Source organism: Brevundimonas sp., from assembly GCF_036400995.1.
Taxonomy (GTDB): domain Bacteria; phylum Pseudomonadota; class Alphaproteobacteria; order Caulobacterales; family Caulobacteraceae; genus Brevundimonas.
Map to the genome: position 1 here is coordinate 1 of NZ_DASWWG010000051.1, position 48,075 is coordinate 48,075.

Annotated in this window: 58 protein-coding genes; 29 read left to right on the forward strand and 29 right to left on the reverse strand. The window is 69.4% G+C overall.

Annotated features, from left to right (window positions below):
* From VGE03_RS06805 to VGE03_RS06825, 5 genes are all read right to left on the reverse strand, one after another.
* The coding region (locus VGE03_RS06805) for an Hpt domain-containing protein (RefSeq protein ID WP_331045719.1) at nt 1–908 on the reverse strand (908 nt) is incomplete at its 3' end.
* A gap of 14 nt (nt 909–922) precedes the next feature.
* Nucleotides 923–1,288: a response regulator gene (locus VGE03_RS06810; RefSeq protein ID WP_331045720.1), complete on the reverse strand. Its 366-nt coding sequence runs from the start codon at nt 1,286–1,288 to the stop codon at nt 923–925.
* The gene (locus VGE03_RS06815) at nt 1,285–1,572 is read right to left on the reverse strand and encodes an STAS domain-containing protein (RefSeq protein WP_331045721.1); all 288 of its coding nucleotides are present in this window, start codon (nt 1,570–1,572) and stop codon (nt 1,285–1,287) included. Before VGE03_RS06815 ends, VGE03_RS06810 begins: the two co-directional genes overlap by 4 nt.
* A complete protein-coding gene (locus VGE03_RS06820) occupies nt 1,572–3,500 on the reverse strand; it encodes a methyl-accepting chemotaxis protein (RefSeq protein ID WP_331045722.1) in 1,929 nt (642 codons plus the stop codon). Before VGE03_RS06820 ends, VGE03_RS06815 begins: the two co-directional genes overlap by 1 nt.
* A gap of 29 nt (nt 3,501–3,529) precedes the next feature.
* On the reverse strand, nt 3,530–4,237 hold the full coding sequence (locus VGE03_RS06825) for a TorF family putative porin (protein ID WP_331045723.1): 708 nt from the start codon (nt 4,235–4,237) through the stop codon (nt 3,530–3,532).
* 408 nt (nt 4,238–4,645) lie between these two features.
* On the opposite strand from VGE03_RS06825, the gene VGE03_RS06830 reads away from it, so the two are divergent.
* The 6 genes from VGE03_RS06830 to VGE03_RS06855 all read left to right on the forward strand — a co-directional run bounded on the left by VGE03_RS06830 (nt 4,646) and on the right by VGE03_RS06855 (nt 8,440).
* Entirely contained in the window at nt 4,646–6,073 is a 1,428-nt protein-coding gene (locus VGE03_RS06830) for an ATP-binding protein (protein WP_331045724.1), read from the forward strand.
* On the forward strand, nt 6,070–6,690 hold the full coding sequence (locus VGE03_RS06835) for a response regulator transcription factor (RefSeq protein ID WP_331045725.1): 621 nt from the start codon (nt 6,070–6,072) through the stop codon (nt 6,688–6,690). Before VGE03_RS06830 ends, VGE03_RS06835 begins: the two co-directional genes overlap by 4 nt.
* 90 nt (nt 6,691–6,780) lie before the next feature.
* The gene (locus tag VGE03_RS06840; RefSeq protein ID WP_331045726.1) at nt 6,781–7,197 is read left to right on the forward strand and encodes an acyl-CoA thioesterase; all 417 of its coding nucleotides are present in this window, start codon (nt 6,781–6,783) and stop codon (nt 7,195–7,197) included.
* Between the two features lie 31 nt (nt 7,198–7,228).
* Nucleotides 7,229–7,591 carry a hypothetical protein gene (locus VGE03_RS06845; RefSeq protein WP_331045727.1) on the forward strand — a complete coding sequence of 121 codons (363 nt, stop codon included), beginning with the start codon at nt 7,229–7,231 and terminating at the stop codon, nt 7,589–7,591.
* A 31-nt stretch (nt 7,592–7,622) separates the two neighbouring features.
* On the forward strand, nt 7,623–8,213 hold the full coding sequence (def, locus tag VGE03_RS06850) for a peptide deformylase (protein WP_331045728.1): 591 nt from the start codon (nt 7,623–7,625) through the stop codon (nt 8,211–8,213).
* The gene (locus tag VGE03_RS06855; RefSeq protein WP_331045729.1) at nt 8,213–8,440 is read left to right on the forward strand and encodes a hypothetical protein; all 228 of its coding nucleotides are present in this window, start codon (nt 8,213–8,215) and stop codon (nt 8,438–8,440) included. Before def ends, VGE03_RS06855 begins: the two co-directional genes overlap by 1 nt.
* Nucleotides 8,441–8,502: 62 nt before the next feature.
* On the opposite strand, the gene VGE03_RS06860 is transcribed toward VGE03_RS06855, so the two are convergent.
* Nucleotides 8,503–8,847 (reverse strand): hypothetical protein, encoded by a 345-nt coding sequence (locus tag VGE03_RS06860; RefSeq protein WP_331045730.1) that lies wholly within the window; start codon nt 8,845–8,847, stop codon nt 8,503–8,505.
* Nucleotides 8,848–8,969: 122 nt separating this feature from the next.
* On the opposite strand from VGE03_RS06860, the gene fmt reads away from it, so the two are divergent.
* Entirely contained in the window at nt 8,970–9,896 is a 927-nt protein-coding gene (gene fmt, locus VGE03_RS06865) for a methionyl-tRNA formyltransferase (RefSeq protein ID WP_331045731.1), read from the forward strand.
* Nucleotides 9,896–10,633 carry a tRNA pseudouridine(38-40) synthase TruA gene (truA, locus tag VGE03_RS06870; RefSeq protein WP_331045732.1) on the forward strand — a complete coding sequence of 246 codons (738 nt, stop codon included), beginning with the start codon at nt 9,896–9,898 and terminating at the stop codon, nt 10,631–10,633. Before fmt ends, truA begins: the two co-directional genes overlap by 1 nt.
* Here truA and VGE03_RS06875 read toward each other — a convergent pair.
* Nucleotides 10,630–11,022 carry a YidB family protein gene (locus tag VGE03_RS06875; RefSeq protein ID WP_414644903.1) on the reverse strand — a complete coding sequence of 131 codons (393 nt, stop codon included), beginning with the start codon at nt 11,020–11,022 and terminating at the stop codon, nt 10,630–10,632. The two genes, truA and VGE03_RS06875, sit on opposite strands and share 4 nt — an antisense overlap.
* A gap of 125 nt (nt 11,023–11,147) precedes the next feature.
* Nucleotides 11,148–11,285 carry an entericidin A/B family lipoprotein gene (locus tag VGE03_RS06880; protein ID WP_331045733.1) on the reverse strand — a complete coding sequence of 46 codons (138 nt, stop codon included), beginning with the start codon at nt 11,283–11,285 and terminating at the stop codon, nt 11,148–11,150.
* 99 nt (nt 11,286–11,384) lie between these two features.
* Here VGE03_RS06880 and VGE03_RS06885 point away from each other — a divergent pair, with 99 nt between their 5' ends.
* From VGE03_RS06885 to VGE03_RS06920, 8 genes are all read left to right on the forward strand, one after another.
* On the forward strand, nt 11,385–13,046 hold the full coding sequence (locus VGE03_RS06885; protein WP_331045734.1) for a thiamine pyrophosphate-dependent enzyme: 1,662 nt from the start codon (nt 11,385–11,387) through the stop codon (nt 13,044–13,046).
* A gap of 8 nt (nt 13,047–13,054) precedes the next feature.
* Complete coding sequence (locus VGE03_RS06890; protein ID WP_331045735.1) at nt 13,055–13,501, forward strand: hypothetical protein; 447 nt, start codon at nt 13,055–13,057, stop codon at nt 13,499–13,501.
* Between the two features lie 45 nt (nt 13,502–13,546).
* Nucleotides 13,547–16,456, forward strand: a complete 2,910-nt coding sequence (gene polA / locus VGE03_RS06895) for a DNA polymerase I (RefSeq protein WP_331045736.1) — start codon at nt 13,547–13,549, stop codon at nt 16,454–16,456.
* Nucleotides 16,457–16,474: 18 nt separating this feature from the next.
* Entirely contained in the window at nt 16,475–17,695 is a 1,221-nt protein-coding gene (locus VGE03_RS06900) for an NAD(P)/FAD-dependent oxidoreductase (protein WP_331045737.1), read from the forward strand.
* A 99-nt stretch (nt 17,696–17,794) separates the two neighbouring features.
* Entirely contained in the window at nt 17,795–18,490 is a 696-nt protein-coding gene (gene trmD / locus VGE03_RS06905) for a tRNA (guanosine(37)-N1)-methyltransferase TrmD (RefSeq protein ID WP_331045738.1), read from the forward strand.
* A gap of 58 nt (nt 18,491–18,548) precedes the next feature.
* Nucleotides 18,549–18,971, forward strand: coding sequence for a 50S ribosomal protein L19 (gene rplS, locus VGE03_RS06910; RefSeq protein WP_331045739.1), 423 nt, complete (start codon nt 18,549–18,551; stop codon nt 18,969–18,971).
* Between the two features lie 201 nt (nt 18,972–19,172).
* Nucleotides 19,173–19,661: a surface-adhesin E family protein gene (locus VGE03_RS06915; protein WP_331045740.1), complete on the forward strand. Its 489-nt coding sequence runs from the start codon at nt 19,173–19,175 to the stop codon at nt 19,659–19,661.
* Nucleotides 19,662–19,666: 5 nt separating this feature from the next.
* Nucleotides 19,667–20,143 carry a surface-adhesin E family protein gene (locus tag VGE03_RS06920; protein WP_331045741.1) on the forward strand — a complete coding sequence of 159 codons (477 nt, stop codon included), beginning with the start codon at nt 19,667–19,669 and terminating at the stop codon, nt 20,141–20,143.
* A 6-nt stretch (nt 20,144–20,149) separates the two neighbouring features.
* On the opposite strand, the gene VGE03_RS06925 is transcribed toward VGE03_RS06920, so the two are convergent.
* The 5 genes from VGE03_RS06925 to VGE03_RS06945 form a co-directional block, all read right to left on the reverse strand.
* A complete protein-coding gene (locus VGE03_RS06925) occupies nt 20,150–20,632 on the reverse strand; it encodes a PA2169 family four-helix-bundle protein (RefSeq protein ID WP_331045742.1) in 483 nt (160 codons plus the stop codon).
* Between the two features lie 101 nt (nt 20,633–20,733).
* On the reverse strand, nt 20,734–21,540 hold the full coding sequence (locus VGE03_RS06930; protein WP_331045743.1) for a tryptophan 2,3-dioxygenase: 807 nt from the start codon (nt 21,538–21,540) through the stop codon (nt 20,734–20,736).
* Nucleotides 21,541–21,623: 83 nt separating this feature from the next.
* On the reverse strand, nt 21,624–21,992 hold the full coding sequence (locus tag VGE03_RS06935) for a YdbL family protein (protein ID WP_331045744.1): 369 nt from the start codon (nt 21,990–21,992) through the stop codon (nt 21,624–21,626).
* Between the two features lie 32 nt (nt 21,993–22,024).
* Nucleotides 22,025–22,222, reverse strand: coding sequence for a YnbE family lipoprotein (locus VGE03_RS06940; RefSeq protein WP_331045745.1), 198 nt, complete (start codon nt 22,220–22,222; stop codon nt 22,025–22,027).
* 76 nt (nt 22,223–22,298) lie between these two features.
* Nucleotides 22,299–25,499 (reverse strand): intermembrane phospholipid transport protein YdbH family protein, encoded by a 3,201-nt coding sequence (locus VGE03_RS06945; protein ID WP_331045746.1) that lies wholly within the window; start codon nt 25,497–25,499, stop codon nt 22,299–22,301.
* Nucleotides 25,500–25,939: 440 nt separating this feature from the next.
* Between VGE03_RS06945 and VGE03_RS06950 the strand changes: the two genes are divergently transcribed.
* Nucleotides 25,940–27,262, forward strand: coding sequence for a M23 family metallopeptidase (locus VGE03_RS06950; RefSeq protein WP_331045747.1), 1,323 nt, complete (start codon nt 25,940–25,942; stop codon nt 27,260–27,262).
* Nucleotides 27,263–27,550: 288 nt separating this feature from the next.
* Nucleotides 27,551–28,441, forward strand: a complete 891-nt coding sequence (locus VGE03_RS06955) for an alpha/beta hydrolase (protein WP_331045748.1) — start codon at nt 27,551–27,553, stop codon at nt 28,439–28,441.
* 28 nt (nt 28,442–28,469) lie between these two features.
* On the opposite strand, the gene VGE03_RS06960 is transcribed toward VGE03_RS06955, so the two are convergent.
* Genes VGE03_RS06960 through VGE03_RS06970 form a run of 3 tightly spaced genes read right to left on the reverse strand, consistent with a single transcriptional unit; the run spans nt 28,470 to nt 30,418 of the window.
* Nucleotides 28,470–29,135 (reverse strand): DUF2625 family protein, encoded by a 666-nt coding sequence (locus VGE03_RS06960; RefSeq protein ID WP_331045749.1) that lies wholly within the window; start codon nt 29,133–29,135, stop codon nt 28,470–28,472.
* Between the two features lie 6 nt (nt 29,136–29,141).
* Nucleotides 29,142–29,774: a maleylacetoacetate isomerase gene (gene maiA, locus VGE03_RS06965; RefSeq protein WP_331045750.1), complete on the reverse strand. Its 633-nt coding sequence runs from the start codon at nt 29,772–29,774 to the stop codon at nt 29,142–29,144.
* On the reverse strand, nt 29,771–30,418 hold the full coding sequence (locus VGE03_RS06970) for a fumarylacetoacetate hydrolase family protein (RefSeq protein WP_331045751.1): 648 nt from the start codon (nt 30,416–30,418) through the stop codon (nt 29,771–29,773). Before VGE03_RS06970 ends, maiA begins: the two co-directional genes overlap by 4 nt.
* Before the next feature lie 204 nt (nt 30,419–30,622).
* On the opposite strand from VGE03_RS06970, the gene VGE03_RS06975 reads away from it, so the two are divergent.
* The 4 genes from VGE03_RS06975 (at nt 30,623) to greA (ending at nt 32,216) form a co-directional block, all read left to right on the forward strand.
* Nucleotides 30,623–31,003, forward strand: coding sequence for a glycine zipper domain-containing protein (locus tag VGE03_RS06975; RefSeq protein ID WP_331045752.1), 381 nt, complete (start codon nt 30,623–30,625; stop codon nt 31,001–31,003).
* Between the two features lie 29 nt (nt 31,004–31,032).
* Nucleotides 31,033–31,410, forward strand: a complete 378-nt coding sequence (locus VGE03_RS06980; protein ID WP_331045753.1) for a hypothetical protein — start codon at nt 31,033–31,035, stop codon at nt 31,408–31,410.
* A 90-nt stretch (nt 31,411–31,500) separates the two neighbouring features.
* Nucleotides 31,501–31,665: a DUF1328 family protein gene (locus VGE03_RS06985; protein ID WP_331045754.1), complete on the forward strand. Its 165-nt coding sequence runs from the start codon at nt 31,501–31,503 to the stop codon at nt 31,663–31,665.
* Between the two features lie 74 nt (nt 31,666–31,739).
* Nucleotides 31,740–32,216, forward strand: a complete 477-nt coding sequence (greA, locus tag VGE03_RS06990; protein ID WP_331045755.1) for a transcription elongation factor GreA — start codon at nt 31,740–31,742, stop codon at nt 32,214–32,216.
* 7 nt (nt 32,217–32,223) lie between these two features.
* Here the strand turns inward: greA and VGE03_RS06995 are convergent, their stop codons facing one another.
* Nucleotides 32,224–33,006, reverse strand: a complete 783-nt coding sequence (locus tag VGE03_RS06995; RefSeq protein WP_331045756.1) for an SDR family oxidoreductase — start codon at nt 33,004–33,006, stop codon at nt 32,224–32,226.
* Nucleotides 33,006–33,305: a 4a-hydroxytetrahydrobiopterin dehydratase gene (locus tag VGE03_RS07000; protein ID WP_331045757.1), complete on the reverse strand. Its 300-nt coding sequence runs from the start codon at nt 33,303–33,305 to the stop codon at nt 33,006–33,008. The genes VGE03_RS06995 and VGE03_RS07000 overlap by 1 nt, the downstream gene beginning before the upstream one ends.
* Nucleotides 33,306–33,424: 119 nt before the next feature.
* On the opposite strand from VGE03_RS07000, the gene VGE03_RS07005 reads away from it, so the two are divergent.
* From VGE03_RS07005 to VGE03_RS07025, 5 genes are all read left to right on the forward strand, one after another.
* On the forward strand, nt 33,425–34,129 hold the full coding sequence (locus VGE03_RS07005) for a Crp/Fnr family transcriptional regulator (protein ID WP_331045758.1): 705 nt from the start codon (nt 33,425–33,427) through the stop codon (nt 34,127–34,129).
* Nucleotides 34,130–34,192: 63 nt separating this feature from the next.
* Nucleotides 34,193–34,972: a class I SAM-dependent methyltransferase gene (locus VGE03_RS07010; protein ID WP_331045759.1), complete on the forward strand. Its 780-nt coding sequence runs from the start codon at nt 34,193–34,195 to the stop codon at nt 34,970–34,972.
* Nucleotides 34,960–36,561 carry a 2-polyprenylphenol 6-hydroxylase gene (ubiB, locus tag VGE03_RS07015; protein WP_414644904.1) on the forward strand — a complete coding sequence of 534 codons (1,602 nt, stop codon included), beginning with the start codon at nt 34,960–34,962 and terminating at the stop codon, nt 36,559–36,561. The genes VGE03_RS07010 and ubiB overlap by 13 nt, the downstream gene beginning before the upstream one ends.
* A 22-nt stretch (nt 36,562–36,583) precedes the next feature.
* Nucleotides 36,584–37,039, forward strand: coding sequence for a hypothetical protein (locus VGE03_RS07020; protein WP_331045760.1), 456 nt, complete (start codon nt 36,584–36,586; stop codon nt 37,037–37,039).
* A 30-nt stretch (nt 37,040–37,069) separates the two neighbouring features.
* A complete protein-coding gene (locus VGE03_RS07025; protein ID WP_331045761.1) occupies nt 37,070–37,843 on the forward strand; it encodes a hypothetical protein in 774 nt (257 codons plus the stop codon).
* Between the two features lie 3 nt (nt 37,844–37,846).
* On the opposite strand, the gene arfB is transcribed toward VGE03_RS07025, so the two are convergent.
* The 8 genes from arfB to VGE03_RS07065 form a co-directional block, all read right to left on the reverse strand.
* Nucleotides 37,847–38,251 (reverse strand): alternative ribosome rescue aminoacyl-tRNA hydrolase ArfB, encoded by a 405-nt coding sequence (gene arfB / locus VGE03_RS07030; protein ID WP_331045762.1) that lies wholly within the window; start codon nt 38,249–38,251, stop codon nt 37,847–37,849.
* Nucleotides 38,248–38,709: a YaiI/YqxD family protein gene (locus tag VGE03_RS07035; RefSeq protein WP_331045763.1), complete on the reverse strand. Its 462-nt coding sequence runs from the start codon at nt 38,707–38,709 to the stop codon at nt 38,248–38,250. Before VGE03_RS07035 ends, arfB begins: the two co-directional genes overlap by 4 nt.
* Before the next feature lie 109 nt (nt 38,710–38,818).
* Nucleotides 38,819–40,171: an amidohydrolase family protein gene (locus VGE03_RS07040; RefSeq protein WP_331045764.1), complete on the reverse strand. Its 1,353-nt coding sequence runs from the start codon at nt 40,169–40,171 to the stop codon at nt 38,819–38,821.
* Complete coding sequence (locus VGE03_RS07045; RefSeq protein WP_331045765.1) at nt 40,171–41,649, reverse strand: amidohydrolase; 1,479 nt, start codon at nt 41,647–41,649, stop codon at nt 40,171–40,173. The genes VGE03_RS07040 and VGE03_RS07045 overlap by 1 nt, the downstream gene beginning before the upstream one ends.
* 105 nt (nt 41,650–41,754) lie before the next feature.
* The gene (locus VGE03_RS07050; RefSeq protein WP_331045766.1) at nt 41,755–42,033 is read right to left on the reverse strand and encodes a DUF167 family protein; all 279 of its coding nucleotides are present in this window, start codon (nt 42,031–42,033) and stop codon (nt 41,755–41,757) included.
* 9 nt (nt 42,034–42,042) lie between these two features.
* Entirely contained in the window at nt 42,043–42,549 is a 507-nt protein-coding gene (locus VGE03_RS07055) for an SMI1/KNR4 family protein (protein WP_331045767.1), read from the reverse strand.
* Nucleotides 42,550–42,659: 110 nt separating this feature from the next.
* Complete coding sequence (locus tag VGE03_RS07060; protein ID WP_331045768.1) at nt 42,660–43,589, reverse strand: electron transfer flavoprotein subunit alpha/FixB family protein; 930 nt, start codon at nt 43,587–43,589, stop codon at nt 42,660–42,662.
* Nucleotides 43,589–44,353: an electron transfer flavoprotein subunit beta/FixA family protein gene (locus VGE03_RS07065; RefSeq protein WP_331045769.1), complete on the reverse strand. Its 765-nt coding sequence runs from the start codon at nt 44,351–44,353 to the stop codon at nt 43,589–43,591. Before VGE03_RS07065 ends, VGE03_RS07060 begins: the two co-directional genes overlap by 1 nt.
* Nucleotides 44,354–44,460: 107 nt before the next feature.
* Here VGE03_RS07065 and VGE03_RS07070 point away from each other — a divergent pair, with 107 nt between their 5' ends.
* A complete protein-coding gene (locus VGE03_RS07070; protein ID WP_331045770.1) occupies nt 44,461–44,811 on the forward strand; it encodes a hypothetical protein in 351 nt (116 codons plus the stop codon).
* 3 nt (nt 44,812–44,814) lie between these two features.
* On the opposite strand, the gene VGE03_RS07075 is transcribed toward VGE03_RS07070, so the two are convergent.
* Together VGE03_RS07075 and VGE03_RS07080 are read right to left on the reverse strand one after the other, a co-directional pair.
* Entirely contained in the window at nt 44,815–45,387 is a 573-nt protein-coding gene (locus VGE03_RS07075; RefSeq protein ID WP_331045771.1) for a cob(I)yrinic acid a,c-diamide adenosyltransferase, read from the reverse strand.
* A 4-nt stretch (nt 45,388–45,391) separates the two neighbouring features.
* Nucleotides 45,392–45,595 (reverse strand): twin transmembrane helix small protein, encoded by a 204-nt coding sequence (locus tag VGE03_RS07080; protein ID WP_331045772.1) that lies wholly within the window; start codon nt 45,593–45,595, stop codon nt 45,392–45,394.
* A gap of 150 nt (nt 45,596–45,745) precedes the next feature.
* Here VGE03_RS07080 and VGE03_RS07085 point away from each other — a divergent pair, with 150 nt between their 5' ends.
* Nucleotides 45,746–46,867, forward strand: a complete 1,122-nt coding sequence (locus VGE03_RS07085) for a hypothetical protein (protein WP_331045773.1) — start codon at nt 45,746–45,748, stop codon at nt 46,865–46,867.
* Nucleotides 46,868–46,969: 102 nt separating this feature from the next.
* On the opposite strand, the gene VGE03_RS07090 is transcribed toward VGE03_RS07085, so the two are convergent.
* On the reverse strand, nt 46,970–48,075 hold a 1,106-nt coding region (locus tag VGE03_RS07090), incomplete at its 5' end, for an adenosylhomocysteinase (protein WP_331045774.1).

The window sequence follows — 48,075 nt, forward strand, 5'->3', positions numbered from 1 at the left end:
GCGATGTCGAGATCCGCGGCCGGCGCCGGGGCCGCGGGCGCCAGGGCGGGCAGCTCGGGCAGTTCGGGCGCGGCCGGGGCGCTGTCCCCGCCCAGCGGGGTAACGCTCAGATCGCAGTCCGTCTCGACGAAGTCGAAGACCTCGCGCACGGCCGCCTCGGTGACGGGCGCGGCCAGCTCGATGGTCCAGATCAGGTGGTTCTCCTCAACGTCCAGAACGTCGAGGGCGGGAACGGCGCTGTCGTCCAGCGACACGGTGATCGGGCCCAGGCGGCCCAGTTCACGCAGCAGCAGGCCGGTCTCGTTGGCGTGGGCGTACATGGCGCCGTGCGGACGGAAGACGATCCGCCAGCCGGCGTCGGCCGACGGCGTCGGCAGCGGCGGCAGGTCCAGCGAAGGCAGGCCCACCGGGGGCAGATCCGCCAAGGGCGCGCCGCCCAGCGGCGGCAGGCCGACGGCCAGGGGGGTGAAGCCGAAGTCGTCTTCCTCCTCCTCGACGGCGGCGCCGGGGACCGAGGCCTCGCCGTGGGTCAGGACCTCCATCTCCGCGACCAGACCGGCCGAGCGGGCCTCGTCGACCTCGGGGATGCGGCCCTGGGCGGCGGCGACGTGGTCGGCCAGCACGTCCGAGGCGCGTAGCAGGGTGCGGACAGTGACCTCGTCACACTCCTTGCGACCCGCGCGCAGCTCATCCATCAGGGTTTCGAAGACGTGGGCGAAGCGAACCAGCGCCTCCAGACCGAAGGCGCCCGCGCCGCCCTTGACCGAGTGAACGGCCCGGAAGACGGCGTTGATGGTCTCCAGATCGGTCTGACCCGACTCCAGCACCAGCAGCTTGGCCTCCAGGTCCGCGAGCAGTTCGTCGCATTCCTGGAAGAAGGTGGCCTTGATCGCTTCGAAGGCGTCCACGTGAACCTCTGTCCTCAGGCGGCGACGCGGCGGACGGCGTCCACCAGCTTGGCCGGGTCGAAGGGTTTGACGATCCAGCCGGTCGCGCCGGCGGCCCGGGCGCGGGCCTTCTTCTCGGCGTCGCTCTCGGTGGTCAGCACCAGAACGGGGGTGTGACGATGGTTCGGATCGGCGCGCACGCCCTCGATCACGCCGAAGCCGTCCATGCGCGGCATGTTGATGTCGGTGATCACCACATCCGCGCCGTTGGCGGCCAGGACTTCCAGCCCGTCCACGCCGTCGACGGCCTGGATGACGCGGTAGCCCGCATCCTCCAGCGCCATCAGCAGCATGTCGCGCATGGTGCGGGAATCATCGACGGTCAGAACGGTCTTGGTCACGCGGCGGCTCCCACGGGTGCGGTGTCGAGGGGGGCCGCGCCGAACGCGGCCCATTGTTCAGGGAAGGCGGAAGAGTCGTCGCCGGTCGTCACGACGAACGGCTGGCCGTCGGCGGCCCAGGTCGAACGGGCCGACAGCAGGACCTGCAGGCACAGGCCGCCCAGACGATCGACCGCCGAGGCGTCGACCGTCAGGGGCTGCCCGCGCAGGCCGAGAATCTCGGCCTGCAACGGACCCGCGGCGCGGATGTCCAGCACGGAAGGAAGGACGACGGCGGCGCTCATCAGAACTCCTCCCAGCCGTCCTCGACGGCCTGCGACTTCAGGGCGGCGCCGCCGCGGCCGGTGGCGCGCATCTGCGGCACGGGCGCGTGGGCGGCGGGACGGTGGGCCGCCGGAGCCGGGGCGCGGGCGGCCTGGACGCTGCCGTCGCCGATACGGAAGCGCGAGACCGAGGCGGCCAGGCTTTCGGCTTCCTGGCTCAGCGAATGACTGGCGGCGGTGGACTGCTCGACCATGGCCGCATTCTGCTGCGTGACCTGATCCATCTGGTTAACGGCGGTGTTGACCTGTTGCAGGCCGACCGCCTGCTCCTGGGCCGAGGCCGCGATTTCCGAGACCAGGCTGTCGATCTCGGCGACGCGGCTGACGATGCGCTGCAGCGCCTCGCCGGTCTGGCCGACCAGATTGACGCCCGAGGCGACCTGCGCGCCCGAAGCCGAGATCAGGGTCTTGATCTCCTTGGCGGCTTCGGCCGAACGCTGGGCCAGCGCCCGCACTTCCGAGGCCACCACCGCGAAGCCGCGGCCGGCGTCGCCCGCACGGGCGGCTTCCACGCCGGCGTTCAGGGCCAGCAGGTTGGTCTGGAAGGCGATCTCGTCGATCACGCCGATGATCTGGCTGATCTGGGTGGCCGACTGTTCGATGGCGCTCATGGCGGCGACGGCGTCACGGACGACGACGCCCGAGGTTTCGGCGTCGCCACGCGCGCCCTGGACCACGTCCGAGGCCTGGCGGGCGCCCGAGGCGGTCTTGTTCACCGTGGCGGTGATCTCGTCCAGGGCTGCGGCGGTCTCTTCCAGCGAAGCGGCCTGCTGCTCGGTGCGGCGCGACAGGTCGTCGGCCGCGTGGCTGATCTCGCCCGAACCCGAGCGGATGGCCGAGACGTTCGAAACGACCACCGACATGGCCTCCTTCAGCTGGGCGATGGCCGCGTTGAAGTCCGACTGCAGCTTCACATAGTGGGTCGGGAAGGTCTGGGTCAGGCGGTAGGTCAGGTCACCGGCGCTGAGACGCTCCAGACCTTCAGCCAGGGCGGAGACGACGAGCGCCTGCTCCTCGGCCGCGGCTTCGCTGGCGGTCAGGTTGCGACGGCGTTCTTCCTCGGCCTTCTCGCGGGCGTCGGCGGCCTCGGCCTCGACGCGGACCTTCTCGATGGCGGCGTCGCGGAAGGCGATGATCGCCTGGCCCATGGCGCCGAACTCGTCCTTCCGGGTGGCTTCCGGGACCTGCAGCGAGGTGTCGCCGCTGATCAGGCGCTTCATGTGGGCGACCATCTTCATCACCGGACCGCCGATGCCGCGGGTCAGGGCGAAGCCGGCCAGCAGCGACAGGATGATCGCGGCGCCGATGCCGATGCCGAGGGTCCACTTGGCGGTGTTCGACGCGACGTCCTGGGCGGCGCGAACGCGTTCCAGTTCAGCCATGTTGTCCTGCTTGATGGCGTCCAGGGCGCTTTCGACCGGCTCCATGATCTGGTCGGCCGAGCCGCTGCGGCCCACCATGGCGATGGCGCGCGACTGGGTTTCCGGATCGCGGGCCAGTTCGGCGCCGCGAACCACGACGTGATCGAACCAGGCGTCAGCGGTGCTTTCCAGCCCCTCGATGTCCGCCAGTTGTTGCTCGTTGGCGTTCTCGGTGAGTTCCTGAAGCGCCTGCTTGAACGACGCACGGTGCGCGGTGGCGCGCTCGATGTAGTAGTCGTCGCCGGTCAGCAGGAAGCCGCGGAAGCTGTTCTCCTGGCGGGCCAGGTAGAACTCGGCCGAGGCCGTCGAACGGACCATGGCGTTGGCGGCCGAACGTTCAGCCCCCGCCTTGTCGAGCGCGACCATCTGCATGAAGACGACGGCGCCCATGACGGCGATGGCCGTCAGCACGCAGGCGAAGGCCAGGAACAGTTTCCGGCCGACTGGCAAGTTGTTCAGAAAATTCACGTTGAGACCCCGGACGTTCAAAACTGAAATCAGAAGGCGAAGGTGAGCGCGCCGACCAGACGGCCGTCGTAGCTATCGCCCAGATCGTGTTGGTCAGTGTCGTACCAGCGGACATCCACCGAGATGGCTTCGGTCAGCTTGTGCTTCACGCCCACGTTCCAGGCGGTGTAGTCGGCGCCGCCGTGGGCCCGGCGGGTGCCGAGCGCGGCCGAGGCCTTGGTCTTGGACGAAATCTTGTAGGCGGCCTGCGCCTCGACCCACCAGGCTTCCTCGGTCGAGGCGAAGCCGTCGGGGGTGTAGTTCACACGGACCCGGCCGCTGACCGGGCCGACGCTGCGCGAGACGTCAGCCTGATATTCCCAGTAGTTGGAATCGACGCCGGCGGCGGTGCCGGGCAGGTCACGGTTAAGAACCGCGAAGTCCCATTCGAAGCCGAGGGCTTCGGGAGCCCAGCCGACGGTGGTGATGATTTCCGCGTCCGAACCCTGCGAAAGTTCGGCGGTCGAGGCGAAGACGCTGGCGTGGAAGTCACCTTCGGTGACCTCGACCTGGCCCGACCAGGCGACCTCGCCGTTACTCTTGGCCGCGCCCTTGCCCATGTACTCGCTGGCGACGCCGACCTGGAAATCGATTTCCGGATCCGCAGCCGCAGGACCCGCAATGAGGGCCGCAGCGGCGAAGATGGTGCTGAAGAGGACGCCGGTCCGGCGGACTGCTTTGATAGTGAAGGAGGACATTCTTACCCCTGAGTGTTTCAGGCATCCTCGGGGTAACGCTAATATTCTTCGTAAACCTTACCGTACGTACAAACTCGTAAGCATAGGTGAAATTACGTGGTTCGCAGAACCGCGAGGCCTGAAACGGGGGCTTTCAGCGGCTTGCGGGGGCCGCCGGGAACCGGCAAATGTGAAGCTTCTGTTGCGCGCTGAATCTCCGACGGCCGAGACCGACGGACAGCCTGCCCCGACAAGGGCCAAGCTTTTTCATCGCGCCCCGACATATACGTATTTTCCCCTAGGCGGATAATTGGTATGCCTGATCCGGTTGGGAAAAGGGTCCCGATTCAGGGAGGGGTCGATCCGATAACCGGGATCGATCTGGGAAAAGTGAGCGGAACACGCTCGGCGGCGGAGATTCTGTTCTCCATGGCCACCATTCGCACCTATCGCGGATGGCGCGCCTATCTGCTTGCGATCCTGTCCGTCCTGGCCTGCTTCGCCCTCCGCGCCGCCTTGGAGACGATCGGCCAGTTCTACTACCTGCCCATGGTCCCGGCGGTGGTGATCACCGCCATGCTGGCGCGGCGGGCTCCGACCGCCCTGGCGATCACCCTGTCCGTCATCGGCAATGTTCTGCTGGTGCCGCGCGAGAGCGTGACCGACACCGCCGTCAACGCCGGGCTCTTCATCGCGGTCGGCTGGCTGGTGGCCGAGATCTGCTGGGCCCAGCGCCGCATGCATCGTCGGTCGATGGAGCTGACCCGGACCCTGGCCGGCCGCAACGCCGTGCTGGACACCGTGCTGGCGACGGTGCCGGTGGTGATCCTGGACCGGGAGGGCCGCATCCGTCGCCTGACGCCGGCCGCCGCCAGCCTGTTCGGCGTCGACAGCGCCTCGACCGCCGGACGGGCGTTCGGCGATCTTGTGCACGGCTTCGATCTGCGCCGACTGGACGGCAAGGCCTCGAACGGGCCGCTGGAAGCCCCCACCGGCCACTGGATCGGACGACGGCCTGACGGTCGCCCGCTGATCCTGAGCCTACAGATGGGCGTCATGCCGGAAGCCTCGGAGGAGGATTACGCCGCCGTCTGCGTGACCGACCTGACCGAGGCGGAACTCGCCACCGAACGGGCCCGCGATCTGGACATCCAGCTACACCACGTCTGGCGGCTGAACTCCCTCGGTGAAATGGCCGCGACCCTCGCCCACGAGCTGAACCAGCCGCTGAGCGCCGCGACCACCTACATGCAGGCCAGCCAGCGCGACATCGAACGCGTCGGGCTGATCGGCCAGAGCGCCGGCCGCACCCTCGAACTGGCCAAGGGACAGATCCTCCGGGCCGGGACGATCATCCGCCGCATGCGGGATATGCTGACCACCGGCACCCGCAGCATGGGAAGCGAGACCGTTTCCTCGATGATCGAGGATCTGGGCCCCGCTTTCGCCCTTATTGGTCGTGATAGGGGCGTCGAAATCCGCACAGATATCGCGAGCAGCGATGATGTGGTGCGGGCTGAGCGTATCCAGTTTCAACAAGCCCTGATCAACCTGGTCCGCAACGCCGCCGAGGCGGTTGCCGATCAGGCGAAACCCGTGGTGGTGATCCGGGGCCGGCCCCTTGGGCAGGAGGGATATCGGGTGACGGTAGAAGACAACGGCCCCGGCATTCCGGGCGGCGCGATCGAGAACATCTTCCGCCCGATGACCACCACCAAGTCGTCCGGCATGGGGCTGGGACTGTCCGTCACGCGCACCATTGTCGAAAGCCACAACGGAACCCTGACCGTCGGCCGCAGCGAGGCCCTGGGCGGCGCCGCCTTCACCGTCGATCTGCCGCGAGGGGATGAGGCATGAGCGCGATCCGGCATTCGGTCTTCGTTATCGACGACGACGCGGCGGTCCGCGATTCCCTGCTCCACCTGCTGCGCAGCGAGGGCGTCCGGGCGCGCGGCTTCGCCAGCGGCGCCGACTTCTTCGCCAACCTGCCGGAAGACCGCTCCGCCTGCGTGATCACCGATGTCCGCATGCCGGGCATGGACGGCGGCGAGGTCGTGCGACGCCTGACCCGGCTGAACGACCGCGCCTGGCCGGTCATCGTCTTCACCGGCCACGCCGATGTGCCGATGGCCGTGCAGCTGATGAAGGCGGGCGTCATCGACTTCATCGAGAAGCCGTTTGATCCCAGCCGGATGCTCGAGACGGTCAAGGGGGCGCTCGACCGGCTCGACGACCTGTCCGCCCGTCACGAGATGCGGCTGGAGGTTGATCGCAAGCTGGCCACCCTGACCCCGCGCGAGCGCCAGGTCTTCGACGCCCTGATCGAGGGCCGCTCGAACAAGGAAATCGCCCAGTTGCTGGAGATCAGCCCGCGCACGGTCGAGATCTTCCGCTCCAAGGTCATGGACAAGATGCAGGCCGACAGCCTGTCGGCGCTGGTCCGCATGGGGCTGTCGGCGACACCCGGCGGCTGATCGGGACGGCCGATCTTGTGATCCGGACGGCGGCGGCCGATATGGACCGCCTCCTTCCCCACGGGCCTCCCCGCCCGAGAAAGCCCGCCCATGAGCCAGGACACCGCCCCCACCCCGCCGACCGGACAGCCCGTCGGCCGCGTGATCGCCATGCCCGCCGACACCAACCCCGAGGGCGACATCTTCGGCGGCTGGCTGCTGGCCCAGATGGACCTCGCCGGCGCCACTCCGGCCTTCGAGGTGGCCCAGGGCCGCTGCGCCACGGTCGCGCTGGACGGCATGGTCTTCCACCAGCCGGTCTCGGTCGGTGACGAGGTCTCGATCTACGCCACCGTCATCAAGACCGGCCGCACCTCGATCCGGGTCCACGTCGAGGCCTGGAAGCGCCCACGCAACCTGGTCGGCGCGGAGTCGGTTCGCGTGACCGAAGGCGTGTTCACCTATGTCGCCATCGACAGGGACCGGAAACCCCGTCCGCTCCCGACGCTGGACAACCCGGCCGCCTGACGCGAAGGTCGCGACCGGGGGAGTTCAGTCCATGTATGTCGCTATCGGGGCCAGCCTGGCCGGTATCTATCTGATCCTGAAGGATCTGTTTCCGTACCTTGAGGCGCAGAGCACGGGCGTGCTGTACACCCGCGGGCACAATCGCCGCAGGGTCCTTCGCGCCGAGGAGCCGGATCGCTTCAGGGTCCTGCTGAAGAACCGGACCAACGGCATGCTGATCGGCCTGATGGCCGTCGGTTTCGGCGTCCTGTGGGCCTTCCTCGGCCTGCTGGCCCTGATCGCCCTGATCCCTATCGGCCTGGGCATGACCGCCCTGCTGCGCGGGCCCGGAAAGGCCGGCGTCCAGCGCGCCGAGGCCGCGCCGATAACCCCTCAGGACACTGGGAAATCTTGACGTTTCGGCCCTGTGCGCCTACCTCGCGGGCATGGCCGTCCGTCGCATCCTCACCATCGACAACGCCGCCGACCTGGCGGTGCTGAAGCAGATCTCCACCCCGGTCGAGGGACCGGTCACCGATGAGCTGCGCGCTCTGATGGATGACATGCTGGACACCATGTACGACGCGCCGGGCATCGGCCTCGCCGCCGTGCAGATCGGCGACACCCGCCGGGTGATCGTCATGGACCTGGGCGACAAGGGCGGCGAGGTCGACGACGTCGATCCGTCGAAGATGAGCAAGGAAGAGCGCGAACAGTGGGAGGCCGAGCGCCGCAACCCCCGCTACTTCGTCAATCCCGAGATCGTCTGGGCCTCGGAAGAGCTGTTCACCTACGAGGAGGGCTGCCTGTCGGTGCCGGAGTATTTCGACGCCGTCGAACGCCCCGCCCGCGTCCGCCTGAAATACATGAACTACGCCGGTCAGACGGTCGAGGAAGAGGCCGAGGGCCTGTTCGCCGTCTGCATCCAGCACGAGATGGATCACCTGCAGGGCGTCCTCTTCATCGACCACCTGTCGCGCCTGAAGCGGGAACGCGCCGTGGCCAAGGTGAAGAAGGCCGCGAGGATGGCCGCCTGATGGCTCGTCTGAAGCGCAACCGCGACCGCATCATCGACACCCGCGGCCGTCGCCGCCTGACCCGCAACGAGAAGGTGGGCGTGGCCTCGGTCGCGACCATCGTCGGCGTCGCCGCCATCGGCGTGGTCGCCGGCCTGCTGCTGGACCGTCTGCTCGACTTCGACGACGCCCTGGACGCCGGCGGCGAGTGGGATGAAGGCGGCGGCGTCTTCACGCGCTGGGACTGACGCGCGAGCAGCCTCATCCCCGACCCGCCGAAAGCGGACTTCTCGGGCGTCTGTTGAGGCGGCTAGCGGATATCGGACCCGAGATAATCCGGCTCACGTTCCGTCCAACCGACGTAACAATCTTCGTGGATCAGCGCGATCAGCGTCGTTCCGTCCTGGCCACGATATGCAACCTGGGCGCCGAAACCCCGACCGTCATTCAGCGCATCGACCCAAGCCGAGCTCGTTGCAAAGTTCTGCTGAACGGAGGGGCGTGATCGGGACAGCATATGTTGTTTGGCGACGTCGGCAATGCTGACCGCCTCTTCATGCGTGATCGCCGCGCATTCATTCGAAGGAGGTTGCGCGCAACCGCAAAGAGCCCCGACGGACGCGATGGCGATCCCTAGAATAGCAATCGTGCGCACGAGGATGCCTCGCCCTATTCTGTCCCGGAGTCTTCAGCAACGACGGCCGACATCAGAGCTGTCAAGATGCACCTAGCCCCTACGCCTTGTCGCTGACGGCCGCATAGGGCAAACCGCCGCGCATGCGCCTCGCCTTCATGGGTACCCCCGACTTCGCCGTGCCGTCGCTGGCCGAACTGATCGCCAGCGGTCATGAGGTCGTGGCCGTCTACTCCCAGCCGCCGAAGCCGCGCGGGCGCGGCCAGAAGCTGACGCCCTCGCCGGTCCACGCCTTCGCCGAGACCATGGGGCTGCCGGTCTTCACCCCGGACAGCATGAAGTCGCCCGAGGCCATCGCCGACTTCGTCAGCCTTGAACTCGACGCCGCCTGCGTGGTCGCCTACGGCCAGATCCTGAAGACCGAGGTGCTGGAGGCGCCGCGTCTGGGCTGTTTCAACCTGCATGGCTCCCTGCTGCCCCGCTGGCGCGGCGCCGCCCCGATCCAACGCGCCATCATGGCGGGGGACAGGCAGACCGGCGTGCAGATCATGCGCATGTCCGAGGGTCTGGACGAGGGCGACATCCTGCTGTCCGAAATCATGGACATTCGCGCCGACGACACCGCCGCCACCCTGTCGGAGCGGATGTCGCACACCGGCGCCAGCCTGTGGCCGCGGGCCCTGGCGGCGATCGACCGGGGCGGCGCCGAGGGCACGCCACAGGTCGGGGAACCGACCTACGCCCGCAAGATCACCCCCGCCGAGGCCCGCATCGACTGGTCACGCCCCGCCGCCGAGGTGGACGCCCACATTCGCGGCCTGTCCCCCTTCCCCGGCGCCTGGTTCGAGGCCCCCGGCCCGGACGGCCCGGTGCGGATCAAGGCCCTGCTGTCGGGTCTCGCTGGGGGATCGGCCGCGCCCGGCACCGTGCTGGACGGCGACGGCCTGAACATCGCCTGCGGCGAGGGCGCGGTGCGCCTGATCCGCGTCCAGCGCGAGGGCAAGGCCCAGCAGGCGGCGGATGAGATGCTCCGCGGCTTCCCGGTGCTCGCCGGAACGGTTCTGGCCTGATGGCCCGCTACCGGCTGACCGTCGAGTACGACGGCTCGGGCTACAACGGTTTCCAGGTTCAGGCCGGGCAGCCGACGGTTCAGGGCGCGCTGGAGGCGGCGATCAAGGCCTTCTCGGGCCAGAGCATCCGACTGGCCGCCGCCGGACGCACCGACACGGGCGTGCATGCGACCGGTCAGGTGGTCAGCTTCGATCTGGAGAAGGACTGGCCCGAGCACACGGTCATGAACGCCATGAACGCCCACCTGATCACCGAGCGGGTGTCGGTGCTGGACTGTGTGGCGGTCGATGACGAATGGCACGCCCGCTTCTCGGCCACCGGGCGCAAATACCTGTACCGCATCCTGAACCGTCCGGGCCGCCCGGCGCTGGATCTGGGCCGGGTCTGGCATGTGAAGAAGCCGCTGGATGCGGACGCCATGCATGCGGCGGCGCAGGCGCTCGTCGGCCTGCACGACTTCACCACCTTCCGCGATGTGAACTGCCAGTCAGCCTCACCCGAAAAGACGCTGGATGTCGCTCGCGTCACCCGCGTCGGTGATGAGGTTCATCTGGTGTTCGAGGCGCGCAGCTTCCTGCACCGGCAGGTCCGCTCGATGACCGGCACCCTGGTCGAGGTGGGCCTGGGACGCTGGGCAATCGAGGATGTGGCGAAGGCGCTGGAAGCACGGGACCGCAGCGCTTGCGGCCCCGTCGCCCCATCCGACGGCCTCTATCTGACCGGGGTCGTCTACTAGCGTTTCAGGAAGCCGCCGATCATGTCGCCGAGCCCGCCCGGCAACTGATCCAGAAGACCGTCGGCGCCGTCGGCCGATCCGCCGGGCGTCAGACGATCCACGGCCTCAGGCAGGAGACCGGCGAGGGTCTCACTGGCCTGTTCCGGCGAGACGCCCAGCTTGCGGGCGAAGTCCGCGACCGGGCCCGAGCCCAGAACCTGACTGATCTGTTCGGGAGAAATCCCGGCGTTCGAGCCCGAGCCGATCCACGAACCGACCACGTCGCCCAGGCCGTTCTGCCCGAATTTCTCGGCCAGCCCGGCGACGCCGCCCTGGCCTTTCAGCAGGTCGGCGATGCCGCCCCCGGCGTCCTTGCCCAGTCCGCCCATCACATCGTCCAGAAGTCCCATGGTCCTGCCTCCGTGCGGCCGCCTCAGCGCGACAGGGACAAGCTAGCTCACGGATGCGACGCGCGGGCAACGAAAAGGCCCGCCGGGCGACCGGCGGGCCTCTCACGTCCTCGGGAGCGTTAGCCTTAGCGGCGGGCGCTCTCGGCGCCGCCGGTCACGGCGTCGCCGGCGGCAGAGACGTCACGGCCGACGCCCGAGATGGTGTTGCAGGCCGACACGGCGAGGGCGGCGGCGACGATGGTCAGGGCGATAATCTTCTTCATTGGGTGATCCCCGTTCTGGCGTTGAACCTGTGCCGTAAACGCAAGCGTGGCCGTGCGGTTGCATGGCCAAGTTCGGGGACGATCTGCTAGATCGACCGGATGACCCAGCCCGCGAACACCGCCGCCCGCCGCCTTGTCGATACGCTCGTGATGAACGGGGTCGACCGCGTCTTCTGCGTCCCGGGCGAAAGCTATCTGGCCGTGCTGGACGCACTGGCCGATGTGCGCGACCGGATTCAGGTCATCGCCTGCCGTCATGAGGCGGGCGCCGCCAACATGGCCGAGGCCTACGGCAAGCTGACGGGCAAGCCGGGCGTTTGCATGGTCACCCGCGGGCCGGGCGCCACCCACGCCTCCATCGGGGTGCACACGGCGCATCAGGACTCGACCCCGATGATCCTGTTCGTCGGCCAGATCGCCCTGACCGACCGCGGTCGCGGCGCCTTCCAGGAGGTGGACTACCGCGAAGTGTTCGGCGGACTGGCCAAGTGGGCGACCGAGCTGGAGAGCCCCGAGCGCACCGTCGAGGTGGTCGGGCGCGCCTTCTCCACCGCCCTGCAGGGCCGGATGGGCCCGGTCGTCATCGCCCTGCCCGAGGACATCCTGCACGAGGACGGCGGCCCCGCCCCGGCGCGCCCGGTGGTTCCGGCGAAAGCCGCGCCCGATCCCGCCTTCATCGCCACGCTTCAGGACAAGCTGTCGAAGGCCGAACGCCCGCTCCTGGTGCTGGGCGGCTCCGGCTGGAGCGACGAGGCGACCAGCGTCCTCGGCGACTGGGCCGAGCGACTGGGCCTGCCGGTCGCCCTGTCCTTCCGCCGCAAGGACCTGATCGCCAACGACCGACCCAACTATGCCGGTGACCTCGGCCTCGGCCCCAATCCGAAGCTGATCGCCCGGGTGAAGGCCGCCGACCTGATCATCGCGGTCGGCGCGCGACTGGGGGAGAACCCGACGCTGGGCTACACCCTGCTGACCCGCGAGGGCACGGCGCAGACGCTGGTGCACAGCCACCCGGGCGCGGAAGAGATCGGCCGCGTCTGGCCGGTCCTGCTGGGCGGTGTGGCCGACAACTCCCTCGCCGCGCTGGCGATCGCGACGATCGAGCCCGGCCGTGACTGGCGCGATCAGGCCGTCGAGGCCCATGCCGACTATCAGGCCTTCATCGCCCCGGTCAGCGTGACCGGCGCTGTAAACATGAGCGAGGTCATCCGCCACATCACCGAGGTCCTGCCCGCGGACGCCATCCTGACCAATGGCGCCGGGAACTTCGCCGCCTGGCTTCACCGCTTCCACCGCCACAATGCCCGCCGCACCCAGTTGGCCCCGACCTCGGGCGCAATGGGCTACGGCTATCCGGCGGCGCTGGCGGCCAAGAGCCTTCGTCCGGACACGGACGTCATCTGCATCGCGGGCGACGGCGACTATCTGATGACCGGCCAGGAGATCGCCACGGCGGTCCAGTACGGCATCAACGTGGTGGTGGTGATCGTCGACAACGGCGTCTACGGCACCATCCGCATGCACCAGGAGACACACTATCCGGGCGCCGAGCGGGTCATGGCCACCGACCTGAAGAACCCCGACTTCGTGAAATACGCCGAGGCCTTCGGCGCCTTCGGCGTGCGCTGCGAGCGCACCGAGGAGTTCCCGGCCGCCTTCGCCGCCGCCCGGAACGCCGGACGGCCCGCCGTCGTTCACCTGATCACCTCGGCCGAGGACATCGCGCCCACCAGGACGATCACCGGCCTGCGATCCAAGTAGGAGCCGACATGCGCGCCACCGCCGTTTTGTGCACTAGCGCCCTCGCCCTGACCGCCTGCGCCAGCACGCCGGGCCAGCCCGGCGGGCAGGCGACCAACCAGAACGATTGCGCGGTGATCGCGGCGGTGGCCAAGGGGCACTACCGGTTCGGCCCGGAGAACGTCCCTCCGCCCCTGTGGCTGTTCAGCGAAGACGCCAGCTGGAAGCCACGCTGCGACTGGAGCCGCTACGGCGTCAGCTTCCCGACCACCCATGACCCGAACCGTCAGCACCAGCCCGGCGACCGGGTGCAGTGGGTGCAGTTCCAGAAGCCGGTCTATGACGGGCGCGGCGCGACCATCGAGGCGGGCATCCTGCACGGGCCCCTGGCCGGCATGGGCGTGCGCTGCCGCGTCGTGTCGGGCTTCGCCGGCTGGACCCTGGCCGGACAGTGCGAGAACACCTGGATCTCCTGACAACGCCCCGGTGACGCCGGACGCGGGCGCCCCTATGTTCGCGCCATGACCGACGCGACGCCCGAGACGACCGCCCACGACACGCCCGCGGAAGGCGGTCCCATCCGCCTGTGGATGATCGACGCCTCGGCCTACATCTTCCGCGCCTACCACGCCCTGCCGCCCCTGACCCGCAAGTCGGACGGCCTGCCGGTGGGCGCTGTGCAGGGCTATTCCAACATGCTGTGGAAGCTGCTGCGCGACATGAAGGGCGAGGACGGCCCGACCCATCTGGTGGCCATCTTCGACCACTCCGAGAAGACGTTCCGAAACAAACTCTACGACCAGTACAAGGCCCATCGCCCGCCGCCGCCGGAGGATCTGGTGCCCCAGTTCCCGCTGGTGCGCGAGGCGACGCAGGCGTTCGGCGTGCACTGCGTCGAACTGCCCGGCTACGAAGCCGACGACTTGATCGCCACCTATGCCCGACGGGTTCGGGAAGCGGGCGGCGAGGCCGTGATCGTGTCCTCCGACAAGGATCTGATGCAGCTGATCGGCCCGTCGGTGGTGATGTGGGACCCGATGAAGGATCGACGGCTGGCGGAAGAGGCCGTGTTCGAGAAATTCGGCGTCGGTCCGGAGAAGATGATCGATCTGCAGGCGCTGATCGGGGACAGCGTCGACAACGTGCCGGGCGCGCCGGGGATCGGGCCGAAGACGGCGGCCCAACTGCTGGACGAGTACGGCGATCTGGACACGCTGCTGGCGCGCGCCGGCGAGATCAAACAGCCGAAGCGGCGTGAGACCCTGATCAATTTCGCCGACCAGATCCGGCTCTCCCGCGAGCTGGTGAAGCTGGACGACGCGGCGCCGGCGCCCGAGCCGATCGAGGATTTCGCCGTGCGCGATCCCGATCCGGAGACCCTCGGCGCCTTCCTGGAGCTGATGGAGTTCCGCTCGCTGCGCACCCGCGTCGGAGACGGCAAGGCCCCGGCCAAGGACGGCTCGGCCTTCGCGGCGCGGCCGAAGCCGTTGACCGCCCCGGTCATCAGCCCCCGCTACGCCCCGCAGGCCGTCGCGACCGACGTCACGGTCCAGACCTTCGACCACGACGCCTATGTCTGTGTACAGACGATCGAGGCGCTGGACGTCTTCATCGCCCGCGCGGAAGAAGCCGGCGTGGTCGGTTTCGACACCGAGACCGACGCCCTGAGCGCCACCCACGCAGGCCTGTGCGGGGTCTCGCTGGCCATCGGGCCGAACGACGCCTGCTACATCCCCCTGACCCATGCGCTGGAGCCCCTGGCGGGCGGCGGCGGCCTGGACTTCGGCGACACGACCGACACGCGCGAGCCCCTGACCCAGATCGACAAGCCGACGGCCCTGACCCGGCTGAAGGCCCTGCTGGAAAACCCGGCGGTGCTGAAGGTCGGGCAGAACATCAAATACGACATCGCCGTCATGGCCGGGCGCGGGATCACCGTCGCCCCCTACGACGACACCATGCTGATCAGCTACGTCCTCGAGGGCGGGCTGCACGGGCACGGGATGGACGAACTGTCCCGCCTGCACCTGGGCCACGAGCCTATCCCGTTCAAGCAGGTGTGCGGCACGGGCAAGAGCCAGAAGTCGTTCAAACACGTCGAGCTGAAACCCGCGACGCAGTACGCGGCCGAGGACGCCGACGTGACCCTGCGCCTGTGGCGCATCCTGAAGCCGCAACTGGCGGAACAGGGCCTGGTCACCGTCTATGAGACCTTGGAGCGCGGCATGCCCGCGACCCTGGCGGCCATGGAGCGCGAGGGCGTCCGCGTCGATCCCGCCCGCCTGCGCGCGCTCTCCAGCGAGTTCGGGCTGAAGATGGCCGAGCTGGAGCAGAAGGCCCACGACCTGGCCGGCCGCCCGTTCAACATCGGCAGTCCCAAACAGATCGGCGACATCCTGTTCGGCGAGATGAACCTGCCCGGCGGCAAGAAGACCGCCAGCGGCCAGTGGGGCACCGACGCCAGCGTGCTGGAGGAACTGGCCCTCACCCACGACCTGCCGCGCGTCCTGCTGGACTGGCGCCAGCTGGCCAAGCTGAAGGGCACCTATACCGACGCCCTGATCGAGGCCGCCGACCCGACCACCGACCGGGTCCACACCAGCTATCAGCTGGCCGCCGCCACCACCGGCCGCCTGGCCTCCAGCGATCCCAACCTGCAGAACATCCCGATCCGCACGGCCACCGGCCGCCAGATCCGCCAGGCCTTCATCGCCGGCCCGGGCAATGTCCTGATCAGCGCCGACTACAGCCAGATCGAGCTGCGCCTGCTGGCCCACATCGGCGACATCCCGGAGCTGAAACGCGCCTTCAAGGCCGGGCAGGACATCCACGCCGCCACCGCCAGCGAGATGTTCAACGTCCCGCTGGACCAGATGGACCCCGAGACCCGCCGCCGCGCCAAGGCGATCAATTTCGGCATCGTCTACGGCATCTCCGCCTTCGGCCTGGCCGCCCAGCTGGGCATCGACCAGGGCGAGGCCGGCGCCTACATCAAGACCTATTTCGAGCGCTTCCCCGGCATCCGCGCATACATGGATGCGACGAAGGCCCAGGTGCGCGAGACGGGCACGGTCAGCACCGTCTTCGGCCGCCGCATCCACATCCCGGCCATTCACTCCAAGAGCGGCGCCGAGCGCCAGTTCGGCGAACGCGCCGCCATCAACGCCCCCATCCAGGGCGCGGCGGCCGACATCATCCGCCGGGCCATGGTGCGCATGCCCGCAGCCCTGACTGCCGCCGGCTTGTCAGAGGTGAAGATGCTGCTGCAGGTGCACGACGAACTGGTGTTCGAGTGTCCGGCGGAACAGGCGGATGCCGCGATCGTGGAGATCAGGCGGGTGATGGAGGGAGCGGCGGAGCCGGCCGTGGCGCTGTCGGTGCCGCTCGTGGTGGACGCGCGGGCGGCCTCGAACTGGGATGAGGCGCACTAGGCCCTCAATGGCGACCCAATGAAGACACTCGACGTCCTGATCGTCGGCGCGGGCGCCGCCGGAATGATGTGCGCTATCGAGGCCGGGCGGCGCGGCCGCTCGGTGCGGGTGGTGGACCATGCGCGGAACCCCGGCGAGAAGATCCGCATCTCGGGCGGCGGGCGCTGCAACTTCACCAACCTGGGGACCGGCCCGGCGAACTTCCTGGGCGAGAACCCGCGCTTCGCGACCTCGGCGCTGAAGCGGTTCACGCAACAGGACTTCATCAAGCGGGTCGACCGGGCGGGCATCGCCTGGCACGAAAAGACGCTGGGTCAGCTGTTCTGCGACGACAGCGCCAAACAGATCGTCCGCATGCTGACGGACGGCATGCGCGAGGCGGGCGCGACCCTGTCGATGGGGACGGCGGTAGACCGGATCAGCCGCGTGGACGGCGGCTTCGAGGCGGCGCTGTCGGACGGGAGCGTGGTGCGGGCGTCATCGCTGGTGCTGGCCACCGGCGGCAAGTCGATCCCCAAGATGGGGGCCACCGGCTGGGCCTATGAGACGGCGCGGCAGTTCGGGCTGAGGGTGACGGACACCCGGCCGGCGCTGGTGCCGCTGACGTTCGAGCCGGGGCTGCTGGAGAAGCTGGCGCCGCTGGCCGGGCTGTCGGTGGAGGCGGTGGTCAGCCATCGCGTGCCCGCGGACGGCGGGGCGCCGGGACGGCCGACGGGCGAGACCCGGTTCGCCGAGGGCCTGCTGTTCACCCACCGGGGCCTGTCAGGGCCGTCGATCCTGCAGATCAGCTCTTACTGGCGCGAGGGCGAGGCGATCACGGCGCGGATGGCGCCGGACGTGGACGTCTACGCCTTGCTGAAGGCCGCCAAGGAAGAGAACGGCAAGCAGATGGTGCACACGGCGCTGGGCCACATCGTCCCGCGCCGCCTGGCCGAGAGTGTCTGCGAGCGCGAGGGGGTGAAGGGCAAGCTGGCCGAGGTCGGCGACAAGGTCCTGCGCCGTCTGGACGAGGCGGTGAACGGCTGGACGGTGAAGCCGGTGGGGTCGGAGGGCTATCGCACCGCCGAGGTGACCTTGGGCGGCGTCGCCACCGACCAGCTGGACCAGCAGACGATGGAGGCCAAGGCGATCCCCGGCCTGTTCGTCATCGGCGAGGCGGCGGACGTCACCGGCTGGCTGGGCGGGTACAATTTCCAGTGGGCCTGGTCGTCGGGCTGGGCGGCAGGGCAGGCGGCCTAGGGTCGAGATTCGAGGGGCGAGGGTCGAGGAAGAGTGGCGCTGACGCTCTCATTCGCCTAATGGCCCCTCTCGACCCTCGCCCCTCGCCCCTCGACCCCTATGTTCACCGCCACTGTCCTGACCATGTTCCCGGAAGCGTTTCCGGGGCCGCTCGGCGTGTCGCTGATCGGGACGGCGTGGCGCGAGAAGGGCTTCTGGAGCCTTGAAACGCTTGACATTCGGGCGTTCTCCGACGATAGGCGCGGCTTCCTGGACGACACCCCCGCGGGTGGCGGGTCAGGAGCCGTGCTTAAAGCGGACGTTGTGGCCCGGGCGGTGGATAGCCTTTCGGGACCGAAACGGCCGCTTTTGTACATGAGCGCCCGGGGTCGGCCCCTGACCCAGGCGCGGGTGAAGGAATGGGCCAAGGCGGACGGCATCGTCGTCCTTTGCGGCCGGTTCGAGGGGGTGGATCAGCGCGTGCTGGACGCGCGCGGGTTCGAGGAGGTCTCGGTCGGAGACGCGGTTCTCGCCGGTGGCGAGGCGGCGGCGATGGTCGCGATCGAGGCGTGCGTAAGACTGATCCCCGGAGTGCTCGGCGCGGCGGAAAGCCTGTCGTCCGAGAGTTTCGAGGACGGGCTTCTGGAATATCCGCAGTACACGCGACCGCGGACGTTCGAGGGGCAGGAGATCCCGGAGGTCCTGTTGTCCGGCGACCATAAAAAGGTCGCGCAGTGGCGTCAGGAGCAGCGGGAGATCACGACGCGGGAACGGCGACCCGACCTTTGGGCCGCCCACACCGCGAAGGACGACTAACGCGGAGCCCGCTCCGCCAATTCACAGCTAAAGGGCGCAAAAGCCCGAGGAGAACAGAATGAACATCCTTCAGACCCTGGCGGCCGAAGAGAAGGCCCGTCTGATCGAAACCCGCGCGATCCCCGACTTCCAGCCGGGCGACACCCTGCGCGTCAACGTGAAGATCAAGGAAGGCGAGCGCGAGCGCGTTCAGGCCTTCGAAGGCGTCTGCATCGCCCGCGCCGGCGGCGGCGTGAACGAGAACTTCACCGTCCGTAAGATTTCCTTCGGCGAGGGCGTCGAGCGCGTCTTCCCGATCCTGTCGCCGATGATCGAGTCGATCGAGGTGAAGCGTCGCGGCGTCGTGCGTCGCGCCAAGCTGTACTACCTGCGCGACCGTCGCGGTAAGTCGGCCCGTATCGCCGAGAAGCAAACCGTCCGCGCGCCGAAGGTGGCCGTGCCGGAAACCGGCAAGGCGGAAGCCGCCGAGACCGAAGCGTAAGCCGCCTCAGGTCGCTGAAATGACGAAGGCCCCGGTGGAAACGCCGGGGCCTTTTTCATGGCCGTCACAGACCGGCGACGGCCAGTCCGGCGGCGTTTCGGCCACGGCGGACAGGAATCGTCAGGACGATCAGCGGTTTAATGATTGCCGGAACTCGCGCGGCAAGGCACCTTGAGGGCCTGTTCCGGGGGAGACCGAACAATGCGCCTGCTGATCCTCGCCGCCGCCGCCGTCGCGGCCGTCTCAAGCCCTGCGCTGGCGCAGGATGTCCGCCCGATGGCGCCGCCGCCGGTGACGGCGCCGATCTATCCGGTGGACGGCAACGAGAATTACATGGTCTCCGTCGCCGGCGGCACCCTGACCCGTTCGGGTGACATCGCGCGGATCACGGTCATCGGGCTGAGCTCGGCGGGGATGAACGGCACGAACCCGATCGCCCGGCTGGACTCGGTCGACGAGTTCAACTGCAGCACCCGCCAGAGCCGCTCGACCGGGGTGGCCGCCTACCGCGCGGACGGCTCGCTGCTGGAATCCTTCGCCGAGAACACGCCGTGGGAAGCCATCAACCCCGACACGCCGAACGAAACCATGCTGACCTATGTCTGCGGCGGTGAACCGCCCGTTCCCACCGGGGCCGAAACCGTCGACCAGATCGCCGCCTTCTACCGTCAATGGCTGACCGAGCAGTGACCCGGATGCCCCGCACCCTTCTGATCGCCGCCGCCCTGCTGGCCTCGACCCCGGTCGCCGCCCAGGACGTCCCGCTTCCGGCCGGCCCGTTCCAGGTGGTCGGGCTGAGCCCTGAAATGAGCGGGGCCGTGTCCCTGCCCAGCGTTCGCCGCGAGGGCGAGATCGGCAGCGCCACCCTGGTCATGCTGATCGGCCCGGACATGGTCGACCAGATGTCGGGCATCGCGCGGATGGACCTCGACTATCAATTCCGTTGCGCGGCGAAGGAGTCGCGCACGGTCGCCGTCACCGCCTGGGCCGTCGACGGCAGCGTGATCGCGCGCCTGCCGGAAGAGGTGGCGGAATGGGAAGCGGTGAACCCCGGCAGCCCGAACGAGGCGACCCGCGCCTTCGTCTGTGACGGCGCATCGCTGGACGGGCCGAAGGTCAACACGGTCGAGGAATTCGTGGCCCTGAACCGGTCGACGACCGAGGGCCGCTAAGACTTCCTACTGCGGGAACAGCGGACTGGAGGCGTCGCGCTGACCCTCCAGACTGTGCCGCAGGCCGGTCAGGTCCTGCCCCCCACGCACCCGGTCGAAGGCGCGGCGGATGGTTTCGCGCGTCGTGGCCGAGATGTGGGAATCCTGCAGGGCCTTCTCGAACTGGCCCTTCACATGATCATCGGCGCCCTCGACCGCGCCGACGACGGTCAGCTCATCCCGCAGCAGGGCGTGTTTGACGTCGGTGAAGGCGCGCTGGGCCTTGGCCAGGAAGGAGCCGTCCGTGTCGGGCTCCCCGCCCAGTCCGCGGACGTTGGACGACAGGTCCTCGGCGATCACGCGCCGCTCCGCCTCGCGGCGGGCGAACAGGTCGCGGTGGCCCGGATCGTCGGTGCTGTCGACGGCGTCATGATAGCCGTCAGCGCTGTCGATCACGGTGCGGATCAGGCCGTTCAGGACCTGGATGTCGTGGCGATTGGCGTTGCTCATGGCGGGTCCTCCGGGGAGAGACCTGTAAAGCGTTCGCCTGCGGCGAAGGTTGCCCGCGCCGGCGGTTTACACGGGAATGTCAGGCCGCCGTCGGGGGCCGATCAAAGCTTCGTGCGCAGGGACCAGAGCTCCGGGAAGCAGCGCCGCTGGAGGGTCTCGGTCAGGTAGCCGACGCCGTCGGTGCCGCCGGTGCCGCGACGGCGGCCGATGATGCGCTCGACGGTCACGACATGCTTGTGCCGCCAGGTCAGCAGGGCGTCGTCCAGATCGACCAGCTTCTCCGCCAACTGGTAGAAGGGCCACCAGCGCTCGGTGTCCCGATAGACCTCCAGCCAGGCCGCCTCGACCGCTTCCGACGGCTCATAGGGCTTTGACACGTCGCGATTCAGGACCGCGACGGGCACCGGCAAGCCGGCGACGGCCAGCTGGGACAGGGCGTCGTCATAGAGGCTGGGGGCGTCGATGGCGGCCTTGAGGGCGGCATGGGCCTCGGGCCGCTCCTCGTGGAAGCGAAGGAAGCGGTCGTCCTTCAGCCCCAGCATCGACTCGAAGCGGCGGAACTGGTCGCTCTGGAAGCCCGAGGACGAGCCGAGCACACCGCGGAAGCGCAGATAGTCGGCGGGCGTCATGGTGGCCAGGATATCCCAGCTGAGGGTCATGACGGTCTGGATGCGGCTGACCCGGGCCAGCGACTTGTAGGCGGGCACCAGATCGCCCGCGCGGACGAGGGCCTGGGCCAGGGCCACCTCGTGCAGGATCTGCTTGAGCCACAGTTCCTTGGTCTGGTGGATGATGACGAACAGCATCTCGTCGTGCTGGTCGGACAGCGGATGCTGGGCGGCGAGCAGGTCGTCGAGCGCCAGATAGCCGGCGTAGGTAATCGAGGACGGCGGGGCTGTTTCGGTCATGGCGACCGTATCGCCCGCGCACCGTTCGGGCTCAAGGCCCTTCTCCCTCCGCCCGGCGGGGGAGGGAGGATCAGGCCGTCAGATCAGCGACGGACCCACTGGCCCTGGGCGTTGCGGTACCACTGGCCCGAGCTGACGCGCGGAAGGAGCTGGGTCTCGAACATGCGGACCCCGGCGTCGGCCTCGGTGGCGCCGCCGCCGGCTTCGGCGGCCGACTGGGCGTAGAGGGTGCGGCGGCCGGCGTTGGTGGCGCGGACCGCGGCGGTCAGGGCGGCGTCCGACGACGGGACGCGGAAGCCGACGTAGCCGTCGGACTGTTCGCCGACCACGCCCTCGGCCTTGGCCGCATCGATCAGGGCCTTCTGCTGGGCGGTCTGGGCGAAGGCCGCGCCCGCGGCGACGCCGAGGGCCGCGACGGCGGCGACCATGACGAAGACTTTGCGGAAGGACATCGGACGGGACCCTTTCTCGGTACGCAGGCGCATCAGAACAGGTTCGGGTTTTCGGCCAGGAGGTTCTGAAGCTCCCGGTCGAGGCGGACGCGGATGTCCGCGTCGAGTCTGGCGTTGATCTGGATCGGATCGACCTGCAGGCGGACGGTGGGCGTGCAGGCGCCCGCACCGACAGCTACGGCGGCCAGGCCGAGCAGGGCGACGGTTCTGCGCGTCTTCGTCCGGGTCATGAGGACTCTCCGATTGATCCTCGGCGACTTAACGCGAACGAGGGTGAACGGGTTCTGAACGGCGAAGGCGGCCTGATCAAGGCGTCGTTTCGTCCGGTGACGGTTGATCCGGACGACCGTTGCGCGCGCGATCCAGCGCCATCAGGTCGCTGATCAGCTGGTTGAGGTTCAGCGAGGCGTCCAGCGTCAGGTCGATGCCGGTGTCGGACGGCAGGGGCAGTTCGCGGTTCAGGAACTCGCGCGTGATGAACTCGACCACCGGAATGCGCAGCTCCTGCCGTTGGGGCGGGTCGTGGCGGCCGCGAATGCGGAACAGGACGCCCAGCCGGCCTTCATCCAGACTGTTCACCTGGGCGGACAGGATGTCGAAGGCCAGGTTCTCCATGGCCTGGTAGGCCAGGTCCTCAACGGTGTTGGGCGGAAGCTCCTCGCCGCCGCCCTCGGCCTCCAGACCGGCGAGCGCCGTGCGGGGGATCGACAGGCGGCCCGGCTGGTCGGCCTCGAGGCTGCCGCCGACGATGCGGACGCCGTCGGTCGGGTTCCAGCTGAACGGCAGGCGGCCCGAGACCACGGCGTCCAGGCTGACCTTGTCGCCGAAGCCGGAGTCGGTGATCACCTGACCCAGCTGGACGGACTCGACCACGATCACGCCGGTGAAGCCCTGCTTGACGTCCAGCGGGATGGACAGGGGCTCGACCCGGATGATCCCGCCGGCGATGCTGAGGTCCGCGCCCTCGACGGTGAGGGCGGCCTTGTCGAGGCCGAAGACCAGATCGACGTCGGTCAGCGGGGCGACCGCCTCGACCACATCGGCGTGCAGGGTCTGGCCCGGGGCGGCCTCCAGCGGGGCCAGGCTGGTGAAATCGATCACGCCGCGCAGGCCCTTCACCGGACCGGCCGGGCTGGTGAAGTCCAGGCCCGGGATGGTCAGGCGGCCCGAGCTGGTCCCCTCGGCGTCGGCGCGCCAGTCGATGCGGCCGTTGAAGCTGACCGAACCCGTGGCCGGCGAGCCGACGAGGCCTTCCACCATCGGACTGAGCGCCGAGGGCTGAAGCCCGCCCTCGGCGAAGACGATAGACGGGGCGTCGATGGTCAGACCGCCCATGCCGGCCCGGCCGTCGTGCGCCAGGGTGAGGCGGCCGAGGGTGGTGCCGCCGTTCCGCAGGTCGAAGGCGCCGGTCCAGCGGTCGTTCGCCAGCCCGGCCGACCCGACGGCGGTCATCGGGTTGAAGCGGGCCGGATCGGTGGCGTCGACCACGGTGGCGCGGCTGACCCGGGCCTGAAGGCCGACGCCGCGCGGGCCGCCGGTGGCCGCGAGGCTGCCTTCGGCGTCGCGGAAATGCAGGGCGAGGAAGGGAGCGGAGGCGCTGACGCCCGACAGGGCCCCGTCGGCGCGCCAGCCTCCGTCGCGCACCTCGAACAGCGGCCGGCCCGCGGGGCAGAAGCGGCCCGAGATGTCGGTGACGTCGCTTTCGTCCAGCTCGAGCCGTTCGACAGTCAGGGGGATACAGCCGGCGGCGACATAGGTCACCCGGCCGCCGGCCGAGGCCAGCTCGCCCCGGGTCTGCAGGGCGATGCCGCGCGCCAGGCCGAAGTCCAGGGCGGCGCGGCCGTCCAGGGTGGCGGTGAACCCGCCGTCGGTCAGCGACCAGCGCGGGATGTCGAACGCGGCCTCGGGCAGGCCCCGGCCTCGCGTGGCGGTCAGGGACAGGGCGCCGCCGCCGCGCTCGCCCCGGGCGGCGCTGAAGATCGGCCCCGCGCCGGGACGCAGGGTCAGCACCCCGCCGTTGGCGGGGGTAAGGGTCGCCGGACGATCCAGGGTCACCCGGGTTCCGGACCCGCCCGCCGACACGGTGAAGGCGGGGACGTCGACCGAGAAGGCGGACAGGGCCCGCTTCATCTCCGCCAGTTCCGGGATGTCGTCCCGGGTCGGGGCACCGAACAGGGGCCAGGCGCCCCGCGCCGCGCGCAGGCCGCCGGAGACGTCCACCCGCAGGGCGCCGTCGGCGACCATTTCGAACCGGGCCGAGCCGCGCGCGCCGGACAGGGACAGGTCGTCCATGGCCAGCCGGTCCGCGGTCAGGGCCACCGGCCCCTGCGCCTCCATGGCCGCCCCGCGTCCGCCCGCGATCAGACGGCCGGAGGTCAGGCGGACGCCGGACCCCGCGAGGCTTCCGGTCTCGATCCGGCTTGCGGTCGCCTCGGCGGGACCCTCGATCCGCCAGCCGATCCCCTCGCCGTTGCGGTCCAGAACCGTGGCGGCGTCGGTCAGGCGCAGGCGCGCGCCCTGTCCGCCGACGGCGCCCTCCAGCCGCCCGGCCCGGACGTCGGCGGTGGTGCGGCCGTCGATTCGGAAGGTCTCGATCCAGCCGGAGGTCTGGCCGACGAAGGACAGGGCGGCCGCGACCTCGCCGGCCCCGCTGTCGCCGGCCGCCAGCCGGTCCGCGTTGAGGGTCACATCCAGACGGGCCTGTCCGTCGCCGCGACGGGTCTTCAGGTCCGGATAGGGCAGGTCGCCGGTCAGGGTCAGACGCGCGCCCTCCCCGCCCACGCCCGGCAGACGGGCCGAGGCGGCCGAGGCGGTGGCGCGCAGGGCCACCCGGTCGCCGGTCGTGGTCAGGTCGACGGTGGCCGCCAGACCCCGGGCGTCGATGCGGTCGCCGCTGCGCAGGGCCGTCGCCGGCATGCGGGCGGCCAGACGCATCAGCTTGCCGTCCTCGACGCGGGCGTCGCCCAGCACATCGGCGGGGCCGTAGTCGGTCATCAGCCGGACCCGGGCGTTCTCGACCAGCACCAGCGGAGCGCGGCTGTCCGGTCCCGGCGGACGGCCGGTGAACTTCTCGATGAGGGGGTCCAGCGAGCCGAAGGACACCTTGCCGCCGCGCAGGCTGACCCGGGCCACCGGGCGCAGCAGGCGGATGCGGCTCGGCGTCACGCCCAGTCCCTGACGCGACCAGGGCGTCCCCAGCGCATAATCGACCTCGACGCGTTCGACGGTCACGTCCGGGTTCCGCGGATCGCCGATGCGGACGCGGGCGACGACCCCGTCCAGCTCGACCTTTTCGATATCGACGTCGGCCGGGACGCCCTCGCGTTCAAGCCAGCCGACCAGCACCTGACGGGTGACGGCGCGGCGGTTCAGCCAGGCCAGGGCGGCCAGAACCAGAAGCACGCACAGCACGATCCCGGCGACGCCGAGGAGGCGGCGGATCACCGGACGGGCGCGGCGTTTGTCCGGACGGGGGGTTCCGGGGGCGGGGGAAGCCGTATCGCTCATGCCCTTCGTCCTTTAGCGGCACAGACGGCCGGGCGGGAAGAGAGATGAGCAAAACAACGCCCCGGTTGAGCAGAATGCACGTGGCGCAAGCGACACAGGATAGTGGCGTATCGGCAACTTTGAGTGAAACGAGAGTCGGTCGCAACGACCGCCCGCGCCGCACTCCCAATAGAGTACAGTTCAGTTGCGAATACTGTTGAGCTCATCTCAGATGATCTGGCTCCTCACGCAGGCTTTACCGGCGAGTACGGCCGCGGTTAACGCCCTGTAACGATCTGGCTTCCCATGATGGGACGGACGGGCTATATGGCGCGTCTCGCGTCGGGCGGTTCCTGTGGGGGGCGGTCCGGCGTGATCCTTGCTTTCAGTGGCTTTGGCGCCGGGCCGGCGTCGTCGTTTGTCGGGGTTCGATGGCTCAGTTCGATCCACGTCGCCAACCGATGCGCATCGCGCCTCACGCCCTGACGGCGGTGGCTGCGGTCTCGGTGGCGCTGCTTGCCGGACGCGTATACCAACCCGTGAAGGCGGAAGAGGCTCCCCCCCTCACCGCCAGCCAGATCGCCATGCTGGAGGCCCAGGCCTTCGCCGCGGGCGGCGCCCCGGCCGGCATGACCGCCCCGGAGGCCATTCCGGTCCAGATCCGTCGGGGCGAGACCTTCGAGGAAGCCGTTCGCCGCACGGGCATCGCCGCCGAGGAAGCCTCGGCCGTCGCCGCCACCCTGTCGAACGCCATGGACGTCAGCTCCATGCCGGCCGGCCAGAAGTTCGAAACCGCCATTTCCAAGCCGCGCGGCGGCCGGGGCGACGCCCGCCTGATCGGCCTGACGATGCGCACCGGTCCGGCCAGCCAGGTCACCGTGTCGCGCAGCTTCGACGGCGCCCTGCGCCTGCGCGCGCTGGAAGAGAAGGTGACCCACGAGACCGTCGTCCTGAACGGCAAGGTCGAGGGCTCGCTGTCGCGCACCGCCCGTCGCGAGGGCGCGCCCGCCGGGATCGCCCGCACCGCCGGCCGTCTGTTCTCGCACAAGTTCGACATGGACCGGGACATCAAGTCGGACGACGAGTTCACCTACGTCTTCGACCGCACGGTCACCGAGAACGGCCGCACCATCGGCTCGGGCGAACTGCTGTACGCCCGCCTGAAGGGCGTCACCTTCTATCGCTTCAAGCCCGCCGGGGCCCGTGAAGCCCAGTATTTCGACGCCACCGGCAAGAACACCCGCTCGGCCTTCATGCGCACGCCGCTGGAGCGGGGCTTCCGCATCTCGTCGTCGTTCGGCTTCCGCCGTCACCCGATCGCGGGGTTCCGCAAGATGCACCAGGGCATCGACTTCGCCGCCGGCATGGGCACGCCCGTCGTCGCCCCCGCCGACGGGGTTGTGGTCGAGGCCCGCCGCTGGGGCGGTTACGGCAACTGGCTCCGCATCCGTCACCCGAACGGTCTGGAGACCGGCTACGGCCACCTGTCGCGTTACGCCTCGGGCATCCGCGCCGGCCAGCGCGTGCGTCAGGGCCAGGTGGTCGCCTACGTCGGTTCGACCGGAGCCTCGACCGGTCCGCACCTGCACTACGAAATCTGGCGCGGCGGCCAGCGGATCAATCCGGCCGGCGTCCGCACCACCGAGGGCACCGTCCTTTCGGGCTCCGACCTGGCCGCCTTCCGCGCCGAGAAGGCACGGATCGACCGGATCATCGCCGCCGGGGGCGAACGCCGCACCCAGCAACCGACCATGGCCGGGGGCCTGCGTCCCGCCCGGACCTGATCGGGCGGTAACGGCACACGAAAGAGAAGGCCCGGACGGCTCGCCGCTCCGGGCCTTTCCGATTCTGGGCCGCTCCGTCGGCTGGCGGATGGGAAGTGGCTAGTGGTTAGTGGCTGGCTGGCAGCCTGCGGCCGCGCGGTCTGCGCCGCCCTTCCGCAACCGGCGACGCCGCCATCCACTAGCCACTAGCCACTAATCACTTCACCGCACCGCTGCGTCCTTCTGTGTCTCAGACAGCGATCCCGCGCCCTTCATCATGGCGCCGCAATCGGCCGGGAGAACGGGGGCATGCAGGCTAGGCGCGATTTCCTGATCGGACTGACGGCGGCGACGGCGGGCGCCGTGACGGCCTCACGCGCCCAGGCGCGGGCGGCCTTCGCCTCGCGCCGGATCACCGTGGAGACCCGCGGGCGCGGACCGGACCTGATCCTGATCCCCGGCCTGGCCTCGACCGCCGCCATCTGGCGTTCGACCGCCGACCGGCTGGCCGGGAAATACCGGCTGCATCTGGTTTCGGTGCGGGGCTTCGGCGACCTGCCGGCGCAGGCCAACGCCGACGGGGCGGTCCTAGGCGCCGTGGCCGGAGAGGTGCTGCGCTACATCACCGAAAGCCGGCTGAACCGGCCCGCCATCATCGGCCATTCGATGGGCGGCCAGATCGGGCTGCGGGTGGCGTCGGACTGGCCGTGGGCGGTGGGACGGCTGATGACTGTGGATTCCTCGCCCTTCTTCGCGGCCCTGATCAGCCCGCAGGCGACGGTGCGCGACGTCCAGCCGATCGCCCAGGTGGCCTATCAGGCGATCCAGTTCCTCGGGGACGAGGCGCTGCAGGCCCAGGGCCGCTCGGTCGGGCTGGAACTGGGCGGGGCGACCGACAGCCTGTTCAGCGGCATCGGCTGGCAGGGCGGCGACCGGCAGGTGCTGGCCCAGTCCCTGTACGAGGTGATGACCATCGACCTGCGCCCCCGCCTGCCCCGGATCACCGCCCCGGTGACCGTGGTGTATGGCTGGAGCTCCGACCGCAACTCGCCCCGCGGCCACGCCGACGGCCTGTTCCGCAACGCCTACGCCCGCCTGCCCAGCCCGGCGGTGTTCGAACGGATCGAGGGCGCGGAGCATATGGTGATGATCGACCAGCCGACCCGGTTCGTGGCGGCGGTGGACCGGTTCATGGGGTGAGGGCGATCTCCAGCCCGACTGCCGATCCTCAGCCGACGCCGAAACCACAGACGTCGAGGCGTTGCCTCAGGCTTTCCTCGGCATCCACGATGCGCACGCTCGGTCGACCCGACTTCGCTTCCCGCGTCCACAGGAAGGGGTAGAAGGAAAAGGTCTCGTCGAAGGCCGGTCGCGGCAACGCCGTATACTCAGGCAGGTCCGCCAACGGTCCGTAGAGCTGGGCCAAGTCGCCGGTCAGGCACCAAGACACAAAGTCTGTATGACCAACGCCGAGCGGGACCCAGACCGTATCGTCGGCGGCGAGATGGAACACCTCTCCTTGCCCAGCGGCGCCAAATCGTCCGCCGTTGAGCGCGAACAGGCCGCCAAGAACATCGTCGGCCACGACGAGGACATCGGGATACTGCCCATCGAGCGGGCGACCGACCGCCTCGGCGGTTCGAAGAAGCGACCGGCCGCTGCCTGAACCCAGAAGCCGCAGAAGACCGTCGGCGACCGAGACCCCGCCCGTCTCATAGGCCATAGCGCCGAGCATGGAGCGTGTTGTGACCTGCAGAGCCAACAGGGTGTCTGCCCGCAAGGCTTCGTCTGGTGGAAGCAGCGCCGCGCTGTTGCCTGCGGGGTCTTCAATCCAGCCTTGCAGGAGAGGGAGCGCCGGCTCGCGCTGCTCCACCAGTTCCGAAAGACTGCGCATAGCGTATCACCCCGCGTCCGGCTGGTTGTCCGGATTCGCGGCGACGAAAGCCGGGTGCGCCCGCGCCGCCTCGTCGATGGCCAGCAGGCGTGGGAAGGCGTCCAGCGGGACGTTGAAGCGGCCCGCCGAATAGATCTGCGGGATCAGGTAGCAGTCGGCCAGGGTCGGGGCGTCGCCGTAGCTCCAGCCGGCGCCGTGGCGGGCGACGAGGGCTTCGAGCGCCTCGAAGCCGGGCAAGATCCAGCGGGCGGCCCAGGCGTCGACGGCGGCCTGATCGGCGCCGAAGCCCTCGCGCAGGGCCTTGCCGACACGCAGGTTGTTCAGCGGATGGATGTCGCAGCCGATCAGGGCGGCCATGGCCCGGACGTGGGCGCGGCCGATGGCGTCGGACGGCAGCAGGGCGGGGGCCGGATGCGTCTCCTCCAGCCATTCGAGGATGGCCGGGCTCTGGGTCAGGACGGCGCCGTCAACCTCGAGCGCCGGGACCATGCCCTGCGGGTTCAGCGCGACATAGGCCGGGTCCTTCTGGGCGCCTGTGCGCAGGTCGTGACCCTGCTGCTCATAGGATAGCCCCTTGAGTTCCAGGGCGATGCGGGTGCGATACGCGGCGCCCGAGCGCCAGTAGCCGTGCAGGATCATCGCGCGGCCACCGTGAAGCGGAGCGACGGCAGGCCGCCGATGGTCGCCTCGACCACATCGCCGGGGACCAGCGGACCAACGCCCTCGGGCGTGCCGGTGAAGATCAGGTCGCCCGCCTGCACGTCCCAGAGCTCGCGGGCCTTGGCGAGGATTTCGTCGGGGCTCCAGATCATGTCGTCCAGCCGGCCGGTCTGGCGGACCTCGCCGTTGACGCGCAGTTCGATGGGGGCGGCGGGGTCGGGCAGGGCGCCGGGGCGGATGGCCGCGCAGGGCGCCGACTGGTCGAACCCCTTGGAGGCGTCCCACGGCCGTCCGGCCTTCTTGGCCTCGGCCTGAAGATCGCGGCGGGTCAGGTCGCAGCCGACCGCCCAGCCGATGACGCCCTCGGGTCCGACGGCGCAGACCAGTTCGACCTCATGATGCAGGTTCTGCGTGACCGTCGGATAGACCGGGTCGGCGCCGTCCGTGACCACCGCGTCGGCGGGCTTGGTGAAGAAGAAGGGCTCGGCCCGATCGTGCCCCATCTCGCGCGCATGGGCGGCGTAGTTCTGGCCCACGCAGAGGATACGGCGCACCGGGAAGCGGGCGTCGCTGTCGCTGATCGGCAGGGACGGAGTCGGGGCGGGGGGGAAGAGCCAGGGCATGTGAGGTTCTGGGTTCTAGGGGTCAGGTTTCAGGGGAGTAGCGCACCGCGGGTCCTGCGCACAGCCGCACGCTCTCCCTTACCCCTAGAACCTAGAACCCGCCCCCTTCTCAATGCTGCACCGCGGGAACCGCGACGTCAGAGTGGCGTTCCGGCTCAGGGTTCTCTATCTAACCGTCAAGCTTGACCAAACGGAGCGCGCATCATGGCGACGACCAAGGCGGCCCGGGCCGCCGTTAAGAACGATCTGAACACGCTGAAGGACGACCTGAAGGTCCTCGGCTCGGAAGAAAAAGCCGCCCTGCGCGAGAAGGCGTCGGCCGCCGACGCCCGCCTGCGCGCCAAGGCCGCCGAGACCGAAGCCCGTCTGCGCGAGCAGGCCGGCGTGCTGCGCGAACGCGCCCGCGGCTATTACGACGAGGCCCGGGTGAAGGGTCGCGAGTACTATGACGACGCGTCGGAACGCTTCGACGAAGCCCAGCGCTACCTGACCGAACGGGTCCAGGAGCGTCCGATCCAGTCGACCGCCATCGCGCTCGGCGTCGGCGTCGTGCTCGGCCTGCTGCTCGCCGGTCGCCGCCGCTGATGTTCGGCGGGGGGCTGGCCAGGGGTCTGGTGAAGAAAGCCGTCGCGGCCGCCGTGGCGGCCGGGGCGGCGCTGGTCGCCATCCTCTTCCTGGGGGTGGCGATCTTCTACGGTCTGGCGATGGTCATGCCGGGGTTCGCCGCCGCGGCGATCACCTTCCTGCTGTTCGCCCTGGTCGCGGCCATCGTGGCCCTGGTCTTCCTGCGCTCTGAAGGCGAGGACGACGAGGAGGAGGAAGAGCCCGCCGGCCTCGGCGAGCGGGCCTTCATGCTGTTCCGTGAACGTCCGATCCTGGGCACGGCCGCGGCCCTGGCCGGCGGCTGGATTTTCCTGCGAAATCCGGCGCTTGCCAGTCTCGTGGCGGCGGCCTTCACCGAGAAGTCGCACACCGGACGTCGCCGCCGCTGAGCGGGAACCGCTTCGCTTCCCGACGGTTGGTCTGACAGGTGCGGCGACGAGCCGCCCCCTGTTGAACAATCGCTCTGGAAGGAACCGCTCATGCTTCGCTGGGCCCTTATCTTTCTGGTGCTCGCCCTCGTCGCCGGCGCCCTCGGCGCCGGTGGTGTGGCGGGCATCTCGATGAACATCGCCTATGTGCTGTTCGTCGTTTTCCTGATCCTGCTGGTGGTGAGCTTCATCACCGGACGAGGGCGACGGGTCTGACGACCCTCACCTCTCGTGAGACAAAAAGGGCCGTGGTCTTCCGACCACGGCCTTTTTCACATAGCTGGTAACCCATGAGCGTCGCCTTCACCCGTGAGGAAGACCTGGAGGCCACGGCCGCCGATCTTCCCGACCGTCCGATCTCCCCGCACCCCAACCTCGTCACCCCGGAGGGGCTGGCGTTGATCGAGGCCGCGCTGGCCGAGGCGCGGGCGGCCTATGCGGCGGCGCAGGCGGCGGGCTCGATCGAGACGGACCGCACCCCGATGGCCCGGGCGGCGCGGGACCTGCGCTACTGGTCGGCGCGGCGGGCCTCGGCCCAGTTGGTCGAGACCGGGGCCGACGGCCGCGTGCGCTTCGGCGGCTCGGTCACCATTGAACGCGAGGACGGCCGCACCCAGACCTGGCGGATCACCGGCGAGGACGAGGCCGACCCGGCGAAGGGCTCGGTCAGCCACGTCTCGCCGCTGGCCCGCGCCCTCGTCGGCAAGCGGGTCGGGGACGAGGCTGTCGTCGCGGGTCAGTCGGTCGAGGTGATCGCGGTCGACTGACCGGCGACTATTGGGCCAGCATGCCGCCGTCGATGACGAACTCGGTCCCGGTGATGAATTTGGATTCGTCCGAGGCCAGGTAGAGGACGGCGTAGGCCACGTCATCCGGTTCGCCGATCCGCTTCAGCGGGATGCCGCGGGCCAGCCGCTCGTGCGCCTTGTCCTCGTCCCCGCCCGCCATGGCGATGAAGGGGTCGAGGATCGGGGTCTTGATGAAGACCGGATGCACCGAGTTGCAGCGCACGTTCCAGTCCATCTTGGCCGCCTCGAGCGCGATGGTCTTGGAGTACATCCAGACGCCCGCCTTGGTGGCGTTGTAGGCGCCCATGCCCGGGGCGGCGGCGAGGCCGGCCACCGAGGAGATGTTGACGATCGAGGCCGGGGCGGCGGCGCGCAGATGCGCCATGGCGTGCTTGGTCCCCAGCATGATGGAACGCAGGTTGATCTCGTACTGGCGCTGCCAGTTCTCGACGGTGTCCTGCTCGACGAAGCTGAGCGGACCGCCGATGCCCGCGTTGTTCACCAGCACCGACAGGCCGCCCATCGCCGAGACGGCGGCGTCGATGACCGAGATCCACTGGTCCTCGGACGTCACATCCTGCCGGAAAGCGAAGGCGCTGCCGGGATGGTCGGTGTTGATGGCGTCGGCGAGCGCCTGCACGCCCTCCAGATTGACGTCGGTGACGGCGACCTTCGCCCCCTCGCGCGCCAGCATGTGGGCCATGGCCGTGCCCAGACCGCCGGCGGCCCCGGTGATCAGGACCGTCTTGTTCGCAACCCGTCCGGCCATCACTTCGCTCCCATCGCAGCGGCCGCCTCGTCGATGAAGCGCGCCATGTCCGTGTCCCGTTTCGTCACCCCGCCCGCGTCATGGGTGGTCAGCAGCACCTCGACCCGGTTGTAGACGTTCGACCATTCCGGATGGTGATCGACCTTCTCCGCCAGCAGGGCGACGCGGGTCATGAAGCCGAAGGCGGCGTTGAAGTCGGCGAAGGTCAGGGACCGGGCGATGGACGGCCGCGCATCGTCCGCCTTCCGCCAGAGCGGCAGGCCCTTCAGGGCTTCCGCGACGTCAATCTGTTCCGGCATCGTTCCCTCCGTTTTTTCCGGCGTAACCCGCCCTTGGCCCGGCCACAAGCGACCGGTGCAGGAACGCAGGACGAAGCTTGGGCGTTACCGAGCGTCGCCATTCGACAGAGGAGGACGTCATGGACAATCTGTGGATCAGCGCCCTTCCCGCCGCGGACCGCAAACGGATCGAGCCCCACCTGAACGAACGCCCGTTCGCCCAGGGGCAGATGCTGTACGACGCCGGCGAAGCGCTGGACGAGGTGTGGTTCCCCCTGAACGGGGTCGTTTCGCTGATGACCGTGCTGTCGGAAGATCACATGGTCGAGACCGCCGCCATCGGCCGGGAAGGTCTGGTCGGCGTGACCTGCGGGCCGCTGAACGCCCGCGCGTCGAGCCGCGCCATCGCCCAGCTGGATGGCTCTGCCGCCTGCTGCCCGGCGGACGTGTTCTCGGACGCCCTGAGCCGCAGCGAGGCCATGCGCGAGGCCCTGTCCCGCTTCACCGAAAGCCTTTTCGCCCAGGTCCAGCAGACCGCCGCCTGCAACGCCCAGCACCGTCTGGACGAACGCATGGCCCGCTGGCTGCTGACCCTGCATGACCGCGCCGACGGCGACCGGGTCCGGCTGACCCAGTCCGACATCGCCGGCATGCTGGGCGTGCGGCGCGCCACGGTGTCGGAAGTCGGCTCCGAGATCGAGGGCAAGGGCCTGATCCGTCGCGGTCGCGGCTGGATCGAGGTGCTGGACCGCCCCGGCCTGGAGAAGGCCTCGTGCGGTTGCTACGCCCTGATATCGTCGGTGATGAAGGACCTCGGTGTGCCGCGTCCGAACCACGGTCACTGAGCGGCGGCGACTGCGGCCACACAGACGGATGACGCGGCCCCGGCGAAGCGGTAGAGCGTGAGCATGACCGACGCCTCCCCCAATCCGTCTGGCAAGACGTCCTCCTTCGGCTTCCGCGACGTGGACGCGAAGGAAAAGGTGCGCATGGTGCGCGGCGTGTTCGACAGCGTGGCGTCGAACTATGACCTGATGAACGACCTGATGAGCGCGGGCGTGCACCGGCTCTGGAAGGATGCGGCGGCGGCCAAGCTGAACCCGCGTCCGGGCGAGACCATCCTGGATGTCGCGGGCGGCACCGGCGACATGTCGCGTCGCTATTCGAAGATGGCGCGCGCGGCCCAGCTACGCATGGGCGGCGATGACGCGAAGGTCATCGTGCTGGACTACAACGCCGAGATGATCATGGCGGGCGTCCACAAGGGCGGCGAGCCGGAGATGAGCTGGACCGTCGGCGACGCGATGGCCCTGCCCCTGCCCGACGCCTCGGTCGACGCCTATTCGATCAGCTTCGGCATCCGCAATGTCGCCGACGTGCCGCAGGCCCTGCGCGAGGCGCGCCGGGTGCTGAAGCCCGGCGGCCGCTTCCTGTGCCTGGAGTTCTCGCGCCCGACCTCCGGCGCCATCCGCAAGGCCTATGACGCCTGGTCCTTCCACGCCATCCCGCGCATCGGCGAATGGGTGGCCAAGGATCGCGACAGCTACCAGTACCTGGTCGAGAGCATCCGCCGATTCCCGGACCAGCCGACCTTCAAGCGGATGATCGAGGAGGCCGGCTTCAGCCGCGTCACCGTGACCAACCTGTCGGGCGGGGTCGCCGCCATCCACCACGGGTGGGCGATCTGAGCTTGAAGATCGATCCGGCCACGCCGCCTCCGCCCCCGGCCGCCGTGCCGGTGCGCGACCCCGTTGGGGCGTCCCTGCGCCTGCTGGGCTGGCTGGGCGTGCTGATCCGCCACGACGCCCTGGCGCCGCGCGAAATCACGCCCCTGTTGCCCGTCTGGGCGCGCTGGATCGCGCATCTGCTGCACCTGTTCGCCGGCCGGGAAGGCCGCGAGGGCCGACCGGGCCAGCGGCTGGGCAAGGCGTTCGAGCATCTGGGGCCGGTCGCCATCAAGCTGGGACAGGTGCTGGCCACCCGCGCCGACATCTTCGGCGTCGAGTTCGCCCGCGATCTGGGCCGCCTGAAGGACGCCCTGCCGCCCTTCCCGCTGGATCAGGCGCGGCGGGAGGTCGAGCGGTCGCTGGGCCGTCCGGTCGAGGCCCTGTTCACCGAGTTCGGTCCGGCCGTCGCCGCCGCCTCGCTGGCCCAGGCGCACCCGGCCCGGCTGGCGGACGGCCGCAAGGTGGCGGTGAAGATTCTCCGGCCCGGCGTGGAGCGCCGGGTGGCGCACGGACTGGACTCGATGCGTCTCGCCGCCCGGATGGCGGTGAAATGCGTGCCGGTCGCGCGGCGGCTGGAGCCGTCAGCCTTCGTGGAGACCATCGCCCGCGCCCTGACGCTGGAGCTGGACATGCGGCTGGAAGCCGCCGCCGCCTCCGAGCTGAAGGAGATCATGGCCAAGCCCGACGCCCAGGGCGTCACCGGCCATATGGACGCCCCGGCGGTGATCTGGGACGGGGTCGGCAAGCGGGTGCTGACGCTGGAGTGGGCGACCGGCCTGCCGCTGACCGATCCGAACGCCATCCTGCAGCCGGGACTGGACGTGAACGCCCTGGCCGACAACGTGGTGCGCTCGTTCCTGTCGCAGGCGCTGGACCACGGGGCGTTCCACGCGGACCTGCACGAGGGCAATCTGTTCTGCCACGCGCCCGCCGAGCTGACGGCGATCGACTTCGGCATCGTCGGACGGCTGGGACCGGCCGAGCGGCGCTATCTGGCCGAGATCCTGTGGGGCTTCATCAGCCGCGACTATGACCGCATCGCCCGGGTCCATTTCGAGGCCGGCTATGTGCCGAAGGAACATTCGGTCGAGGCCTTCGCCCAGGCCCTGCGCGCGGTCGGCGAGCCGGTCATCGGCAAGCAGGCCTCACAGGTGTCGATGGGCCGTCTGCTGGGCCAGCTGTTCGAGATCACCGACCTGTTCGACATGCACCTGCGGCCCGAGCTGATCCTGCTGCAGAAGACCATGGTGTCGGTCGAGGGGGTGGCGCGCCGCCTGAACCCCGACCATGACCTGTGGGCCGCCGCCCAGCCGGTGGTCGAGCGCTGGATCCGGCGCGAACTGGGGCCCCAGGCCCAGATCCGCGACGCGCTGGACGAGCTGCGGGCGACCCTGAAGGCGCTGGCGAAGCTGGCGCAGAACCCGCCGCAGGCGCAGACCGTTATCGTGCGCGAGGCCCGGACGCCGGTCTGGGTCATCGTTTGTGTCACCGTTGCAATATGCGCCTCCGCGGCCGCCCTTGTTCTGTCGCTTTGGCCTTCCATCGTCTGAACCGTCCCCGGGAGACGCCTGTATGAAGTTCCTCGCTCCGGCCGCCGTGATCGGCCTGGCCCTGATCGCCGCCCCGCTGTCCGCCCAGGCCCAGGTGGCCGCGGGCGCCCTGCCCAACAGCTTCGACAACCCCGCTCGTCCGGCCGCCGCCGCCCCGGCCGCGCCCGCCGTTCCGGTCGTCACCACCCCCGCGAATCCGCAGTCCGAGGATACGCTGCGCACCATAATCGCGGGCGCGCAGGCGGGCTCGATCGACTATTCCCTGATGACCGACGGCCTGGCCGAGCGTGTGCGTCGCCAGGAGGCCCAGCTGGCCCCGGTGATCCGCGGCTTCGGCGCCGTGCAGGCCGTGGACTTCGTGGGCAGCCAGAACGGCGCCGACCTGTTCGTGATCACCTTCGCCAATGCGACGACCCAATGGGTGATCGGCTTCGAGGGCGACAAGGTCGCCGCCCTGCTGTTCCGCCCCGCCGAATAATCCCTCCCCCGCCCTTCCGGAGCCCGCCCCATGCCTGCGTTCAACGTGAGCACGACCCCGCTTGTCCTGTCCCTGGCCGCCGTTCTGGCCGGGTGCGCGGGAGGCCCAGGGGGCCCGGGCGGACCCGGCGGACCGGGCGGTCCCTTCGGCCCTCCGGAAGCGCCGCGGCCGTCGCTGTTCATCAGTCCGTTCGGCGAGCCCTTCCTGGCGGAGCCCGGCCAACCCTACGGCTCGACGGCCTGGTTCACGGGCGCCGACCATGACGGCGACGGGGCGGTGACGCTGGAAGAGTTCACCCGGGACGGCCAGCGCTATTTCGCTGTGCTGGACACCGATCGCGACGGTCGCCTGAACCAGATCGAGCTGGCCGCCTACGAGGAGAGCCTGCGCCGCTTCGGCGGGATGGGCATGGGCCGCCGGGGCCCCGACGGCCCGCGTGGACGCGACGGCTTCCCCACCATCAATGTGCCCGGTCCGGCGGGCGGCGGGGAGGACATCCCGCTGGCCGACACCTCGACCCTGGGCGTCGCGCCCCAGCAGACCCGTCCGGGCAGCCATCTGGGCCGGGGACGCGGCGGCGGCGGCCCGGTCGGCTACGGCGCGGTGGCCGACGCGGGCTTCTTCAACCTGCCCCAGCCGGTGAAGTCGGCGGACGTCAACATCGACCAGCGGGTCACCACCGACGAATGGGCGCAGGCGACGCAGCGCTGGTTCTGGTCCCTGGACACGGACCGCGACGGCAAGCTGACGCTCGCCACCCTGCCGGTGACCCCGGCGCAGGCGGCGGCGAACCGGCGGCGTTGAAGCTCAATCGGTCAGGCGGGGCTTGCCCCGCCCGCTCTTGATCGTCGACCGCTTGGCCTTGCCGTCCAGCCGCCGCTCCTTCGAGGCGCGGGTGGGTCTGGTCGGCACGCGAAAGACCGGCTTGATCGAGGCCTGATCGACCAGCTCCTGCAGGCGGCCTATGGCGTCGGCCCGATTGCGCTCCTGGGTCCGGAAACGGACGGCGGTGATCAGGATTTCGCCGTTCAGGGTCGCCCGGCTGCCCGCCAGCTTGAGCAGGCGTTCACGCACCGGATCGGTCAGGGACGGCGAGTTTCGGGCGTCGAAGCGCAGCTGGACGCTGGTCGAGACCTTGTTGACGTTCTGGCCGCCGGGTCCGCCCGCGCGGAAGAAGCGGAACTCCAGCTCGTCCTCGGGGATGACGGTCATGCCAGCGCCCGCCTGGCGACGACCACCGCCTTGTCCAAGGCCTGCAGGAAGTTGGAGCGGTCCTTCGGACCGAAGGGCGGCGGGCCGGAGGTCTGCAGCCCCATGGAGCGCATGTGCTCGCCCACCATCCGCCCGGCGAGGGCCGAGCCGATGGAGTCCGGGGTGAAGGGCGTGCCGTTGGACTTGATCGCCTGCGCCCCAGCCTGGAGGCAGCGGTCGGCCAGGGGGATGTCCTGGGTGATGACGATGTCGCCCTTGCCCGCCCGCTCGGCGATCCAGTCGTCGGCGATGTCCGGCCCGGCGTCGACCACCACCTGCTCGATCCACGGATCGCGGCGGGTGTTGATCCAGCCGTTGGAGACCACGAACACCTTCAGCCCGTAGCGCTCGGCCACCCGATAGACCTCGTCCTTCACCGGGCAGGCGTCGGCGTCGATGAAGATGCGGGGGGAGGACATGAGAGGGTCGAGGGTCGGGATTCGAGGATCGAGGGAAGGCGGCGGAAGCATTTACCGCCCCGCTACTCCCTTCCCTATCACCTCGACCCTCGCCCCTCGACCCTAATCCCTACCGGCCGTAGGCCGGCGGCAGCGCGCCTTCGCCGCCGTCGCGGTAGCGATCGCGCAGCAGGAACTGGCGGCTGGTCGGGGCCTGTTCCTGGCCGTTGATCCAGATCTGCTCGGCCAGGCTGAGCGGCTCCAGCGGATCGCCCGACCAGATGACCACGTCGGCGGCGGCGCCGGGGCGCAGCTCCCCGAACTGACCGGCCATGCCGAAGATCTTGGCCGGATTGACCGTGATGGCCTCGATCGCCGCCTCATAGGGCAGGCCGTGCGAGACGGCGTTGCCGGCGTTGTAGCGGGTCTCGCGGGCGCGGTGGATCGAGCCCTCGTTGCCCTTGATGGCGATGACCACGCCCGCCGCATCCAACGCCGCCGCGTTCTGCATCCGCGCGCCGCGCGTCTCCAGATTGCCGGGCAGGTTGGAGATCGGGTTCAGCAGGACCGGGACGCCTGCGGCGGCGATCTGGTCGGCGACCAGCCAGCCTTCCTCGGCGCCGTCGAGGATGATCCTGATCCCCTCCTCGCGGGCGAGGCGCAGGACCTGCTGGATGTCGGCCGCGCGGCGCACGGTGACGATCAGCGGCATCCGGCCCTCGACCACGGGGATCAGCGCTTCCAGATCGGCGCGCGACAGGCTGAGATCGCGAACGTCGCCGCGGTCATAGGCCGCCCGGTTGCGGGCGTAGAGGCGCACCTCGGTCAGGGTCTCGCGGAACTGGGTGAACTCGGCGCCGCGGGCGCCGCCGGCGACCCCGGCCCCGGCCTCGCCGAAGGGCGCGACCTGGGCGACGCGGGCGCGGACGAGGATGTCGTTGCCCTGACCCAGATGGATGACCGCCGCCTGCCCGGCGAACAGGCTGGGCGACTGCAGCCCCGCGTGACCGACGCCGGCGAAGTCGCTGTCGTCCTGGTGGTTATGGCCGCCCGAGCCGCCCGGATGGTTGGGCACCACCACCGCGCGGGTGATGCCGCCGAGGCGGGCCACCGGCAGGGTGAAGGACCACGGATCGAGGCCGTAGGAGACGTCGAAGGCGGCGCTGATGGTGTTGGCGCCGTTGGACAGGTCGTCCGAGCCGCCGACCGACGAGATTTCCGACCCGCCGAGGCCGCTGTCGACCGCGACGAAGCCGGGGGCGACGACCTTGCCGCGCGCGTCGATGATCCGGGCGCCCGAGGGGGCGGCGCCGGTTCCGACCGAGACGACCCGGCCGTTCTGGATGACCACCGTGCCGTTCTCGATGACGGACGAACCGGTCAGGACGCGGCCGCCGGTGATGGCGGTCAGGTCCTGCGCGAGGGCGGGCGTGGACAGGGCGACGACCGAGGCCGCCGCGAGGATCAGGCTCTTGAGGCGCATCAGCGGGCTCCCTGCGGGACGTTGGCGGCGCGCAGGCCGTAGCCGGGCTGACCCAGTTCATAGTCGGACACCGGCTGATAGGCCGGGTTGGCGCGGTCAAAGGCCAGGCCGCCGTCGATGAAGACCTGATCGGCGCGGGCGTAGATCGAGAAGGGATCGGCGCTCCAGATCACCACGTCGGCGCGCTTGCCGGCCTCCAGCGAGCCGGTCTGGTCGGCGATGCCGAGCGACCGGGCCGGGTTCAGGGTGATCCAGCTGATCGCCCGCTCCTCCGGGATGTCCATGCCGATGCGGCGACCGGCGGCCAGGGCTGCGGCGGCCTCCTGGTTGAGGCGCTGGGTCAGTTCGGCGTCGTCCGAGTGGATGACGGCGCACGAGCCCGGCTGGGCGTCGACGAGGGCGGCGTTGGCCTCGACCGCGTCGAGGGCCTCCATCTTGAAGCCCCACCAGCCGGTCCACATGTCGGCGCAAATGCCTTCACGGGCCAGCAGCGGCGCCAGCTTGTAGGCCTCAATGGCGTGGTGGAAGGCCGTGATCTTGAAGCCGAACTCCTTCGACAGATCGATCATCATCGCCATCTCGTCGGCGCGGTAGCAGTGGTTCTGCACCAGGATCGAGCCGTCCAGCACCCCGGCCAGGGTCTCGAGCTGCAGGTTGCGGGTGGGCGGCGAGCCCTCGCCCGACTGGCGCCACCTGTCCCATTTGTCCTTGTAGTCGCGGGCGGCGATGAAGGCGGCGCGATAGCCGGCCATATTGCCCATGCCCGTCGCCGGGCTCTGGTTGCGGCCGCCATAGACGCGCGAGGGGTTCTCGCCGCAGGCCATCTTCAGGCCGTAGGGCGCGCCCGGCATCTTCATGCCCTGCATGGTCACCGACGGAATGTTGCGCACGGTCACGCCGCGGCCGCCGAACAGATTGGCCGAGCCGGGCAGGATCTGGAGGGTGGTCACCCCGCCGGCGCGGGCGGTGTTGAAGCCCGGGTCCTGCGGCCACAGGCTGTGCTCGGCCCAGACCTGCGCCGTATTGGGGCTGGTGGCCTCGTTGCCGTCGCTCATCCCCTGCACGCCCGGCGAGGGATAGACGCCCAGGTGGGAGTGGACGTCGATGATGCCCGGGGTCACGAAGCGGCCGTTGGCCTGCACCGTGCGATAGCCGGCCGGAATGGCGGTCGAGGCGTCGCCGACGGCGGCCACGCGCCCGTCGGTGACCACGACCACGCCGTTCTCGAACCGGCGGCCCGCGCCGTCCAGCACCGTGCCGCCGACGATGGCGAAATTGTCCCGCGGCAGGCCGCGATAGGTCGAGGGGAAGGGATCGGGATTGGCGGCGTAGTCCAGGCCCGCCGGCAGCGCCTGCCGCTCGCGCGGCGCGGCGGCGGCGTCACCCTGCGATCCGCTGCTTCCGGTGGTGGCGCAGGCCCCCAGGGCCAGCACGGCGATAGTGGCGAGGCTGGCGCCCCCCAGGCGTCGAAGTCTCATGTACAGCTCCCCTGAAGCTCACTCGGGCGCCGTGCGGTGCAGGGCGGCGCGAACTCGGGGCGGATTAAAGGGGGCAGTCGCGCGATCCGTCAAAGGGCGATTTCGTCACGATGCGGAAAGACGCGCCCGCACCTCATCCGGGGATAGTCCGTCGACGGCGGTACGCTTCAGCCGCGACTGTCCGCCCCGTTCCAGCGACACCGCCGACCTCGGGAGGTCGAGCGCTTTCGCCAGCAGCTTCAGCAGGGCGGCGTTGGCCTCGCCCTCGACCGGACGGGCCCGGACGCGAACCTTCAGCACAGGGCGGCCGTCGGGGTCCACATCCCAACCGTCGATGCGGTCGGAGGCGGCGCCGGGGGTGAGCTTGATGGCGAGGGTGGTCATGGCGGGAGATCAGGCGTTCCGACGGACCAGCTCTGACCAGAAGTCGATCTCGCGGATCGCATCGGGCCAAGGCCTGACGTCCCAGCCATGCTCTTCGCGCTCGATGTAGTCCTCAAGGTCCGTGCCGTAGTGGATCACGTCGGCCTGATAGACCGAGAAGACCGGATTGCCCGGGATGGCTGGCGTCGCGGGCAGAAAGCGATGCCTGAAGATCGGAATGAGGCGCGGCGCCCGGCCGACGACGCCCCTCAGAATCTCGGCGCGCGCCTCGGGCGTATCGGGTCGATCACCCCATTCAGGCCACCACAGGCCGTTGGCCTCGACATCAAACAGCAGCCCCTCGAACGGCCAGGCCAGGCGCGAGCGGACCGCCGCCTCGTCGTTCCAGTCGGGGCCACCGATGGGGCGTCGGTCGCGCAGCAGGGCGACCAGATCGGACGGGAAGCTCAGCCGGAAGCGTTCCTGAGCGCGTTCCAGCTCATCGGCGGAATAGCCGGCTGTCCAGGCGATGGTCATTTGACGACTCCTATGCCCGGCGAGCCGAAGCGAACAGCTCCGGTCCCACCCATGAAAAAGGCGCGGCCCCGTCCGGAGCCGCGCCTTCTTCAGTCAGCCTGTGACGACCCTCAGCCGAGGGCCTTCATCAGCTCCGGCACGGCGGTCTTGTAGTCGGCGACCAGGCCGTAGTCGGCGACCTGGAAGATCGGGGCGTCTGCGTCCTTGTTGATCGCGACGATGGCCTTGGAGTCCTTCATGCCGGCGAGGTGCTGGATGGCGCCCGAGATGCCAATGGCGATGTAGAGCTGCGGGGCGACGACCTTGCCGGTCTGGCCGACCTGGTAGTCGTTGGGGGCGTAGCCCGCGTCGACCGCGGCGCGCGAGGCGCCGACGGCGGCGCCCAGCTTGTCGGCCAGCGGGTCCATGACGGCGTGGAACTCTTCCGCCGAACCCAGGGCGCGACCGCCCGAGACGATGATCTTGGCGGCGCCCAGTTCCGGGCGGTCCGACTTGACCATCTCTTCCGAGACGAAGGCCGTCTTGGGCGCGTCGGCGCCGGCGACGGTCTCGACCGAGGCGGAGCCGCCTTCAGCCGCCGCCGTGAAGGCGGTCGGACGGACGGTGATGACCTTCTTGGCGTCTGACGACTGGACGGTCTCCAGCGCGTTGCCCGCGTAGATCGGGCGCACGAAGGTGTCGGCCGAGACGACTTCCACGATGTCAGAGATCGGGGCGGTGTCGAGCTTGGCGGCCAGACGCGGGGCGAAATTCTTGCCGTCCGTGTTGGCCGGGGTCAGCACGGCGTCGTAGCCGGCGGCCAGCGGCAGGACGGTGGCCTCGACGGCCTCGGCCAGCATCTTGCCCAGACCGGCGCTCTCGGCCAGCAGGACCTTGCGGACGCCCGCGATCTTCGCGGCGGCGTCAGCGACGCCCTTGGCGCCCTGCCCCAGCACCAGCACGTCCACGTCGCCCGAGACGGCGAGGGCGGCGGTGACGGTCTTGTTCGTGGTGTCGCGGACGGCCGAGCCGTCGTGGTCGGCGATGACGAGAACGGCCATTACAGGACCCCCGCGGACTTGAGCTTGGAAACCAGTTCGGCGGCGTCAGCCACCTTCACGCCGGCCGACCGCTTGGGCGGCTCGGTGACCTTGAGCACCTTGAGGCGCGGCGCGACGTCGACGCCGTAGTCGGCGACCGCCTTGACCGCGATCTCCTTCTTCTTGGCCTTCATGATGTTGGGCAGGGAGGCGTAGCGCGGGGTGTTCAGGCGCAGGTCCACCGAGACCACCGCCGGCAGGGTCGCCGCCACGGTCTGCAGGCCGCCGTCGACCTCGCGGGTCACGGTCGCCTTGCCGCCGCCGATCTCCAGCCTGCCGGCGAAGGTCGCCTGCGGCCAGTCGAGCAGGGCCGCCAGCATCTGGCCGACCGCATTGTTGTCGCCGTCGATCGACTGCTTGCCCAGCAGGACCAGGTCCGGCTTTTCCTCATCGACCACGGCCTTCAGCACCTTGGCGACGGCCAGGGGCTCGAGGTCGGCGTCCGACTGGACCAGGACGCCGCGGTCCGCGCCCATGGCCAGGGCGGTGCGGATGGTTTCCTGGGCCTGGGTCACGCCGATGGAGACGACGACGATCTCGGTCGCGGTCCCGGCGGCATGGTGTTCCTTGCCTTCCTTGAGCCGAACGGCCTCTTCGACGGCGATTTCGTCGAAGGGATTCATGCTCATTTTGACGTTGGCGAGATCGACGCCGGTCTGGTCCGCTTTCACGCGGGCCTTGACGTTGGAGTCGATCACCCGTTTGACGGGGACGAGAACCTTCATTGCGCTATCCACAAAGTCGCCGGAATGATGGGTCAGGCAATAGGTACGCCTCACCCGCCCTGTCAACGTAACGCGGCGTCAACACGCCGGATCACGGGAAGCTCCAGATGCACCGCCTTTTGACGATGAAACGGCTCAGCGTGCTGTTTCTGTGCACCTTTGCGGTGCTGGTCGGCGCGACCTTCGCCTGGCAGGCCCTTGTGAAGGCGCCCGGTGATCGCTGCGTCGCCGGCGGCGGCTGGTGGGATCCGGAGGAGACGGTCTGCGCCCGTCCGCTGTCGATCGCCGAGATCGAGGGCATCACCGGCCGCAAGCCGGGCGAGACCCGCGCCCAAGCGTCGGACCGCAAGAACCGCGAGCTTCTGGAGATCGAGGACCGTCTGGCCGCCGAGCAGGCCGCCCGCGACGCCGAAACCGAACGCCAGCGTCAGGCCCTGGCGGCCGAGCGCGGCCGCTGAACCCTAGCGCGTCGCGCCCGGTTTCCACTTGATGTCGCCCGCGCCGTTGGCGTTGGCGCGACGGGCCGCACAGAACAGATGGTCCGACAGGCGGTTCAGATAGCGCACCGCCGCGCCGTTCACCGTCTCGCCGCTCTCGACCAGACGCACCGCCTCGCGCTCGGCCCGGCGGGCCACGGTGCGGGCCAGATGCAGATGGGCCGACAGGGGCGCGCCGCCCGGCAGGATGAAGCTGTCCAGCGGCTTCAGGCTCTCGTTCATCCAGTCGATTTCCTGCTCCAGCCGCTCGACCTGGCTGTCGAGGATGCGCAGGGCCTCCCATTTGGGCGCGGGGTCCTGCGGGGTGGCCAGATCGGCGCCGAGATCGAACAGCTCGTTCTGGATCCGGCCGAGCATGGCGTCGATGCGGTCGTTCTGGCCGGAGTGCAGCCGGGCCACGCCGATCACCGCGTTCAGTTCATCGACCGCGCCATAGGCCTCGACCCGGGCGTCGCTCTTGGACACCGGAGCGCCCGAGGCCAGCCGGGTCTGCCCGCCGTCGCCGGTCTTCGTATAGATGCGGTTCAGGACAACCATCGGATCAGGCCCCGTGCGTGGACTTCCACCACAGGCCGATGACCAGAAGGACCACCGCCACCGCCTGCAGTGCGACGCGAAGCCGCATCAGCTTGTTCGAGCGCGAGCGGGCCTCGGGGCCGTCCTTGTAGAGCTGGCGCAGGCCCAGGGCGAGGGTGACCGCGACGGCGAAGACGGCGACGAGGATCAGGATGTCGAAGGCGTTCATGCCCGACTTCTAGGCCTGCCGCCGGTCCCGCGCCAGAGCCGCTCCCGAGTCCTGACAGGGGCCGGGAACGGTCGGGGCCGTGACTGATCACTGATCGGCTAAGCCGTTGGTCATCATTTCATGGTCAGGTGCCCGCCTCGAAGGGGCACCATGACCGACCGCGCGATCCGAAACCTGGCTCACCTGCGGCGTTCGGCCTCGACGGCGCGCGTGCTGAATCTGCTCAAGGTCGCCCACGAACACGCCCATGACCCCGAGTGGCGGGCGAAGCCCATCTTCCGCACCCCGGCCCTGAACGCGGGCCTGATCATCAAGCACCGCCTGCGCCGGGACGAGCTGGACGCCTTCCATCTGCGCCGCCAGGTGGCGACCAAGGTGGTGATCCCGATCGATTCCGACGACCTGAAGACGGGCGGACGCTTCGTCTTTGTCGACCAGCGCGGCTTCGAGAAGATGATGCAGGAGACCTTCGGGCTGGAGCCGGAGCATCCGGACCTGGTCACCCTGCGCCTGATGGACGCCCTGCCCTCGCTGGATCCCTTCCTGCTGCGCGAACAGCTGAAACGCGCGGGCGTGGAACCCGCGGCCTGCTATTTCTCGATCAGCGACGGCGACCTGGTCCGGATGGTGCAGTTCGTCGAGGCCGAGATCCGGCCTCTGGTGACCCTGAGCCTGGGCGGCGACGTCGAAGCGGTCGGCTCGACCCGTCGGCTGGCCGGAAAGATCCTGTCGAACGACCCCGGCGACCGGATGGAGGCCCTGCGCCAGACCCTCCACCTCAAGCCCGAGGAGTATCAGGAGGGCATCTTCTGCTGGAAGGGATTCCTCTACTACAAATGGGTTTTGACCAGTCTGATGGGCGATGTCGCCGCGGTGGCCGACGCCGTGGCCACGGTGAAGCCCATCGGCAAGATCGACCGTAATGCGCGGGAATATCTGGATCGCGGCCGGCAGGTGCTGCGCGACCGGATCGTCACCGTCTGCGATGAGGCCTCGCGCACCCTGCGCATCTATGACGACGCCTATGCGGCCCTGACCGAGGACTCGCGTCCGGGCGCCTTCCGCGACTTCCTGCTGCAGGCGCCGCGCCTGTTCACCCGGCTGGGCGAGCAACTCGGCGCGATCCAGCACGTCGTCAGCTTCTGGCGGTTCCGCTTCAACGCCGGCGCCGCGCCGGTGGGTGTGGATGAGCTGATCGACGTCTTCATGGACTTTGAGACCGGTCTGGCGGACCGCGATCAGGACCTCGGCCAGCGCCATCTGGCCGCCTGACGCAGAAAGGGCCGGAAGCGCGAACGCCCCCGGCCCCCTCAAACTTCGCACCCGCGACCCGCGCTCAGGCAGCGAGCCGCCGCGCGGCGAGCGTTAGCGCCCTTAGTAGCGATAGTGTTCCGGCTTGAACGGGCCCTGCTGCGGCACGCCGATGTAGCTGGCCTGCTCGTCCTTCAGGGTGGTCAGCTTGGCGCCCAGCTTGGCCAGGTGCAGGAAGGCGACCTTCTCGTCCAGGTGCTTGGGCAGGGTGTAGACCTTGTTCTCGTAGGCCGAGATGTTGGTCCACAGTTCGATCTGGGCCAGCGTCTGGTTGGTGAACGAAGCCGACATCACGAACGACGGGTGACCCGTGGCGTTGCCCAGGTTCACCAGACGGCCTTCCGACAGCAGGATGATTTTCTTGCCGTCCGGGAACTCGATGTGGTGGACCTGCGGCTTGATCTCGTCCCACTTGAAGTTCTTCAGGCCGGCGACCTGAATTTCGCTGTCGAAGTGGCCGATGTTGCAGACGATGGCGTTGTTCCGCATCGCGCGCATGTGCTCGACGGTGATGACGTCCTTGTTGCCGGTGGCGGTGACGAAGATGTCGGCCTTGTCGGCGACGTCGTCCAGGGTCTGGACCTCGTAGCCTTCCATGGCGGCCTGCAGGGCGCAGATCGGGTCGATCTCGGTGACGATCACGCGGGCGCCGCCCTGACGCAGCGAGGCGGCCGAGCCCTTGCCCACGTCGCCATAGCCGCAGACCACGGCGACCTTGCCCGACAGCATGACGTCGGTGCCGCGACGGATGGCGTCGACCAGCGATTCACGGCAGCCGTACAGGTTGTCGAACTTGGACTTGGTGACGCTGTCATTGACGTTGATGGCCGGGAACGGCAGCTCGCCGCGTTCCGACATCTGGTACAGACGGTGGACGCCGGTGGTGGTTTCCTCCGACACGCCGCCGATGGCGTCGCGAATGGCCGAATAGAAGCCGGGCTTTTCCTTCAGATACCGCTTCATCACGGCGAAGAGGGCTTCCTCCTCCTCGTTTTGCGGATTGTCGAGGACGGAGGCGTCCTTCTCGGCCTTGGGCCCCAGCACGCACAGCAGGGTGGCGTCGCCGCCGTCGTCCAGGATCAGGTTCGGATAGCCGCCGTCGGCCCATTCGAAGATCTTGTGGGCATAGTCCCAGTACTCCTCCAGCGTCTCGCCCTTGACGGCGAACA

Bases quoted from the DNA above. Each gene is read 5' to 3' on its own strand.
- VGE03_RS06985 (WP_331045754.1), top strand. From the start codon at position 31,501: ATGCTTCGCTGGGCCCTTATCTTTCTGGTGCTCGCCCTCGTCGCCGGC.
- truA (WP_331045732.1), top strand. From the start codon at position 9,896: ATGGCCCGCTACCGGCTGACCGTCGAGTACGACGGCTCGGGCTACAAC.
- VGE03_RS06975 (WP_331045752.1), top strand. From the start codon at position 30,623: ATGGCGACGACCAAGGCGGCCCGGGCCGCCGTTAAGAACGATCTGAAC.
- VGE03_RS06890 (WP_331045735.1), top strand. From the start codon at position 13,055: ATGCGCGCCACCGCCGTTTTGTGCACTAGCGCCCTCGCCCTGACCGCC.
- VGE03_RS06950 (WP_331045747.1), top strand. From the start codon at position 25,940: ATGCGCATCGCGCCTCACGCCCTGACGGCGGTGGCTGCGGTCTCGGTG.
- VGE03_RS06830 (WP_331045724.1), top strand. From the start codon at position 4,646: ATGGCCACCATTCGCACCTATCGCGGATGGCGCGCCTATCTGCTTGCG.
- VGE03_RS06920 (WP_331045741.1), top strand. From the start codon at position 19,667: ATGCCCCGCACCCTTCTGATCGCCGCCGCCCTGCTGGCCTCGACCCCG.
- VGE03_RS07050 (WP_331045766.1), bottom strand. From the start codon at position 42,033: ATGACCACCCTCGCCATCAAGCTCACCCCCGGCGCCGCCTCCGACCGC.
- VGE03_RS07065 (WP_331045769.1), bottom strand. From the start codon at position 44,353: ATGAAGGTTCTCGTCCCCGTCAAACGGGTGATCGACTCCAACGTCAAG.
- VGE03_RS06935 (WP_331045744.1), bottom strand. From the start codon at position 21,992: ATGTCCTTCCGCAAAGTCTTCGTCATGGTCGCCGCCGTCGCGGCCCTC.
- VGE03_RS07010 (WP_331045759.1), top strand. From the start codon at position 34,193: ATGACCGACGCCTCCCCCAATCCGTCTGGCAAGACGTCCTCCTTCGGC.
- VGE03_RS06940 (WP_331045745.1), bottom strand. From the start codon at position 22,222: ATGACCCGGACGAAGACGCGCAGAACCGTCGCCCTGCTCGGCCTGGCC.
- arfB (WP_331045762.1), bottom strand. From the start codon at position 38,251: ATGACCGTCATCCCCGAGGACGAGCTGGAGTTCCGCTTCTTCCGCGCG.
- fmt (WP_331045731.1), top strand. From the start codon at position 8,970: ATGCGCCTCGCCTTCATGGGTACCCCCGACTTCGCCGTGCCGTCGCTG.
- trmD (WP_331045738.1), top strand. From the start codon at position 17,795: ATGTTCACCGCCACTGTCCTGACCATGTTCCCGGAAGCGTTTCCGGGG.
- VGE03_RS06840 (WP_331045726.1), top strand. From the start codon at position 6,781: ATGAGCCAGGACACCGCCCCCACCCCGCCGACCGGACAGCCCGTCGGC.
- VGE03_RS06915 (WP_331045740.1), top strand. From the start codon at position 19,173: ATGCGCCTGCTGATCCTCGCCGCCGCCGCCGTCGCGGCCGTCTCAAGC.
- VGE03_RS07005 (WP_331045758.1), top strand. From the start codon at position 33,425: ATGGACAATCTGTGGATCAGCGCCCTTCCCGCCGCGGACCGCAAACGG.
- rplS (WP_331045739.1), top strand. From the start codon at position 18,549: ATGAACATCCTTCAGACCCTGGCGGCCGAAGAGAAGGCCCGTCTGATC.
- VGE03_RS06900 (WP_331045737.1), top strand. From the start codon at position 16,475: ATGAAGACACTCGACGTCCTGATCGTCGGCGCGGGCGCCGCCGGAATG.
- VGE03_RS07085 (WP_331045773.1), top strand. From the start codon at position 45,746: ATGACCGACCGCGCGATCCGAAACCTGGCTCACCTGCGGCGTTCGGCC.
- VGE03_RS06945 (WP_331045746.1), bottom strand. From the start codon at position 25,499: ATGAGCGATACGGCTTCCCCCGCCCCCGGAACCCCCCGTCCGGACAAA.
- VGE03_RS07020 (WP_331045760.1), top strand. From the start codon at position 36,584: ATGAAGTTCCTCGCTCCGGCCGCCGTGATCGGCCTGGCCCTGATCGCC.
- VGE03_RS06995 (WP_331045756.1), bottom strand. From the start codon at position 33,006: ATGGCCGGACGGGTTGCGAACAAGACGGTCCTGATCACCGGGGCCGCC.
- VGE03_RS06885 (WP_331045734.1), top strand. From the start codon at position 11,385: ATGACCCAGCCCGCGAACACCGCCGCCCGCCGCCTTGTCGATACGCTC.
- VGE03_RS07040 (WP_331045764.1), bottom strand. From the start codon at position 40,171: ATGCGCCTCAAGAGCCTGATCCTCGCGGCGGCCTCGGTCGTCGCCCTG.
- VGE03_RS07080 (WP_331045772.1), bottom strand. From the start codon at position 45,595: ATGAACGCCTTCGACATCCTGATCCTCGTCGCCGTCTTCGCCGTCGCG.
- VGE03_RS06955 (WP_331045748.1), top strand. From the start codon at position 27,551: ATGCAGGCTAGGCGCGATTTCCTGATCGGACTGACGGCGGCGACGGCG.
- VGE03_RS07035 (WP_331045763.1), bottom strand. From the start codon at position 38,709: ATGTCCTCCCCCCGCATCTTCATCGACGCCGACGCCTGCCCGGTGAAG.
- VGE03_RS06930 (WP_331045743.1), bottom strand. From the start codon at position 21,540: ATGACCGAAACAGCCCCGCCGTCCTCGATTACCTACGCCGGCTATCTG.
- maiA (WP_331045750.1), bottom strand. From the start codon at position 29,774: ATGATCCTGCACGGCTACTGGCGCTCGGGCGCCGCGTATCGCACCCGC.
- VGE03_RS06970 (WP_331045751.1), bottom strand. From the start codon at position 30,418: ATGCCCTGGCTCTTCCCCCCCGCCCCGACTCCGTCCCTGCCGATCAGC.
- VGE03_RS06845 (WP_331045727.1), top strand. From the start codon at position 7,229: ATGTATGTCGCTATCGGGGCCAGCCTGGCCGGTATCTATCTGATCCTG.
- VGE03_RS07000 (WP_331045757.1), bottom strand. From the start codon at position 33,305: ATGCCGGAACAGATTGACGTCGCGGAAGCCCTGAAGGGCCTGCCGCTC.
- VGE03_RS06875 (WP_414644903.1), bottom strand. From the start codon at position 11,022: ATGGGACTTCTGGACGATGTGATGGGCGGACTGGGCAAGGACGCCGGG.
- VGE03_RS07045 (WP_331045765.1), bottom strand. From the start codon at position 41,649: ATGAGACTTCGACGCCTGGGGGGCGCCAGCCTCGCCACTATCGCCGTG.
- VGE03_RS07075 (WP_331045771.1), bottom strand. From the start codon at position 45,387: ATGGTTGTCCTGAACCGCATCTATACGAAGACCGGCGACGGCGGGCAG.
- VGE03_RS07025 (WP_331045761.1), top strand. From the start codon at position 37,070: ATGCCTGCGTTCAACGTGAGCACGACCCCGCTTGTCCTGTCCCTGGCC.
- VGE03_RS06835 (WP_331045725.1), top strand. From the start codon at position 6,070: ATGAGCGCGATCCGGCATTCGGTCTTCGTTATCGACGACGACGCGGCG.
- VGE03_RS06925 (WP_331045742.1), bottom strand. From the start codon at position 20,632: ATGAGCAACGCCAATCGCCACGACATCCAGGTCCTGAACGGCCTGATC.
- VGE03_RS06960 (WP_331045749.1), bottom strand. From the start codon at position 29,135: ATGCGCAGTCTTTCGGAACTGGTGGAGCAGCGCGAGCCGGCGCTCCCT.
- VGE03_RS07070 (WP_331045770.1), top strand. From the start codon at position 44,461: ATGCACCGCCTTTTGACGATGAAACGGCTCAGCGTGCTGTTTCTGTGC.
- VGE03_RS07055 (WP_331045767.1), bottom strand. From the start codon at position 42,549: ATGACCATCGCCTGGACAGCCGGCTATTCCGCCGATGAGCTGGAACGC.
- VGE03_RS07060 (WP_331045768.1), bottom strand. From the start codon at position 43,589: ATGGCCGTTCTCGTCATCGCCGACCACGACGGCTCGGCCGTCCGCGAC.
- VGE03_RS06825 (WP_331045723.1), bottom strand. From the start codon at position 4,237: ATGTCCTCCTTCACTATCAAAGCAGTCCGCCGGACCGGCGTCCTCTTC.
- def (WP_331045728.1), top strand. From the start codon at position 7,623: ATGGCCGTCCGTCGCATCCTCACCATCGACAACGCCGCCGACCTGGCG.
- VGE03_RS06855 (WP_331045729.1), top strand. From the start codon at position 8,213: ATGGCTCGTCTGAAGCGCAACCGCGACCGCATCATCGACACCCGCGGC.
- VGE03_RS06880 (WP_331045733.1), bottom strand. From the start codon at position 11,285: ATGAAGAAGATTATCGCCCTGACCATCGTCGCCGCCGCCCTCGCCGTG.
- VGE03_RS06815 (WP_331045721.1), bottom strand. From the start codon at position 1,572: ATGAGCGCCGCCGTCGTCCTTCCTTCCGTGCTGGACATCCGCGCCGCG.
- polA (WP_331045736.1), top strand. From the start codon at position 13,547: ATGACCGACGCGACGCCCGAGACGACCGCCCACGACACGCCCGCGGAA.
- greA (WP_331045755.1), top strand. From the start codon at position 31,740: ATGAGCGTCGCCTTCACCCGTGAGGAAGACCTGGAGGCCACGGCCGCC.